At 72.6% G+C, this 56,032-nt stretch carries 54 protein-coding genes and 1 pseudogene (2 of these 55 cut by a window edge); 25 read left to right on the top strand and 30 right to left on the bottom strand.

Annotated features, from left to right (window positions below):
- Positions 1–409, top strand: partial view of a hypothetical protein gene (locus tag QQ657_RS08615; protein ID WP_284741566.1) — the 3' portion only. 269 nt of this gene lie to the left of the window's left edge; 409 of the gene's 678 nt are visible here — the last part of the coding sequence; its start codon lies off the left edge, out of view; the stop codon is at positions 407–409.
- 20 nt (positions 410–429) lie between these two features.
- Here QQ657_RS08615 and QQ657_RS08610 read toward each other — a convergent pair whose 3' ends face one another.
- Together QQ657_RS08610 and QQ657_RS08605 are read right to left on the bottom strand one after the other, a co-directional pair.
- On the bottom strand, positions 430–1,377 hold the full coding sequence (locus QQ657_RS08610) for an NAD(+)/NADH kinase (RefSeq protein WP_284741565.1): 948 nt from the start codon (positions 1,375–1,377) through the stop codon (positions 430–432).
- A 34-nt stretch (positions 1,378–1,411) separates the two neighbouring features.
- Positions 1,412–2,518, bottom strand: coding sequence for an oxidoreductase (locus tag QQ657_RS08605; RefSeq protein WP_284741564.1), 1,107 nt, complete (start codon positions 2,516–2,518; stop codon positions 1,412–1,414).
- A gap of 98 nt (positions 2,519–2,616) precedes the next feature.
- Here QQ657_RS08605 and QQ657_RS08600 point away from each other — a divergent pair, with 98 nt between their 5' ends.
- Positions 2,617–3,015, top strand: coding sequence for a MerR family transcriptional regulator (locus QQ657_RS08600; protein ID WP_284741563.1), 399 nt, complete (start codon positions 2,617–2,619; stop codon positions 3,013–3,015).
- Between the two features lie 9 nt (positions 3,016–3,024).
- Positions 3,025–3,432, top strand: a complete 408-nt coding sequence (locus QQ657_RS08595) for a hypothetical protein (protein WP_284741562.1) — start codon at positions 3,025–3,027, stop codon at positions 3,430–3,432.
- On the opposite strand, the gene QQ657_RS08590 is transcribed toward QQ657_RS08595, so the two are convergent.
- The 8 genes from QQ657_RS08590 to QQ657_RS08555 form a co-directional block, all read right to left on the bottom strand.
- A complete protein-coding gene (locus QQ657_RS08590) occupies positions 3,422–7,657 on the bottom strand; it encodes an Hsp70 family protein (protein WP_284741561.1) in 4,236 nt (1,411 codons plus the stop codon). The genes QQ657_RS08595 and QQ657_RS08590 overlap by 11 nt on opposite strands.
- The gene (locus QQ657_RS08585; RefSeq protein ID WP_284741560.1) at positions 7,654–8,445 is read right to left on the bottom strand and encodes an FHA domain-containing protein; all 792 of its coding nucleotides are present in this window, start codon (positions 8,443–8,445) and stop codon (positions 7,654–7,656) included. Before QQ657_RS08585 ends, QQ657_RS08590 begins: the two co-directional genes overlap by 4 nt.
- Complete coding sequence (locus tag QQ657_RS08580) at positions 8,442–9,623, bottom strand: right-handed parallel beta-helix repeat-containing protein (protein WP_284741559.1); 1,182 nt, start codon at positions 9,621–9,623, stop codon at positions 8,442–8,444. The genes QQ657_RS08585 and QQ657_RS08580 overlap by 4 nt, the downstream gene beginning before the upstream one ends.
- A 78-nt stretch (positions 9,624–9,701) precedes the next feature.
- On the bottom strand, positions 9,702–11,477 hold the full coding sequence (locus QQ657_RS08575; protein WP_284741558.1) for a serine/threonine-protein kinase: 1,776 nt from the start codon (positions 11,475–11,477) through the stop codon (positions 9,702–9,704).
- Positions 11,478–11,705: 228 nt separating this feature from the next.
- Positions 11,706–12,632 carry a ferredoxin family protein gene (locus tag QQ657_RS08570; protein ID WP_284741557.1) on the bottom strand — a complete coding sequence of 309 codons (927 nt, stop codon included), beginning with the start codon at positions 12,630–12,632 and terminating at the stop codon, positions 11,706–11,708.
- Positions 12,633–12,759: 127 nt separating this feature from the next.
- Positions 12,760–13,947 carry a cupin domain-containing protein gene (locus QQ657_RS08565; protein ID WP_284741556.1) on the bottom strand — a complete coding sequence of 396 codons (1,188 nt, stop codon included), beginning with the start codon at positions 13,945–13,947 and terminating at the stop codon, positions 12,760–12,762.
- A gap of 15 nt (positions 13,948–13,962) precedes the next feature.
- Positions 13,963–14,091, bottom strand: coding sequence for a hypothetical protein (locus QQ657_RS08560; RefSeq protein WP_284741555.1), 129 nt, complete (start codon positions 14,089–14,091; stop codon positions 13,963–13,965).
- Between the two features lie 71 nt (positions 14,092–14,162).
- Positions 14,163–15,662, bottom strand: a complete 1,500-nt coding sequence (locus QQ657_RS08555; protein ID WP_284741554.1) for an FAD-dependent oxidoreductase — start codon at positions 15,660–15,662, stop codon at positions 14,163–14,165.
- An 84-nt stretch (positions 15,663–15,746) separates the two neighbouring features.
- On the opposite strand from QQ657_RS08555, the gene QQ657_RS08550 reads away from it, so the two are divergent.
- The 4 genes from QQ657_RS08550 (at position 15,747) to QQ657_RS08535 (ending at position 19,360) form a co-directional block, all read left to right on the top strand.
- Positions 15,747–16,376 carry a TetR/AcrR family transcriptional regulator gene (locus QQ657_RS08550; RefSeq protein ID WP_284741553.1) on the top strand — a complete coding sequence of 210 codons (630 nt, stop codon included), beginning with the start codon at positions 15,747–15,749 and terminating at the stop codon, positions 16,374–16,376.
- A 29-nt stretch (positions 16,377–16,405) separates the two neighbouring features.
- Positions 16,406–18,025 carry an ArnT family glycosyltransferase gene (locus QQ657_RS08545; protein WP_284741552.1) on the top strand — a complete coding sequence of 540 codons (1,620 nt, stop codon included), beginning with the start codon at positions 16,406–16,408 and terminating at the stop codon, positions 18,023–18,025.
- A gap of 457 nt (positions 18,026–18,482) precedes the next feature.
- A complete protein-coding gene (locus QQ657_RS08540) occupies positions 18,483–18,851 on the top strand; it encodes a hypothetical protein (RefSeq protein ID WP_284741551.1) in 369 nt (122 codons plus the stop codon).
- A 32-nt stretch (positions 18,852–18,883) separates the two neighbouring features.
- Complete coding sequence (locus tag QQ657_RS08535; protein WP_284741550.1) at positions 18,884–19,360, top strand: roadblock/LC7 domain-containing protein; 477 nt, start codon at positions 18,884–18,886, stop codon at positions 19,358–19,360.
- Positions 19,361–19,372: 12 nt separating this feature from the next.
- On the opposite strand, the gene QQ657_RS08530 is transcribed toward QQ657_RS08535, so the two are convergent.
- The 3 genes from QQ657_RS08530 to QQ657_RS08520 are packed head-to-tail and all read right to left on the bottom strand — an operon-like array spanning position 19,373 to position 21,632.
- Positions 19,373–20,203: a fumarylacetoacetate hydrolase family protein gene (locus QQ657_RS08530; protein ID WP_284741549.1), complete on the bottom strand. Its 831-nt coding sequence runs from the start codon at positions 20,201–20,203 to the stop codon at positions 19,373–19,375.
- Positions 20,203–21,069 (bottom strand): fumarylacetoacetate hydrolase family protein, encoded by an 867-nt coding sequence (locus tag QQ657_RS08525; RefSeq protein ID WP_284741548.1) that lies wholly within the window; start codon positions 21,067–21,069, stop codon positions 20,203–20,205. Before QQ657_RS08525 ends, QQ657_RS08530 begins: the two co-directional genes overlap by 1 nt.
- Positions 21,066–21,632: a carboxymuconolactone decarboxylase family protein gene (locus QQ657_RS08520; RefSeq protein WP_284741547.1), complete on the bottom strand. Its 567-nt coding sequence runs from the start codon at positions 21,630–21,632 to the stop codon at positions 21,066–21,068. Before QQ657_RS08520 ends, QQ657_RS08525 begins: the two co-directional genes overlap by 4 nt.
- Positions 21,633–21,753: 121 nt before the next feature.
- Between QQ657_RS08520 and QQ657_RS08515 the strand changes: the two genes are divergently transcribed.
- Genes QQ657_RS08515 through QQ657_RS08500 form a run of 4 tightly spaced genes read left to right on the top strand, consistent with a single transcriptional unit; the run spans position 21,754 to position 25,252 of the window.
- Positions 21,754–22,491, top strand: coding sequence for an SDR family NAD(P)-dependent oxidoreductase (locus QQ657_RS08515; protein WP_284741546.1), 738 nt, complete (start codon positions 21,754–21,756; stop codon positions 22,489–22,491).
- Positions 22,492–22,503: 12 nt separating this feature from the next.
- The gene (locus tag QQ657_RS08510; RefSeq protein WP_284741545.1) at positions 22,504–23,268 is read left to right on the top strand and encodes an SDR family NAD(P)-dependent oxidoreductase; all 765 of its coding nucleotides are present in this window, start codon (positions 22,504–22,506) and stop codon (positions 23,266–23,268) included.
- A 20-nt stretch (positions 23,269–23,288) separates the two neighbouring features.
- A complete protein-coding gene (locus QQ657_RS08505; RefSeq protein ID WP_284741544.1) occupies positions 23,289–24,548 on the top strand; it encodes an amidohydrolase family protein in 1,260 nt (419 codons plus the stop codon).
- Positions 24,545–25,252 carry an alpha/beta hydrolase gene (locus tag QQ657_RS08500; protein WP_284741543.1) on the top strand — a complete coding sequence of 236 codons (708 nt, stop codon included), beginning with the start codon at positions 24,545–24,547 and terminating at the stop codon, positions 25,250–25,252. Before QQ657_RS08505 ends, QQ657_RS08500 begins: the two co-directional genes overlap by 4 nt.
- Here QQ657_RS08500 and QQ657_RS08495 read toward each other — a convergent pair.
- From QQ657_RS08495 to QQ657_RS08480, 4 genes and pseudogenes are all read right to left on the bottom strand, one after another.
- The gene (locus QQ657_RS08495; protein ID WP_284741542.1) at positions 25,221–25,418 is read right to left on the bottom strand and encodes an alpha/beta hydrolase; all 198 of its coding nucleotides are present in this window, start codon (positions 25,416–25,418) and stop codon (positions 25,221–25,223) included. The two genes, QQ657_RS08500 and QQ657_RS08495, sit on opposite strands and share 32 nt — an antisense overlap.
- A gap of 38 nt (positions 25,419–25,456) precedes the next feature.
- Positions 25,457–26,065 (bottom strand): annotated as a pseudogene (locus QQ657_RS08490) (alpha/beta hydrolase); the annotation flags it as partial.
- A 17-nt stretch (positions 26,066–26,082) separates the two neighbouring features.
- Positions 26,083–27,630 carry a glycoside hydrolase family 3 protein gene (locus tag QQ657_RS08485; RefSeq protein ID WP_284741541.1) on the bottom strand — a complete coding sequence of 516 codons (1,548 nt, stop codon included), beginning with the start codon at positions 27,628–27,630 and terminating at the stop codon, positions 26,083–26,085.
- Positions 27,631–27,908: 278 nt separating this feature from the next.
- Positions 27,909–28,820 (bottom strand): SAM-dependent methyltransferase, encoded by a 912-nt coding sequence (locus QQ657_RS08480; RefSeq protein WP_284741540.1) that lies wholly within the window; start codon positions 28,818–28,820, stop codon positions 27,909–27,911.
- 48 nt (positions 28,821–28,868) lie between these two features.
- Between QQ657_RS08480 and QQ657_RS08475 the strand changes: the two genes are divergently transcribed.
- Positions 28,869–29,435: a TetR/AcrR family transcriptional regulator gene (locus QQ657_RS08475; RefSeq protein ID WP_284741539.1), complete on the top strand. Its 567-nt coding sequence runs from the start codon at positions 28,869–28,871 to the stop codon at positions 29,433–29,435.
- Between the two features lie 2 nt (positions 29,436–29,437).
- On the opposite strand, the gene QQ657_RS08470 is transcribed toward QQ657_RS08475, so the two are convergent.
- Entirely contained in the window at positions 29,438–29,998 is a 561-nt protein-coding gene (locus QQ657_RS08470) for a TetR/AcrR family transcriptional regulator (protein ID WP_284741538.1), read from the bottom strand.
- Between the two features lie 37 nt (positions 29,999–30,035).
- On the opposite strand from QQ657_RS08470, the gene QQ657_RS08465 reads away from it, so the two are divergent.
- Positions 30,036–31,076 (top strand): alpha/beta fold hydrolase, encoded by a 1,041-nt coding sequence (locus QQ657_RS08465; RefSeq protein WP_284741537.1) that lies wholly within the window; start codon positions 30,036–30,038, stop codon positions 31,074–31,076.
- Here QQ657_RS08465 and QQ657_RS08460 read toward each other — a convergent pair.
- Entirely contained in the window at positions 31,064–32,014 is a 951-nt protein-coding gene (locus tag QQ657_RS08460) for a helix-turn-helix transcriptional regulator (protein ID WP_284741536.1), read from the bottom strand. The two genes, QQ657_RS08465 and QQ657_RS08460, sit on opposite strands and share 13 nt — an antisense overlap.
- 93 nt (positions 32,015–32,107) lie before the next feature.
- Here QQ657_RS08460 and QQ657_RS08455 point away from each other — a divergent pair, with 93 nt between their 5' ends.
- Both QQ657_RS08455 and QQ657_RS08450 read left to right on the top strand, forming a co-directional pair.
- Positions 32,108–32,503 carry a RidA family protein gene (locus tag QQ657_RS08455; protein ID WP_284741635.1) on the top strand — a complete coding sequence of 132 codons (396 nt, stop codon included), beginning with the start codon at positions 32,108–32,110 and terminating at the stop codon, positions 32,501–32,503.
- 103 nt (positions 32,504–32,606) lie between these two features.
- Entirely contained in the window at positions 32,607–33,425 is an 819-nt protein-coding gene (locus QQ657_RS08450) for an IclR family transcriptional regulator (RefSeq protein ID WP_284741535.1), read from the top strand.
- 105 nt (positions 33,426–33,530) lie between these two features.
- On the opposite strand, the gene QQ657_RS08445 is transcribed toward QQ657_RS08450, so the two are convergent.
- Genes QQ657_RS08445 through QQ657_RS08405 form a run of 9 tightly spaced genes read right to left on the bottom strand, consistent with a single transcriptional unit; the run spans position 33,531 to position 43,082 of the window.
- Positions 33,531–35,000, bottom strand: coding sequence for a dihydroorotase (locus tag QQ657_RS08445; RefSeq protein WP_284741534.1), 1,470 nt, complete (start codon positions 34,998–35,000; stop codon positions 33,531–33,533).
- Positions 35,001–35,008: 8 nt separating this feature from the next.
- Positions 35,009–36,388, bottom strand: a complete 1,380-nt coding sequence (locus QQ657_RS08440; protein WP_284741533.1) for an FAD-dependent oxidoreductase — start codon at positions 36,386–36,388, stop codon at positions 35,009–35,011.
- Complete coding sequence (locus tag QQ657_RS08435) at positions 36,385–37,020, bottom strand: aspartate/glutamate racemase family protein (protein WP_284741532.1); 636 nt, start codon at positions 37,018–37,020, stop codon at positions 36,385–36,387. Before QQ657_RS08435 ends, QQ657_RS08440 begins: the two co-directional genes overlap by 4 nt.
- On the bottom strand, positions 37,020–38,369 hold the full coding sequence (locus tag QQ657_RS08430; protein WP_284741531.1) for an MmgE/PrpD family protein: 1,350 nt from the start codon (positions 38,367–38,369) through the stop codon (positions 37,020–37,022). Before QQ657_RS08430 ends, QQ657_RS08435 begins: the two co-directional genes overlap by 1 nt.
- Positions 38,366–39,067 carry an ABC transporter ATP-binding protein gene (locus QQ657_RS08425; protein ID WP_284741530.1) on the bottom strand — a complete coding sequence of 234 codons (702 nt, stop codon included), beginning with the start codon at positions 39,065–39,067 and terminating at the stop codon, positions 38,366–38,368. Before QQ657_RS08425 ends, QQ657_RS08430 begins: the two co-directional genes overlap by 4 nt.
- Positions 39,054–39,788: an ABC transporter ATP-binding protein gene (locus QQ657_RS08420; protein WP_284741529.1), complete on the bottom strand. Its 735-nt coding sequence runs from the start codon at positions 39,786–39,788 to the stop codon at positions 39,054–39,056. Before QQ657_RS08420 ends, QQ657_RS08425 begins: the two co-directional genes overlap by 14 nt.
- Entirely contained in the window at positions 39,785–40,831 is a 1,047-nt protein-coding gene (locus tag QQ657_RS08415; RefSeq protein WP_284741528.1) for a branched-chain amino acid ABC transporter permease, read from the bottom strand. The genes QQ657_RS08420 and QQ657_RS08415 overlap by 4 nt, the downstream gene beginning before the upstream one ends.
- A complete protein-coding gene (locus QQ657_RS08410) occupies positions 40,828–41,841 on the bottom strand; it encodes a branched-chain amino acid ABC transporter permease (protein WP_284741527.1) in 1,014 nt (337 codons plus the stop codon). The genes QQ657_RS08415 and QQ657_RS08410 overlap by 4 nt, the downstream gene beginning before the upstream one ends.
- Complete coding sequence (locus tag QQ657_RS08405; protein ID WP_284741526.1) at positions 41,838–43,082, bottom strand: ABC transporter substrate-binding protein; 1,245 nt, start codon at positions 43,080–43,082, stop codon at positions 41,838–41,840. The genes QQ657_RS08410 and QQ657_RS08405 overlap by 4 nt, the downstream gene beginning before the upstream one ends.
- Before the next feature lie 245 nt (positions 43,083–43,327).
- Here QQ657_RS08405 and QQ657_RS08400 point away from each other — a divergent pair, with 245 nt between their 5' ends.
- The 5 genes from QQ657_RS08400 to QQ657_RS08380 all read left to right on the top strand — a co-directional run bounded on the left by QQ657_RS08400 (position 43,328) and on the right by QQ657_RS08380 (position 48,609).
- Complete coding sequence (locus QQ657_RS08400; protein ID WP_284741525.1) at positions 43,328–44,515, top strand: CaiB/BaiF CoA transferase family protein; 1,188 nt, start codon at positions 43,328–43,330, stop codon at positions 44,513–44,515.
- Positions 44,512–45,333, top strand: coding sequence for an HpcH/HpaI aldolase/citrate lyase family protein (locus tag QQ657_RS08395; RefSeq protein ID WP_284741524.1), 822 nt, complete (start codon positions 44,512–44,514; stop codon positions 45,331–45,333). Before QQ657_RS08400 ends, QQ657_RS08395 begins: the two co-directional genes overlap by 4 nt.
- On the top strand, positions 45,330–46,151 hold the full coding sequence (locus tag QQ657_RS08390; protein WP_284741523.1) for a cyclase family protein: 822 nt from the start codon (positions 45,330–45,332) through the stop codon (positions 46,149–46,151). The genes QQ657_RS08395 and QQ657_RS08390 overlap by 4 nt, the downstream gene beginning before the upstream one ends.
- The gene (locus tag QQ657_RS08385; protein ID WP_284741522.1) at positions 46,148–47,551 is read left to right on the top strand and encodes an MmgE/PrpD family protein; all 1,404 of its coding nucleotides are present in this window, start codon (positions 46,148–46,150) and stop codon (positions 47,549–47,551) included. Before QQ657_RS08390 ends, QQ657_RS08385 begins: the two co-directional genes overlap by 4 nt.
- A 122-nt stretch (positions 47,552–47,673) precedes the next feature.
- Positions 47,674–48,609: an acyl-ACP desaturase gene (locus QQ657_RS08380; RefSeq protein WP_284741521.1), complete on the top strand. Its 936-nt coding sequence runs from the start codon at positions 47,674–47,676 to the stop codon at positions 48,607–48,609.
- Positions 48,610–48,615: 6 nt separating this feature from the next.
- Here the strand turns inward: QQ657_RS08380 and QQ657_RS08375 are convergent, their stop codons facing one another.
- The gene (locus tag QQ657_RS08375; RefSeq protein WP_284741520.1) at positions 48,616–49,053 is read right to left on the bottom strand and encodes a MarR family winged helix-turn-helix transcriptional regulator; all 438 of its coding nucleotides are present in this window, start codon (positions 49,051–49,053) and stop codon (positions 48,616–48,618) included.
- Positions 49,054–49,116: 63 nt separating this feature from the next.
- Between QQ657_RS08375 and QQ657_RS08370 the strand changes: the two genes are divergently transcribed.
- From QQ657_RS08370 to QQ657_RS56660, 5 genes are all read left to right on the top strand, one after another.
- Positions 49,117–49,854, top strand: coding sequence for an SDR family NAD(P)-dependent oxidoreductase (locus tag QQ657_RS08370; protein ID WP_284741519.1), 738 nt, complete (start codon positions 49,117–49,119; stop codon positions 49,852–49,854).
- Positions 49,855–50,001: 147 nt separating this feature from the next.
- Complete coding sequence (locus tag QQ657_RS08365; RefSeq protein ID WP_284741518.1) at positions 50,002–54,687, top strand: DUF6531 domain-containing protein; 4,686 nt, start codon at positions 50,002–50,004, stop codon at positions 54,685–54,687.
- Positions 54,688–54,753: 66 nt separating this feature from the next.
- Positions 54,754–54,924 carry a hypothetical protein gene (locus tag QQ657_RS08360; protein ID WP_284741517.1) on the top strand — a complete coding sequence of 57 codons (171 nt, stop codon included), beginning with the start codon at positions 54,754–54,756 and terminating at the stop codon, positions 54,922–54,924.
- A gap of 117 nt (positions 54,925–55,041) precedes the next feature.
- Positions 55,042–55,572 (top strand): hypothetical protein, encoded by a 531-nt coding sequence (locus QQ657_RS08355; protein ID WP_284741516.1) that lies wholly within the window; start codon positions 55,042–55,044, stop codon positions 55,570–55,572.
- Positions 55,458–55,790, top strand: coding sequence for an ATP-binding protein (locus QQ657_RS56660; protein WP_350310655.1), 333 nt, complete (start codon positions 55,458–55,460; stop codon positions 55,788–55,790). Before QQ657_RS08355 ends, QQ657_RS56660 begins: the two co-directional genes overlap by 115 nt.
- A gap of 84 nt (positions 55,791–55,874) precedes the next feature.
- Here the strand turns inward: QQ657_RS56660 and QQ657_RS08345 are convergent, their stop codons facing one another.
- Positions 55,875–56,032, bottom strand: the 3' portion of a protein-coding gene (locus QQ657_RS08345) for an ATP-binding protein (protein ID WP_284741514.1). Its footprint extends 289 nt past the window's final position; the window shows 158 of its 447 coding nt (coding positions 290–447); its start codon lies beyond the right edge, outside the window; the stop codon is at positions 55,875–55,877.

The following is a 56,032-nucleotide window of genomic DNA, read 5'->3' as shown; positions in this document are numbered from 1 at the left end:
CGACCCGGTGGCGGCGCCGGCCGAGCTGACCCGGACTCGGAGTGCGGCTTTGTCGGTGTACCAACGGTTCCTTGCCGACGAGGAGGGCTTCCGGGCGGAACGTTCGGAGCCGTTCACGATCGAGGTCACCGAGGTGGCCCGGCCCCGGGTTTCGCCGCCTGCCGAGCCCACCCGCCCGGCCCGCGGCCTGCTGTGGGCGGGGGCGGGGGCGCTGGTCACGGCCGGCGCGGTGATCGCGGTGATCGGCTTCGCCTCGGCCGGCGGTGACGAAGCACCACCGCCGCCGGAGTGCGGCCGCGACGTGGTCGAGTCGACGATCACGCCGACGGTCTCGCCGGCGACGTGCCTCCGCGACGGGAGGACGGTGCAGTACTCGCTCCCGCCATCGACGACGCCCAGCCGTCGCTAGGCGGGTCATGGCAAGAACGGTCAGTTCTCCGGCAACTGCCGTCGTTCGCGCAGGCGGGCCAAGTCCTCGCGCATCTCCAGTGGCAGCAGCTCGGCCATCTGCTCCGGACGCAACGGCAGGTCGAGCAGGCTGAGCTTGACCCGGCTGCGCCGCGCATGCCGCCCGGGATCCAACCGCACCACCTGGGCCGCGTCCGGGCGCAGGGTCGCCGTCAACGGCGTTGCCGGATCCAGCGGCCGCCACGCGTTGCCGTCGACGCGGACCGTCGGTGGGGCGCTGCGGGCCGCCGCGCGCAGGGTGACCACGTCGCGGGCCGGCAACACGATCGAGCGGCTGACGCCCGACATCGACGCCACCGGCGTCACCGCCAGCACCTCCGCCGCCGGGGAGATCACCGGGCCGCCGGCCGCGTAGTTGTACGCCGTGGAACCCGTCGGGGTGCTCAGGATCAGCGCGTCGCAGCGGTAGTAGCCGAACTGCGCCCCGTCGACCAGCAGGTCCACCTCCACCGTCGCGCCCGGCTCGGCCCCGCCGACGACGACGTCGTTGAACGCGACCGCCGCCGCGTCGCCCTCCGCCAGCGCGATGCAGCTGTGCGGCTCGATTTCGAAGTCGCCCGTGTGCACCCGCTCGAGCGCCTCGGCGAGCTCGGACGGCGAGATCTCGACCAGGAACCCGACGTTGCCGTAGTTCACTCCGAGCACCGGCACCGGCCGCTCGACGGCCAGCCGCATCGCGCCGAGCATCGTCCCGTCGCCGCCGAGGCTGACGACGGCGTCCACCCCGGCCGCGAACTCGGCGTCGGACACCACCGGCACGCCCGCCCCGACCTGCGCCGCGTCGGTGCCGCGCACCACGAGCTCGACTCCGTGGCGCGAGGCGTACGAAACGAGCACCTCGACCGAGTCGTGCACCGGCTTCCGCGGGTGCGCCACCACCCCGACGCGCGTGATCTCCGAACCTGCCATGCGGTCCATTGTGGCCGCCCGGCGATCGGCCCGCTCAGCCGAGAACGCCCAAGGCCTCCGGCGTGAAGGGGACGACGTCGTCCTCGCGGCCGTCGAGGACCTTCGCCGTCCACTCCGGGTCGGCCAGCAGCGAGCGGCCCACGGCGACTACGTCGAACTCGTCGGCCTCCAGGCGGTCCAGCAGGCCGTCGATCCCGGTGCGGCCCGCGCCGGCTCCGGCCAGGCTCGCGGTGAACTCCGTGTCCAGGCCGACCGAGCCCACCGTGATCGCCGGCTTCCCGGTCAGCTTCTTGGCCCAGCCCGCGAGGTTCAGGTCGGCACCGTCGAAGGCGGGCTCCCAGTAGCGGCGGGTGGAGGCGTGGAAGGCGTCCGCGCCCGCGTCGACCAGCTCTCCGAGGATGACGCCGAACTCTTCGGGCGTGCCGGCGAGCCGGGCAGCGTAGTCGGACTGCTTCCACTGCGAGAGCCGCACGACCACCGGGAAGCCGGGCGCGACCCGGGCCCGGACGGCGGCGACGGCTTCGGCCGCGAACCGGGCCCGCGCCCGCACGCCGCCGCCGTAGCGATCGGTGCGGCGGTTGGTCTCCGACCACAGGAACTGGTCGATCAGGTAGCCGTGGGCCCCGTGCAGTTCGACGCCGTCGAACCCGGCGCGTTCCGCGTCGCGGGCCGCCTGGCCGAACGCCGAGAGCGCGGCGTCGATGTCGGCCTGCGTCATGGTGTGCCCCAGGTCGTCACCGAGAAGCGGCAGGCCTGACGGGCCGATCGCGGGCGCCTCCGGGTGCGGCGGATCCCCGGCCTTGCGGACCATCCCGACGTGCTGCAGCTGGGCGAAGATCCGCCCGCCGGCGTCGTGCACGGCCTTCGTGACGCGAGCCCAGCCGGCCAGCGCGTCGTCGCCGTACATGCGCGAGACGAGGTCGTGCTGGCCGGCGGACGGGTCGCCGACGTAGGCGCCTTCGGTGATCACGAGCCCGGTCCCGCCGGCGGCTCGCCGGGCGTAGTACGCGGCGACGTCGGCCCCGGGCACGCCGCCGGGCGAGAACCCGCGCGTCATGGGCGCCATGGCGACGCGGTTGGGCAGTGTCAGGCCGCCGATGGTGATCGGACGGGAAAGCACTTGTGCGGCACGGGTTTCCACGATTTCCAGCTCCTCCTGGTCGGGTTGACACCCAGGCTAGAATCTGACGTGGACGTGAGGTTCAAGTTCTTGTGCGGCAGATCACGCCGGGAGGCCCCATGCGCATCGGAGAGCTCGCCGAGAAGACCGGCGTCAGCGTGCGCGCGCTGCGCTACTACGAAGAAAAAGGGATGCTCGTGCCGGAGCGCAGCGCCGGCGGGCACCGCACGTACGCGGACACCGGCGTCGGGATGGTGTGGCTGATCCAGCAGTTCTACGCGGCGGGCCTGTCGAGCAAGTCGATCCAGGCGATCCTGCCGTCGGTCCGGGCGGGCCGGGCGACCCCCGAAGCACTCGAACTGCTGGTCGCCGAACGCGACCGGATCGACAAGCTGGCCCGCGAACTGGCGGACGCGCGGGAAAGACTGGACATCATCATCACCAACGCGGGCGCCGATTCCTGCGCAAAGCCGCCGAATGGCGACGAAACCCCACCGGACTCCTTCCGGCCGCACTAAAGTCGGGGGATGAGGCTGCTGCCCGCGTTCGCCGCCACCGTCCTGCTCGCCGGGTGCTCGGCCAGTACCGGCGGCACGCCGTCGCCCGCCCCGGCGACACCGGCCCCTTCCGAGTCCAGCGCTCCCCCGGCCCAGCCGCACAAGCTCGAGATCAAGATCGAGGGGACGGCCGTCCTCACCACGCTGACCTACACCATCGACGGCGAAACGATGGAAGAGAAGAACGTCAAGCTTCCCTGGAGCCACACGTTCGACTTCGCGCCCCACAGCGGCAAGCACGTCTACAACATCGTCATGCGCTCCGGCGGCGGCGAAGTGAACGCGACGGCCACAGTGGACGGACAGCCCTGGGGCCAGAGCCGCGGCAGCGGGGACGGCGAGTCGACCCAGTCGCTCAACGGCGACTTCAGCGACTGAAACCCGCTTCCGCCAGCAACGGCACGAGCGCGTCGACGCCGAGCACGAGCGCCGCGGCGGACTCCGCGGCCACCACGACGCCGACCACCTCACCGAGTTCGTCCAGCACCGGCCCGCCCACGTCGGCGGGCCGCACCCGCAGCCCGGCGTGGAACAGCCGGGCACCGGCCGCCGAGCCGAACCGGTCGACCAGACCGGTTTCTCCGCCGGGCGTCCGCAGCGGGTCGCCGATCCGCACGAGCGCGGGATGACCCAGTGGTGGCACGGCGATTCCGACCGGCTCGGCCAGCCTCAGCACGGCGACGTCGTGCTCCGGCGAGTCCGGCAGGTGGATCCGGGCCACACTCCGCGTGCCGTCGCCGGTGGTGACGACGGCGTCCGCGGTGAGCCCCGCCGCGACGGTGCCGACCAGGCGGTCCGAGATCAGGAACCCGGCGCGGGAATCCGCCCCCACCCGGACCAGGACCGGCACGCACGGCACGTCCGCGGGTCCGGCCCGGCGGAACTCCCGGTAGCCGTCGGCGTCGCCGGTTTCGGCGAGGCAGCGGGCGTACCGGCGGCGGTCGTCGACGGCGGACGGCGGCTCGTCGAGCGCGGCCAGTGCCTGCCGGTAGTCACCGGCCGCGTAGTGCGCGCGGAAGCGGCGCACCGGGTCCGGCTCGGCCAGCGCCAGCCGCACCAGGACCGCGTTCCAGCGGGCGATCTTCGTCGCCAGGTCGCGCAGCACGGCCATCCGGGCGGTCAGGTCGCCGGTCAGCCGCGTGGTTTCGGCGAAGTCGGCGTCCAGCGCGCCACCGGGCCGGTCGAGGTGGCTCAGCGCCGCGACCGCGGCCTCGCGCACCGACTCCCGCGCGCGGTTCAGGTCCGGCTCGGTCCGGCCGGCCTCGCCGAACATCTCGACCAGCACTCCGGCGTCACCCGCGCCGGGCACGGGAACGTGACTGTCCAGGCGGTGCCGGAACTCCCGCCACGCCGCGTCCGTGTCGTCGTCCATTGTGGACGCGGCCAGCTCTCGCACCCGGTCGCGGAGGGCGGCGAGGTCCTCCTGCTTCCGTTCGATCTCCCGCTGCCGTTCGTAGCTGCGGGTCAGCTCGGCGACCTCCCGCGGCGAAAGCAGGGTGGTGTCGGCGATCCGGATCGACCCGGCTCGGCCCGTGGCCCGGTCCCGCGCGGTCACCGACAGCACGCAGCTCGCGTCGATCTCGAAGGTGACGTCGATCTGGGGCACGCCCTTCTCCGCGGGCGGGATCCCGGACAGCAGGAACTGGCCGATCTTCGACTCCTGGTCGAGGCCGCCGTTGAAGATCTCGACGCGCACCACGGACTGGTTGTCGGCGTGCGTGGTGAAGACGTCCGAGCGCGTCACCGGGATGGTGGTGTTGCGCGGCACGAGCTCGGACAGGCTCTCGCGGCCGTGCTCGTCGTGCACCCGGATGCCCAGCGACAGCGGTGTGACGTCGAGCAGCACGATGTCGTCGAGCGAGCCGTCGCGCATCGCGCCGAGGAGCGCGGCGCCGCCGGCCACCGCGGTCCGGGGATCGGACACCACGGTCCGGCGCAGCCCGAAGGCCCGCTCGACGGTTTCCCGCACCAGCGGGGAGAACATCGGCCGGCCGACCAGTACGAGGTGCTCCGGGCGGGTGGTGACCGACGAGCCGAACCCGGCGCAGATCTCGTGCAGGTGCGCCAGCTGCCCGGCCAGGATCTCCGCCAGCTCGGCGCGCGTCAGCTCCAGGCGGACGTCGCCGTCGCCGAGGCCGCGCAGCTCGTACTCGGCCTGTTCCCGCGCGGACAGCTCGATCTTCAGGCTCTCCGCGGCGATCGCCAGGCGCCGCCGCGCCGACCGGCTCGCCGGCACCGCGATCCCGCGCCGCTCCAGCCGGTTCGCCAAGGCCGTGGTGACCGCGGTGTCGAAGTCCTGACCGCCGAAGCCGCTGTCCCCGCCCACTTGCCGCACGTCGTAGACGTTCTCGCCGACGTCGAGCAGGCTCAGGTCCAGTGTGCCCGCGCCGAGGTCGACGACGGCGATCGCGCCGCCGAGCCGCCGTTCGCGCGCGGCGGTGATGCACGCGGCCGTCGGCTCGTGGATCAGCCGGACGAGGTCGACCCCGGCGATCCGGCAGGCGGCGCGCGTGGCGGCTTTCTGGTTGTTGGTGAAGTAGGCCGGGATGGTCACGACCACCCGCGGCCGCTCCAGCCGCAGGTCGTGGTTCCGCTCGGCCCACGACAGCCAGTCCTCGCGCACCGCGCCCAGCTCGCCGGAAGCCAGATCGGCGACGCGCTCGCGCACCCGGTCCGCCAGGAAGGTCTCGACCAGGCCCCGGGCGTGCCGGACGAGCCGGGCGGCGACCTCCTCCGGCCGGAAGGTGCGGTCGCGGACCTTGAAGACCGTGCCCCGGCCCATCTTGCGCTTGGCGGCGTCGATGTGGCCGGTCAGCCACGGCGCGAGCGTTTCCTCGCCGTGCAGGCCGACCAGCTCGTTGCCGTCGCGGTCCAGGCTCACCGTCGAGGCGAAGTGCACCTCGCCCTTCCACGGGCAGAACACCGGATGCCGTGTCTCGGTGTCGTAGACGGCCGCGGCGCAGGTCGTGGTGCCGAGGTCGAACCCCCAGATGCCGCTGTAGCGCGCGTCGACGTCAGCGCGGGCCCGGGCGACCCACGCCTGCGCGCGTTCTTCGAACCGGGCGCGTTCCCGCGCGCCCAGCGCGTCGAGTGCTTCCCGGACCCGGGTGCCGAGGTGCGGCGGCACCAGGCTGTCGTCGACGAGCTCGCGCAGGACGTCCGCGGCCGGGGACGTGGTGCCGCGCGCCTCGACCGCCGTGAGGCAGCGGCGCACGAGTTCGTCGTGGTCACCGGTCCGGCGCAGGCATTCGGCCAGCCGGACGTCGTCGGCCGCGGCGTCGCCGAGCCACCGCACCAGGCAGTCCGCCGCGGCGGCGAACCAGCCGGCCGCCACGTACAGCGGGACGGCCCGCTCCAGCTGCCCGGCGCGGTCGAACAGCCCCGCCGCGCCGGCCGCGTCACCCCCGGCCTCGCACGCCTCCGCCCGGGCGGCCAGCGCGTCGGGCGTGTCGTCGTCGCGCAGCACCCGGACCGCCTCGCCGAACCGGCCGGCGCGCAGGAAGAGCTGGTGGGCGCGGAAGAACTCGCCACCGTCCTCGGCACGGGCGGCCGCCTGGGCGGGCTCCCCCGCGGCCTCCTCGACGCGGCTCCACGCCCGCAGGACGTCGCGCCGGTCGTCACCGCGGCGCAGGAGCTCCCCGAAGTGCCGGCGCGCCACGCCGAGGAGCGTCGCTCGCAGCTCGGCCAGCCGAGGGTGGTCACGGTGGTCGAGGACCTGCCGCAGCTGCCGCGCGGCCTCGGCGACGTCTTCTTCTTCGAGCAGCCGGTGGGCGTCGGCCACGAAGAGGTCCACCAGGCGGTCGGACCGCTCGTCCTGGACGGGCGGGCACGTCACGAGCGCCTCGGCGTACCGGCCGGCCTCGGCCAGCAGGTCCGCCAGCCGCCCGGACAGCGCCGTGCCGTCGTCACCTCGTCCACGCGCCAGGGCCAGCCCCGCCGTCACGTCGTCGATCTCCGCACTGGCCAGGCAGACGTCCAAGGCCTGCCGTTCCTGCTCCGGTGTACCGGCCAGCCGGACGGCGGCCGAACCGTGCCCCAGGAACCGCCGGACCTCGAACAGCTCCGGCACCAGCTCCGGCGGCAGGTGCTCGAAGAACAAGCGCCACATCTGCTCGTCGCACGTGAAATCCGGCGACGACCAGCCGCGCAGGACCCGCGTCACGACGTCGAGGTCGAGCACGCCCAGCGCCTGCCACCGGTCGAAGGCGCGCACGATCGGCGCGGCGCCGGTGAGCAGTCCGGCCAGCCGGTCCCGGGCGCGCAGTTGCGACGCCGGCGGCCCCAGCCGCGTCGCCACCTCGAACGCGACCGTCGCCGCGGGGACGTCCGGGCCGGTCAGCCACGGCTCGTCGGCCGCGGTCAGCGGGTAGCGCTCCGCCGGGATCCGGTGGTCGTACCGCAGGAAAAGCTCCTCGGCGTGCGCGGTGTCCACGCGCAACGCGAGCCGCAAGGCGGCGCGGTAGGCACGGATCGCCCGATCGGACGGCGGGCCGACGGGCGGGTCGGGAAAGGCCGCCGCGAGCCGTGCCGCGGCGCGGGACAGCCGCTTGGCCGGGCCGCCGCCGAGCAGGTCGCGAAGGGAGCGAACCTTCGCCGCCGTCATCCGGGGAACATCGGCCGGTCGGGGAGTTCGAGCCACTCCAGGTCCATCGGCACCAGCGTCGTCGACAGCACCAGCTCGCGCAGCAGGTTCACGGTCAGGGTCAGGCCCACCGGCTCCCCCACCTCCTCCCGCCGCAGCCCGTGCACCCCGGAGTCGGAAAGCCGTTGCCGGACCCGGGAAACGAGGTGCTCGACGCGCTTGGCCGTCCAGTTCTCGCGCGGCCGCCGCTCGGCGAGCTCGGCCGCCGCCTGCTGCCGGGACAGCGGCAACGGCTGAGGATCGTAGCCGAGGTAACGCTGCCCGAGTACCGCCAGCACGAGGTGTTCCTCCGGCGAGAGCCGCCAGCGTTTCGGCGGCGCCGTCGGCTGCGTCGGGCGGCGCGTGGCGACCTCGGCGTCGCCGTCGGAGACGAGCAGCTCCAGCACGTGCTCGCGCGTGCCGCGCAGGAACACCGCGGTGTAGCCCTCGGCCAGCGGCAGCGGTTCGCTGTCGCGGTGCAGCAGGACGCTGTCGGAGAGCCGGATCGGCGAGCGGCCGGTGTTGCTGAGCCACCAGCGGTCCCGCTCGCGCACGAGCTGCCCGTGGACTCGGCTGATCCGGACGTCTTCCTCGCCGACGCAGACGTCGACCTCCAGCCGGTTGCGCCCGAACGTCACCCGGCTCCCGGGCGACGGCGGCACCGCGACCCCGCCGGTGACGGTGAGCGCGCTCAGCGTGCCCGGCACGGTGCCGGCGACGCCGTGACGCAGGCTGCGCCGGCGGTGCGGGTCGAGGCGTCCGGCGGTCACGGCTGTTTCCGTTCGTAGGCGCCGATGTCGAACCCGGCGCCGGTGGGCCGGGCGACGCCGTCGAGGTCGAACGCGGGTGCTTGGTCGGAGCTGCCGGCGTCGATCGCGGCCGAGCCCGCGGTGAGGTGGTAGTCGCCGCGGGCCGGGTCGGCGAAACCCGGGTCACCGGCGAAGTTGTGGTCGGCGGCGAACGGCCCGGCGTCGACCGGCCCGTCGCCGAACACGTTGTTGCGCAAGGTGTTCGTCCCGGCGAACCGGTCGGCGTCGACGAGCACCGAGCCGCGGTGGTTGCCGGCGAAGGTGTTGTTGACGATCTCCAGGTTCCGCATGGTCCCGGTCGACTCGACCCAGAGGCTCAGCCCGGCCTGCGCGTTGCCGGTGGACAGGTTGTCGAAGACCCGGACGTCGGAGAGCAGCCGGCTTTCCGAGTAGTCCTCGACGGCGAGCCCGATCCCGGCCTTGGTGGCCTCGCGGGTCCCGCTCACCACGTTGGCGTAGACGTCCACAACCGACGATGAGTCGACGTAGATGTCCGGCCCCCGGTTGCCGGTCACGACGTTGTGGTGGATCTTCACCCGGGCCCCGTCGTCGTACTTGACGTCGATGCCTTCCTCGCCGTTGTCGTGCACGCGACAGCCGGACACCTCGACGTCCGACGAGCCCGAGGCGATGCTCAGCGCTTCGTGGTCGGCCGAGGTGCCGCGGGAGTTGGTGCCGCGGATGTCGCAGCCCGCGACGCGCACCCGCCGCGTGCCGACGAGCACAAGCCCGCCGTCGCGGGAGCCGTCGACGCCGAAGCGGGCGAACACGAGGTCGTGCGCGCCCTCGGCGTACACCCCGAAGCCGGTCGAGCCGGCCACCGTCACGTCGGTGAACTCCAGCCAGCCATGCCCGCCGATCGCCAGGCCGCCGGTCAGCACCGCGGTCCCGCCGGTGCCGGTGAACCGGATCGGGCGGCCCGGGGCGCCGTCGTGGCGGATGGTCAGCCCACCGGGGTAAGTGCCCGCTTCGATCGCGACCGTTTCACCCGGCAGGGCCGCGTCGGCCGCGGCTTGCACGGTGGCGTACTCCCCGTGCGGCCCGACGTGCCGGGTCCGCGGCACCGGTCCGGCGGCCCCCTCGGCCGTCGGACCGGCCGCGGCCACCACGAGCAGCGCCACCACGGCCAGCACCCGCATCGCCACTTCTCGTCCCGTCTCTCCCCGCGTTCCCGACATGCACTGTCTAGCCGAGACCGCCGGGGACCGGTCCCCGGTTCACGGCAGCCGCCGGACGAGCTCCTCCGCCAGCGAGCGCGTGGTCGCGCACAGGGCGTTCCCGTCGGCCGCCCCGGCGTCCTGGAGGGACACCACGACGACCTCCTCGCGGTGCGGGTCGGTGCCGCGCAGCACGGGCAGCACCGGGGTGTAGAAGCGGTGCACGACCTCGACGGCGCACTCCGGCTTCCCACCCGGCACCGGCGCCACGACGGCGTTGCGGTCGCCCACGCGGATCCGGTCGCCGGGCACGTCCGAGTCGGCCTCGATCGGCCATTCCCGGCTGTACTCCACGGTGATCGTGCGCGGGTCGTGCTCCCAGGTGCAGCCCCAGCCGCCGAACTCGCGGTCCGGCTGCTTGGCCTGGCCCAGCACACCCGATGTCGTCGCCGGGTCGAGCAGGCCGCAGGCGTCGACGTGGGCCAGCGACCACTCCGGGAACGGCCGCTCGCGCACGGGCAGGGGCCCGTTGGCGAGCTTGGCCAGCACGCCGGACAGCACCGCCTCCGAGAAGGCGCACAGCGGCGCGTCCTCGGCGCGGTCCACCGGGTGCGAGGTGACGACGATCCGGTTGGCGTCGGCCAGCGAGATGGCGCGCTCGCACTTGCCGTCGCGCACCTCGGGACGCTCGATTTCGCCCACCTTGCCGGCCACCGGCGGCCGGGTCGGGTACCGCTGCGGGCCGGTCAGCGCGAGGACGGTCTGCACCTGGCCGGAGTCGTCGGACAACGTGGTCGTGACCACGCAGGTGCCGAAGTCCAGCACCTCGGGGTCCACGAACGGCTGCCCGAACGGGACGAGCGAGTCGGTCGAGATCGCCGCGCACGGGTCGGTCGCGGCCGGGTCGGCGCCGAGGGTGTTCGGCCCGGCCGCGGCGGGGGTCGCCGGGGACGACCGGATCAGGACGAACCCGGCCACCAGCGCGGCCGCCACCACCACCGCGGCTCCCGCCAGCAGCCGGCGGCGCAGACGCCGTCGCGGCCGCCGCGGCACCGGCGCGTCCTCCGTCAGCAACGTGACCGCCTCGGCGGCGCTCGGCCGGTCGGCGGGGTGCCGGGCCATCAGTGCCGTCAGCACCGGCGCGAACGGCCCCGCGCGCTCGGCCGGCGCCGGACGTCCGCCGGCGGCGCGGCGCATCTGCGCGAACGGGCCGTCTTCGCCCGAGCCCCACGGCGACCGGCCTTCGACCGCCGCGTAGAGCGTGGCGCCCAGGGAGAAGACGTCCGAGGCGGGCCCGGCCTCGCCGCCGTCGGCCACCTCCGGCGCGACGTACCCGAGGGTGCCGGTGAGCTGGGCGCCGCCGGTGCGGGTGACCTCGGTCCAGCGCGCGATGCCCAGGTCGGTCAGCTTGGCGACGTCGTCCGCGGTCACCAGGACGTTGCCCGGCTTGACGTCACGGTGGACGATGCCGCGGGCGTGCATTTCCGCGAGCGCCGCGGCGAGCTGCGCGCCGATCCGCCGGACCCGGTCCGCGGGCAGCGGCCCGCCGTCGTCGACGAGCTCTTCGAGGCTCCGGGCGGCCAGGTATTCGGTGACCAGCCACTGCGCGTCCCCGTCGACGACCGTGTCGAACACGGTGACGACGTTCGAGTGCAGCAGCCCGGCCCCGATCCGCGCCTCGCGCCGGATCTGCCCCGCGTCTTCGCCCAGGGACCGCTTGAGTGTCACCTGCCGGCCGAGCTCGAGGTCGGCCGCCCGCCAGACGACGCCCATGCCACCCCGGCCGAGCTCCTCTTCCAGCCGGTAGCGGCCGGCCACGACGCGCCCGTTGCCCACGCGGGCAGTCTACGAAACGCCGTGACAGCCCGCTGACCCCGCGTCACTCCGGCGGCGGGCCGAACCGGTTCTCCCCCGGATTGCCCCGGCCACTCCAGAAGACGGTCAGGAACCACAGTCCGTCGGCGACGGCGCTGTGCTTCCGGTGGATCCGGACGACCTGCCCTGGCCGGCGGTGCCGGGGCCGCGGCGTCGTTGTATCGCGGGGCCCGGGACCGGTCCCGGAAGTCAGACCTCGCGGACCGACTCCGTCTCGAACCCGGCCAGCACGACTCGCGCCGAGCAGCGGCTGTGCCCCGAGGCGATCGACGGCAGCCGGCGGACGACGACCTCGTACCGCCGGGCTCCCCCGGTCACCAGCACCTTCCGGACGTCGCCGCCGGGTTCCTCGTCGGTCGCCAGCACCGCGTCGAGCCCGCGCAGGCCGGTGCGGGCGCGGATCTCGATCTCGGCGAACTGCGACCACGGGCTCTCCGCGGACGTCCGGCCGCGGAGGTGCTCCAGGCGGACGTTCCCGCTCAGCGCTTCCTTGGCGACGAGCTCGGCCTCGGTCACCGCGAGGCTACCGTGGAGGTAGCCGTCGGGCACCGTCAGCAGGTTGCCGGCCCAGCGGTCGCCGCCGACGTGGCTGACCTCCCAGACCTGGCCGGGGTGGTTCTGCGCCAGCCCGGCCACCACCGGGCGGCCGAAAACCGCGCAGCACATGTCCTTGCTGCCGTGCGTGCAGACGAGGAAGAGCGGCCCGGACACCGGCTCGCCGTGCCCGCGGCGGCCCGCGGCGACGGCTTCGAGATCGAGGTGGGCGAGCTCGCCGAGGTCGGCGACGTCGAGCCGTTCGAGCCAGCGGTGCCCCGGCCGGCCGCTGGCGACGTACACCGCGCGCGGGGCACCGGGGACGCGCGCGTGGCGGCCGGGCTTGCGGATGAGCAGGGGCCGGAGGCCGGCGTCACGGGCGGCGTCGAGGCTCGCGGCGGGCAGTGCTTCGGCCAGCACGTCTTCGAGCGCGTCGGGCGCCCAGGAACCGGGCTGCTCGATGAGCAGCCACGACGTCATGCGCGCGGCGGTCCCGGCGGGCTCGCCGCCGAGGTCACGGGTCAGCGCGGCGCACGCGGGCACCGCGGTCCGGCCGGGAGAGCAGATTCCCGCCTCAGCCATCACCTCTGACTTAGGCATGCCTAAGCGTACCCGAATACGCGCGCGTCAACCCCCCTGATGTGACGGGCTCGGCGACCACCACACCCGATCGTGCGGTGAGCGGTCGCCGAGCCGCCCGGAACAGGGGTCACGCTCTCGCCACGAGCCCCTGGGTGACCAGCTCGCCCAGCAGCGCCCGGACGGTGGCCCGGTCCACGCCCGGCGCGGCGTCGGCCAGCACCTTGAACGGCTGCGGAAGGCCGCCGAGCAGCGCGGCCAGCACCGGCCGCGCGGGAGCCGCGAAGACCAGGCGCTTCCCCGCGCCGACCAGGGCCACGGTGCCCTCACCGTCCACCAGCGCGGCGCGCGGGGCGAGCAGCCGGACCTCGAAGTCGTCGTCCGGGGGCAGCAGCTCCGCCGTCGCCGCCCACGGCAGGCCGACGCGGGTCTGCGCGGGAGCCTGGGCGTCGCGGTCGGCCAGAAAACGGTCGACGACGTCCCCGGCGGCCAGCTCGGCGAGCCGCCGGCGCAATGCCTCGGCCCGCTCGGCCCGCACCTCGGGCCCGGCGAACCGGGGCAGGTCCTCCCGGAACAGCTCGTCGGCCCGCAGCTGGTCGGCGAGCCACGCCACCAGGTCCACGCCGGTGGCGGCGTTGAACCCGATCGTCAGGTGCAACGACTCCTCACCGACGGCAGACACGTCGTGCCAGTGCCCGCGCGGCAGGTACAGGACGTCGCCGTCTTCCAGCAGGAAGTCTTCGTACGGCTCCCCCTCCGGGCGCTCCGGCAGCTCGACGTCCCGCTGCAGCGGCGAGCGCCGGGTGACGCCGTGCAGGCGCCAGCGCTTGCGGCCGGAGAGCTGGATGATGAACGCGTCGTGGTCGTCCCAGTGCACGTCGAAGCCGTGCGTGGTGCCCCAGCCCGCGTACAGGTTGACCTGGATCCGCTCGCGCAGGTCGTGCTCCAGCCGGCTCGCCAGCTCCCCGACCCCGTCGACCAGCTCGTTGACCGAGTCGACGACGAGCGTCGCCCCGGCGCGCAGGTGTTCGGCGAAGGGCGCCGACAGCACGCGCGGCACGAGGCCGTTGCGCCGGGTCGACACCATCTCGGTGTAGGTGTGCGCCGGCACGACGTCACCGTCGAGCGCGAGGCGCAGCCGGGGGAACTCCAGGCGGTGCTGCCGCAGCACCCGGTCCAGCTCCGGCCACGGGAGGAGACCGGCGAACCGGCCCTTCTCCCCCGGGAAGCGCCGCGGCGCCTTCCCCAGGACGTCTTCGAAGAACTGGCCGGCCTCGAGCGGAGCAACGAGGCCGGCCAGTCCGGGAATCTCCGTCACGGAGCGGGACGACGACTAGTCGTTGCCGTCGTTGTCGGCCACCGCGCCGTTGGCCTTGCCCCGGTCCACCGCGGCCGTCAGCGTCTCCACGCCGAGCAGCAGGCCGCTGGCGGGCATCTCGTTGGGGGTTGCGGCGTTTTCCATCCGGACCTCGCAAACGTCGACGACAGGGATTCCCACGCTACGTGAGAACAGCCGGATCGGGCATAGGTCATTTAGGTTGTCTCCGGGTGGCCGAGCGCGGCGAGGTGGTCGGCGACCGCCGCGAGGTCACCGGCGTCGGAGATGAGCCCGATGAACCCGTCGGGGCGGATCAGCACGAGGGTTTTGCCGGACGCGCCGTAAGCGCCGGCGAGGTGACCGCGCGTGTCGGCGATCTCGCCGGGACCAGCCGGTCGGACGACGACGCGGAACGTCCTGAGCCCGTCCGGATACGTCCTGGGCGCACCGCCGAAGTCCAGCAGCGTGAAGCGCCCGCCGCGGGTCAGGTCGAACAGCCGGCGTTCGCCGTCCACTGTGGTCAGCCCGGTCGCGTCGGGGGCGCGGTCGCCGGCACGCAGCGGTGCGGTCTCATCGCGGTCGTCGCGCGCCAGGACGGACCCGCGGTAGCCGATGCCCAGCTGCCGGGTGGCCGCGTCGCCGCGGATCGGGATGCTCTTGCGTTCCATCGCCTCCTTGAGGCGCGCGTCCGACAGCGCGAGCACGCCCGCCGCGACCGGTCGCCGCTCGGCCTCGTAGGTGTCGAGCATGGCCGGCGAGGCGCCCTTCGCGACCGCCGCGAGCTTCCAGCCGAGGTTGTGCGCGTCCTGGATGCCGGTGTTCATGCCCTGGCCGCCGGCGGGCGAGTGGATGTGCGCCGCGTCGCCGGCGAGGAAGACGCGGCCCTCGCGGTAGCGCTCGGCGAGGCGGACGTTGGCGCGCCACAGCGACGACCACTCCGGCTCGCAGAGGCGGATGTCGGTGCGGCCGCTGCGCCGGTCGAGGAGCGCCTGCAGGTTTGCGAGCCCGAGGTCGGCGTCCTGGCCCGGCGCGACGCTGGCCTGGAACTGGAAGGCGCCGGTCGAGGGCAGCGGGCAGAGGGTGACCAGGCCGTCCTCGTGGCGCCACATGTGCCAGGCGGTCCGATCGAGGCCGTCGACCTCGACGTCGGCGACGATCATCCGCACGTCATCCCGGGTCTCGCCCTCGAACGCGATCCCGGCCTGCTTGCGGACGATGCTGTGGCCGCCGTCGCAGCCGACCAGCCAGCGCGCGGTCACCGTCTCGGCCTCGCCGTCCTTGACGACGACGGCCGACACGCCCTCGGCCGACTGTTCGAAGCTCTCCAGCGCGGTGCCGAACTCGACCGCGCCGCCGAGTTCGGCCAGCCGCAGCCGCAGCGCCTCCTCGACGCGCCATTCGGGCGTGATCAGGCTGGCCGCGTAGGGGACGTCGGGGCGCGGTCCGGCCGGCGCGGCGCCACCGAGCGTCACCTGGCCGTCCGGCGCGGTCGACCGGATCGGCATCGCCATCCGGCCGTGGGCGAGCACGCGCTCGACGATGCCGAGATCGTCGAACACCTCGAGGGTGCGCGGCTGGACGCCCTTGCCGCGGGAGCCGGGCCGCGGCCCCGGGGCGGCCTCGACCAGGCGGAACGGGACGCCGGCGCGGGCGAGCTCGCAAGCCAGCGTGAGGCCGGTCGGGCCGGCGCCGGCGATCAGCACGGTGGTCGTCATCAGTCCCCCACGTAAGAAAGGAATCACTTTCTAACCACGGTAGCCGCGGTTGCCAAGAAAGTAAAACCTTTCTATCGTGAGCCGGTGACCGCTGAACCCGCCGAACCCGTCCGCCGACGGCGGAACGGCAAGCAGCTGGAGGCCGAGCTGCTCACCGCGGGCTGGGACGAGCTGGTCGAAGCCGGGTACGGCCGCCTGACGATGGAGTCGATCGCCGTGCGCGCCCGCACCAGCGAGGCCGTGCTCTACCGCCGTTGGGCCAACAAGGACGAGCTCGTGCTGGCCGCGATCGAGCACTACCGGACCGTCCACCCGGTCGCGGACGCCGACACCGGCACCCTGCGCGGCGACCTGATCGCCCGGCTGACGGCCGTGAGCCGGGCCCGCGCCCCGTTCTTCGCCATCTCCGCGGCAACCGCCTTCTCGGGACTGTCGGCCGGCACCGGCCTGACTCCCGCCCAGGTCCGCGCCAAGGTCATGGGCGACGAGGCGCGTCCGCACAGCCGGGCGCTCTACCGGCGCGCCCACGACCGCGGCGACCTCGACCTGGACCGCGTGCCCGCCGCGGTGCTCGAGCTGCCGTTCGACCTCGTGCGCCACGACCTGCTCATGGACCTCCGGCCGCCGGCACCGGCCCGCATCCGCGAAATCGTCGACGAGCTCTTCCTGCCCCTCCTGCGGAACCACCGGGCGGGCCGGACGTCCCTGGAGTGATCGCTTCGTCCGGACGGAAGGACCGCGGGATGTCCCTCTCGACGTGCCTCGAGCCGGACGAGGCGGTCTCGGAAAAGCCAGCGGACCAGCGGCGATGGCTGTTCGCTCTCGTCGTGCTCGCGCTGCTCGCCGAGATGGCGATCGCGATGCTCACGACGGCCGTCGAGCAGTCCCCGACGATCGACGAGCCGGTCTACGTGGGCACCGCGGTGGTCTACCTGGAGCAGCACAGCCTGCGGTACAACCCGGAGCACCCGCCGCTGGGCAAGCTGATCATCGCGACCGGCCTGGCCTTTTCCGGCGCGCACCTCGATCCCGCGTTCACCGGCGACCAGACGCAGCTCGGCCGCCGCGTGCTGTACGAGTCGGGCGACGACCCGGGCCGGCTGCTGCTGGCGGCGCGGCTGCCGGTGATCGTGCTGACGCTCCTGTTCGGGCTGGTCGTCTTCGCGTTCGCCCGCGACCTCACCGGCCGGGTCGGCGGGGTGACAGCCCTGGCCCTGTACACGTTCTCACCCGACCTCATCGCGCACGGATCGCTGGCGACGCTCGACGTGCCGGTGGCCGGGTTCCTGCTGACGTCGGCCTGGCTGCTGTGGCGGGCCCGCCGTCGTCCCGCCTTGTACGTTCCCCTCGCGGGGCTCGCGCTCGGTGCGGCCGTGGCCACGAAGATGAGTGCGCTGGCGGCGGTTCCGGTGCTGCTGCTCCTGGTCGTACTGTCCACTTGGCACACGCGACGACCACGACGGATCGTCCTCGGCGCGGCCGCCGTCGCCCTGATCGCGGTCGCCGTCGTGTGGGCCTCCTACCTCGCCGTGGATCCGCGGCTGCACTGGACGACGCCACCGGACCTGCCGGCCGTCCACGGCCTGCGCGCGCTCGCCGACCGGCTGCCGCTGCCCCGGCCGTACCTCGACGGGATGCGCGTCCAGTTCGCCTTCGAAGACCGGACGTGGAGCACGTTCCTGCTGGGCACGTACCACCCCGGTTCGGTGTGGTACTACCTGCCGGTCGCGCTGCTGATCAAGACACCGCTGGGTGCGCTGGCCCTCGGACTGGCCGGCGCGGTCGCGATGGTGGCGATCCCCCGGCTGCGCCCAGCGTCGCCGTACGTCCTGGTCCCGGCGGCCGTGTTGCTGGCGGCGGCCATGACCAGCACCCGCGACCTCGGCGTCCGGTACGCGATCTTCGTCCCGATGTTCCTGGCGGTCGCGGCGGCGAGCCTCGTCGCCGTCCGCGTGCGGTGGGCGCAGGTGGCGGTGGCGGTCCTGGTCGCCTTCACGGCCGTGAGTTCGCTGCGGACGTTCCCGTACTACCTGCCGTACTCCAACGAGGCGTTCGGCGGCCCGGCGGAGACCCACCTGCGCCTGCACGACTCGAACGTCGACTGGGGCCAGGACCTGGGCCGGCTGGGAGACCGCTTGGCGGGTGAGCGGGTCTGGCTGGTCTACAAGGGAAGCGGGGTGCCGTCGGCGTACGGCATCGACGCGGCCGACCCGCTCGCGGTGCCTCCGGATGAGGTGCACGGGCTGCTCGCGGTGTCGGATTCGGCGATCGCCAAGGCGGACGACCGCTTGACGGCGCTGATCGCCGGCAGTGTCCCGGTCGACGAGGTCGGCCACTCCATCACGATCTACCGCCGCCCGTGACCGGCGGAGAAGGCGCGAACCCGATGGTCCAGCGGTTCGGCCGCCGGTTCGGGGAGCCGGGCCGGCGGGCGAACGTCGTGCGGCACCCCGCGATGAGCACCGCGCCGGGTCCACCTGGACCACCGGCTGAACTCGACCTCGTCCCGGCGACGACGAACCGTGCCGAGCTCAGGCAGCCCCCTCGAACAACGTCCATTTGCGATCTGCAAATTGCAGATCCGGATTCCGCGCTCATGTGAGCACTATTCGAGAAAATGAATTCCGAAACGTATTGCACGACCCGCGAACAAGTCACGAGCTGAAATGAAAGTTGCTCCGAACGGCCGTACTTGAAACTGCCTCGGACACATAACGTCACATGCCTGCGCGATCGGCCCCGCCGGATGGACCAAGACGAGTCCCCGACCGGTCGATTGCGGACATAGCACGTGGTTCACTCACTGGAGGACGGCTTTTCATGACGATCGACCTGGCGTTGAAAGAAGCGATGAACATTCCCGGCGCCGTGGGCGCGACGCTCGTCGACTACGACAGCGGAATGTCCCTCGGTTCCCTGGGTGGTGGCGACTGGCTCGACCTGGATATCGCGGCGGCCGGAAACACCGAGGTCGTGCGGGCGAAGCTGCGCGTCATGTCCTCTCTCGGACTCGACGACAGCATCGAGGACATCCTCATCACGCTCCACCGCCAGTACCACGTGATCCGGCCGCTGTCGGCCCGGGGCAACTCCACCCTGTTCCTCTACCTCGTGCTGGACCGTGAACGCGCGAACCTCGCGCTCGCGCGGCACAGCCTCAAGCGCATCGAGACCAGCCTGTCCGTATGACGAGTGCCGACACCCACAGTCAGTCCTCACGCATGCCCCTGCCGGTCCGCACACCGGCGCCGGAGAACACCGGCGCGCCGCTGGGCCGGGCGATGAAGCGCCCGCCCCTCGACTCCGGGCGGATGCTCGAGGCGTTGCGCACGGTGCAGGACCAGGTCGACCAGGTGGCCGGGCTGCTCGTGGCCACCCACGACGGCCTGGTCCTGGCCGACGACACCGACTCCGTCGAGGCCGACAGCGTCGCCGCCATGTCGGCGGCGGCGATCGGCCTGGCCGCGCAGTTCACCGCCCAGGCCAGGATCGGCGAGTCCCGCAGCGCGATGTTCGAAGGCAGCTCCGGCTACGTCTGCGTCTTCCCCGTCGAGGGGTCGCTGCTCCTCGTCGTGTTCGGCCAGCCGGAGATCACGATGGGGCTGTTCACCCTCGCCGCCAAACAGGCGTTGACGCTGCTCAGGAACCAGCTCCCGGCGGTGGGAGGGGCGTACCGGACGCCGCCGTCACCGGAGTGAGCCGGCGCCGGGTCAGCCGGGAGGCGGCCCGGCGCGGAAGCGGGTCACCAGCTCGCCGAGTCCCTCGACCCGGCTGGTGAGCACGTCGCCGGCGGTGAGGTAGCGCGGCGGCGTCCGGCGGTTGCCGACCCCGGCCGGGGTACCGGTGAAGATCAGGTCCCCCGGCAGGAGCCGGCACACCGCCGAGAGCCGGGCGACCAGCTCCGGGACGCCGAAGATCAGGTCCGCGAGGGACGCCTTCTGCACCACTTCGTCGTTGAGCAGGCAGGTGATCGCGGCCTCGGGGTCGAGCTCGGTGACCAGGTGCGGTCCGGTCGGGCCGAACCCGGGGAACGACTTGGCCAGCGAGAACTGCGGCGGCTTCCCGAGCGACTGGACCCGCCGCTCCGACAGGTCCTGGCCGACCGTGAACCCGGCGACGTGCCCGAGGGCGTCCTTCTCGCCGATCCGGTGCCCACCCCGGCCGATCACCGCGACCAGCTCGACTTCCCAGTCGACGCGGTCACCGGGCAGCTCGACCGTCTCCTGCGGACCCGCGATGCAGGTCGGGAACTTGGTGAACACCAGCGGGTCGGCCGGGGGCTCGTAGCCGGCTTCGGCGGCGTGGGGCGGGTAGTTGAGCGCCACGGCGAACACCTGCCGGGGCCGCGGCACGGGCGGTCCCAGCAGCGCCGGGTCGTACGGGCTCCCGGCCGGAGCCACCGAAGCCGCCCACGCGGAGAACTCCGTCCAGTTCTCCAAGACGTCCATCGGGTCGGGGCCGAAGCCGCCGGCGTCGAAGACGTCCAGCGCGCGATCACCGAAGATCAGGACGGCCCGGCCGTCGAGGTTGGCCAGGCGCATCACGCGCGACCGGCCGGCGGCGGGGTCCCGTAGGCGTCTTCCCACGAGACGACCCGGTTGCGGAGCACGCCGAGCTTCTCGATCTGGGCTTCGACCACGTCCCCGGGCTTCAGGTAGTTCGCGAACGGGTCGTCGGTGCTGGCCGCGACCCCGGCGACCGTGCCCGTCGTGACGAGGTCGCCCGCGCTGTAGACCTGCGGCGAGTGGTAGGCCACGAGCTCCGGGATCGTCAGCGACATCCGGCCGGTGTTCGACTTCTGCCGCACCTGGCCGTTGACCCGCAGTTCCATGTCCAGGTCGTGGGGGTCGCCGACCTCGTCGGCGGTGACGATGTACGGGCCGATCGGGCAGAACGTGTCGATGGCCTTGGAGAACGAGAACACCCCGGACTCCATCTCACGCCGCTGGATGTCGCGGGCGGTGATGTCGTTGAACACGAGGTACCCGGCGATGTGCTCGGCCGCCTGCTCGGCGGTGAAGAACTTCCCGGGCTTGCCGATCACTACGGCCATCTCGAGCTCGTAGTCGAGCTCGTTCGTCAGGTGCGACGGGTACACGACGGGGTCGCCGGGACCGATGATGGCGTCGACGTTCTGGAAGAACACGATGCCCTTGTTGACCGGGTGCGACCAGTTCACGCGGGCGAGGTCGTCGTGGTGCTCACGGAAGTTCCCCGCCGTGTGGAAGAACTTCTTCGGCACGATCGGGGCCCGCAGGCGCACCTCCGACGCGCGGAAGCGGCGCCCGGTCTCGGGCACGCTCCCGCCGCGTTCGAAGAACTCGCGCGTCGAGGCGGTGTCGAGTTCCAGGACCAGGTCGTCGGCGAGACGGCCGACCAGGCCGTCGTCGAAGGTCACGAGCTTCACGGGCGCTCCACGGGGACGGTGACTCGGAAGACGCGCAGCTGGAGGGCCAGCGTCGCGTAGTAGCCCACCAGCGTGGTCAGCTCGACGGCCACGCGGTTGCCAATGATTGGCACGCACTCGGCGTAGGTCACGTCGTCGACGTCGCCGTCCAGCAGCGCCAGCACGAACCGCAACGCGGCCGCTTCGCCCTCGTCGAGGCCGGCCGGCGGGGTGCGCGCGGCGATCGCGGCGAGCTGGGCGCCGGTGACCCCGGCGGCGCGGGCGGCGGGCTCGTGCGCGTACCGCTCGAAGGCGCAGTCCCACCGGGCCGCCACCGCGAGGATCGCGAGCTCCCGCACCCGGTCCGGAAGCGCCGTCTCGTACCGCACGGCCGCGCCCAGCCGCTGCAGCGCCTGCCCGGCCGGCGGCGCGAACAACATGGCGTTGAACGGCCCGGTCAGCGCACCCGCGGCGTCGGTGAGCGGGAACGGGCCGCCCGCCCGGGGACCGCCGGCGATGGCTTCGCGGAGCGCGCGCTGGTCGTCGTCCAGGTCGGCCGGGGACAGCCGGGGCAGTCTCGTCATGCCCCGATCCCAGCAGCACACCCGGTGAGCGGTCGATGGCCTGCCATTGAATGGCACATCCGTTCCGCGCCGCCGGACCGCGCGCCTAGCGTCGCCGCCAGGTCGGGAGCGAGGAGCGGAAGTGGACTGGCTGGGTCTGCGGGGCAAGGGCGCGCTGGTCGCCGGCGCGGGCGGGATCGGCGGCGCGGCCGGTCTCGCACTCGCCGACGCGGGCGCCGACGTGGTCGTCGCCGATGTCGACGAACAGCGCCTCGACGACCTGGCCGTCAAGGGGATCCGCACCCTGCGCGCCGACCTCACCGACGCGGAAGGCGCCCGGGACTGCGTCGCCCGCGCCGACGCACTGCTGGGACGGCTCGACGTGTTCGTCCACGCGGTCGGCGTCAACGACCGGCGGCCGGTCCTCGACACCCCGGACGACGTCTGGCGCCGCATCACCGCGGTCAACCTGGACAGCGCGTTCTGGACCGGCAAGGCGGCGGGCGAGCTGATGGTCGCCCGCGGGTACGGCCGGATCGTCTACCTGTCCTCGGTGTCCGGCCTGCTCGCCCACCCGCACCACGCGCCGTACGCGGCCACCAAGGGCGCGGTCAACCAGCTCGCCCGGGTGATGGCCCGCGAGTGGGCGGCCTCGGGCGTCACGGTGAACGCCGTCGCGCCCGGCTACACCGAGACCGCCCTGACCCACGACCACCTCGAAAAGCCCGGCGTCCGCGACGGCCTCACCGGACTCGTCCCGGCCGGGCGGCTGGGCACCACCGAAGACCTGACCGGCCCGATCCTGTTCCTCTGTTCCGACCACGCCGCCTTCGTCACGGGACACGTCCTGTACGCCGACGGCGGCCGCACCCTCGTCTGAAGGAGTCCTTTCGTGCGTTTCACCGGCAAGACCGTCCTCGTCACCGGCGCCGGCACCGGGTTCGGTGCCGAGATCGCCGTCCGGGCCGCGACGGAGGGTGCCGACGTCGCCGTGCACTACCGCGGCTCGCGCGCCGGTGCCGAGCGCACCGCGGCGCGCGTCGAAGAGCTGGGCCGCAAGGCTTTCCTCGTCCAGGCCGACATCTCCGAGCACGCGCAGATCAAGCGGATGGCCGACGAGGTGTGGAGCCACTTCGGCCGGGTCGACGTCGCGGTCAACAACGTCGGCGACGTCGCCCGCGACCAGATGTCGTGGCGGGACCTCACCGAAGAGTCCGTCGACCACGTCCTCGCCGTCGACATCAAGGGCACGCTGCTGTGCACGCACGAGTTCGGCGACCGGATGCTCGCCCAGGGCGGCGGCGCGATCGTGAACATCGGCTCGACCGTCGTGGCGCGCGGCAGTGCCCGCGCCCCGCAGTACGCGGCGGCGAAGGCCGGGATCATCGGCCTGACCAAGTCCTACGCCCACGCCTTCGCCCCCACCGTGCGGGTGAACGTGTTCGCGCCCGGCTTCATCGAGACCGAAGCCACGCTCAGCCGCGAGGACTGGAAGACGGGCCGCGCGGAGAAGCTGCGCGACGCCACCCCGATGGGCCGCATCCCCAAGCCCGAGGAGCTGGCCGGCACGGCGCTGTTCCTCGCCACCGAGGAAGCCGCGCACATCACCGGCGGTTTCCTGGTCGCCGACGGCGGCTACACCATGCTCGGCGCATGATCTCGGCGAGGAGGCCGCAGATGGGACCCAGAGTCGTGTTCACCGGTGGACGCGTCTTCGACGGCAGCGGCTCCCCCGCGGTCCCGGGCGACGTCGTGGTCCGCGGTGACCGGATCGAGAGCGTGCGCCCCGGCGGCGGCACCGAACCCGAGCCGGACGACCACGTCGTCGACTGCCGCGGTGCCACCGTCCTGCCCGGCCTGGTGGAGTCGCACTGCCACCTGACGTTCCCGTCCGCGCACGGGCACGTCGACCCGTCGTTCAACCCGCCGATCGACGTGAGCTTCTTCCACCACATGCCGAGCCCGGACGAGCACCTGGCGATCGCCGAGCGCAACGCCCGGATCCTGCTCGACCACGGGTTCACCAGCGCCTACTCCGCCGGGTCGCTGACCCCGGTGCCCACCGAGGTGCGGCTGCGCGACCGGATCGCCGCCGGCCTGACCGCCGGGCCGCGGATGCGGGCGGCGTCGTTCGAGCGGGACAACAACCCGGTCCGGATGGGCCCGGACGGGCCGGCCCCGCAGGAGACCGGTCCGGCCGCCGTGCGCGCCTTCATCCGCGAACAGGCCGAGCTCGGCTTCGACAGCGTGAAGCTGCTGATGAGCAACGACGACGTCTTCTTCGAAGGCGGCTCGATGGTCACCCAGTACAGCGCCGAAGAGGCGAACGCGGCCGGCGAGCAGGCGCGCGAGTCCGGGGTGTGGCTCAACTGCCACGCCCAGGCCCCCGAGGCGATCAAGCGGGCGGTGCGGGCCGGGTTCCGCTCGATCTACCACTGCTCCTACGCCGACCCCGAAGCGATCGACCTGCTGGAAGCGCACAAGGAGTCGATCTTCCTCTCCCCCGCCGTCGGCATCATGTGGGCCAACGTCCACGAAGGCGCCGAGTTCGGCATCGACACGGCGATGGCGGAGAAGATGGGCTCGGTGAAGTCCCTCGAAGCGATGGAGCAGCTGTACCCGGAGCTGCGCAAGCGCGGCCTGCGCGTGCTGCCCGGCGGCGACTACGGGTTCCCGAACAACCCCATCGGGCGCAACGCCCGCGACCTCGAACTGTTCGTCCGGCTCTTCGGCTACTCCCCCGCCGAAGCGCTGCGGGCGACCACCTTCCACGGCGGCCAGGTGATGGACCTGCCCGTCGGGCTGCTCACCGAGGACTACTTCGCCGACGTCCTCGTCGTCCGCGGCGACCCGGTCGCGGATGTCACGCTGCTGCAGGACCCGGCCAACCTCGAGGTGATCATGCAGGGCGGCCGCTTCCACAAGCAGGCCGCGTGATCTACCGCGAGGTGCCGGGGTTCCGGCCCCTGGAGCTGGACCTGACCGCACCGGACGACGCGGTCGCGACGATCGTGTACCTGCACGGCGGCGGCTGGCGGCGTGGCTCCCGGCTCACGCCGCTGCCGGGCTTCGAGCACCTGGCCGAAGAGCTGGCGGCGCAGGGGTTCCGGGTCGCCATGGCCGACTACCGGCTCAGCGGCGAGGCGACCTTTCCCGCGCCGCTGGAGGACGTGCGCGCGGCCATCGAGTTCGTGCGCGACGGGAAGCCGGTGTTCCTCTGGGGCGAGTCGGCGGGTGCGCACCTGGCGCTGCTCGCGGCGCTCGGCGGGTCCGAAGTGGACGGTGTGGTCGCCTGGTTCCCGCCGACCGATCTGCTCGGGGTGCCCGCGGCGCCGGACGGCGTGTCCCGCGAAGCACTCCTGCTGGGCGCGCCGCCGGAATCGGTGCCGGAGCTCGCGCGCGAGGCGAGCCCGCTGTCGTACGCCCACGCCGGTGCGCCGCCGGTCCTGCTGATGCACGGCGAGGACGACGACCTCGTGCCCGCCACGCAGAGCGTCCGGCTCGCCGAGGCGTTGGAGGCCGTGGGCGCGCCGGTCGAGCTGCACCTGGTGCCCGGCGCCCGCCACCGCTGGACGGGCGCCGATCCCGCGGCCGTGGTGGCCACGTCCGTCAAGTTCCTGCGGGCCGCACTGCCTCGATGATCAGGTCCACCGCCCGCCCCACCTCGTCCAGGGCGGGCGGGAGGTTCAGGAACCCGTGCAGCATCGACGGCACCACGACGTGCCGGACGTCCACGCCGGCCTCGGCCAGCTGCCCGGCGAACACCTGCCCGGAGACGCGCAGGTCGTCGTACTCGGCGGTGAGCACCAGGGTCGGGCAGAGTCCTTCAGGACGGCCAGGCCCGGCATCGCGTAGCCGTCGGCACGGCTCAGCGGCCCGCCCAGGTAGTTCTCGGTCGTCGCGCGGACCTCGCCCGGCGGGAAGTGCAGGATCGCGGGCACCTCGGCCATCTCGGCGACGAGCGACGCCGGCGCGGGTGGCAGCAGGGGGTGCAGCACCGGGTAGGCCAGCGCGAGCGCCACGGGCTGCCAGCCGTCTTCGTCACGCAGGCGCAGGGCCGCGCCCGCCGCCAGGTTGCCGCCCGCACTCGCCCCGCCCGCGCAGACGCGGTCGACGCCCAGCTCGGCGCGAACCCACCGCAGCGCCGTGACGACGTCGTCGAGCGGCGCCGGGTACGCGACCCCGCCCACCGCGAGCCGGTAGCCGACGCTGACCACCACGATCCCGGCCCGGTGCGCGAGTTCGCGGGCCACCCGGTCGGCTTCGGGCATGTCCAGGTCGCCCATCCGGAACGCGCCGCCGTGCAGCCACACCAGGCAGGTGGAGCCGGTCCCGTAGATCCGCACCGGGACCGAACCGGCCTTGGTGTCCGTTGTGGACACTGCCGGCACGTCGTCGGGGACCGCCGAGCACTCGAACTCAGCGCGCTCCAGCAGCGGGAACTTCGCCGCCATCGCGGGGTGGACGGGCATCAGGCCTGCCTTTCGGGGACGCGGGCGGTGTACCCGAGCGGGAACAGGGGGTCGGCGGTGCCGCCCGGCCGGTCCTCCGGGTGGGCTTCGACGGCAGCCATCGACGACGGCAGCTCGATCGGCAGCCTGCCCTCCGCGACGGCATGGCCGAAGACGACGTCGAGGACGGCGTCGTCGGTCGCGCCGAAGTCGGCCAGCAGGGCGGCGGCGTGCCCGGCGAGTTCGGGGACGACGGCGGCCCGGTCGAGGAAGACGTCGATCACCGTCGGCACGGTGGCCATGAGCGCCAGCAGGTGTTCTCGATCATCCTCCGGCAGGTCGAGCCGTCCCTGGTGGAAGAACGCTTCGGGGAGCCGTGCTCTCGGCTCGTACGGGGTGCCGATCCGCACCACCGCCGCGTCCGCTTCGGCCGGGTCGTCCACTGTGGACGCGTAGCGAGCTGCGACCGCGGGGTCGATCCCTTCCACGTACAGCCGGATTCCCTTTTCCAGCGGCAGCCTTCCGGTGAGCAGCACCATCGACCGGCGTTGCGCGTCGGCTCCCGCGGCGGTGAAGTCGGCCCGCCCGACGATGGCGACCGCGCGCGCCTCGTCGACGTACGGGTCTTCGAACAACCCGAGCCGCATCATCAGCGTCAGGACGCGCCCGGCGGACTCGTCGACTCGCGTCTCCGCCAGCCGGCCCGCTTCGACCAGGCCGGCGACGACGTCCGGGCACCACTCGCCGCCGAACTGGTCGACGCCCGCGTCGAGCAGCCGCAGCACCCGCCCGGCGACGTCGAGGTGCTCGGCGCCCCACGCCCGCGCGGGCCACACCGACCCGCCCGGCAGCGTCGTGTCGGTGAGCAGCCCGAAGTCGGTGCACACCAGGCCGTCGAAGCCTTCGTCGCGGCGCAGCTGCCCGGCGATCACCTCGCGGTCGAAGGCGAAGCCGACCCCGGTGAGTCCCGGCACGCCGACCGGGCGGCCGTAGTACGGCATCACCGCCGCCGCGCCGGCCCGCAGCGCCGGGCGGAAGACGTTCCGGTGCTCCTCGTAGCGCCCGTCGGGGTAGACCTGGTCCTTGCCGGACGCGAAGTGCGCGTCCTCGCCGCCGGCCTGCGGGCCCGCGCCCGGCCAGTGCTTGACCATCGCCGCCACCGAATCCGGCCCCAGGTCCGTCCCTTGCAGACCTTCGACGTAGGCGGCGGCCAGCCGGGCGACCACGTCCGGGTCGGCGCCGAACGTGCCCGAGGTGCGGCACCACCGCGGTTCGGTCGCCAGGTCGGCCATCGGGTGCAGGGCCAGCCGGATCCCGACCGCCGCGTACTCGGCGCGCACCACTGCGGCGAAGGAGCGCACCGCATCGGGGTCGGCCAGCGCGCCGAACCCGAGCGGTTCGGGCCAGCGCGAACAGCCACCGGAAGGCACCGACGTCAGCGGGTTCTCGTTCGCCGAGTGCCGCGGGTCGGACGAGACGAGCACCGGGATGCCCAGCCGGCTGCCGGCCGCCATCCGCTGGACTTCGTTGTGCCAGCGGGAAAGGGGCCCGGCCGAGACCGGTGCCATCAGCGACAGGCAGCGGACGTGCCGGTCCCGCACCACTTCCGTCGTCGGCGCGGTCGGCAGCGGGCCGGCCGGCTCCTCGACGAAACCCCCCCTCGGCGGTGACCGCCACCGGGGCGTGGAAGAACAGCCCGGCCTTCTCCGGCAGGGTCATCCGGCCGAGCAGGTCACGGACGCGCTCCTCGGTGGGCCGCGCGGGATCCTGGTACGGGAGCATGCGGCCGAGCATGACCGCCGGTCCGGGCGGTGCCCATCGGCGTGCCATTCAATGACACACCCGTCTACCCCTCGAGAACGCCACTGACGTAAAGAAGGTCGCCCATGCGCAGGTCGTCGTCCGTCAGCGGCGGAAGGCCTTGGGCGGCCAGCAGGTCCCGGGTGCTGACGGCGTCCAGCGTCCAGCCGCGGCCGGTCAGGTACGGGGCCGCTTCGTTGCGCTCACCGAAGTACCGCAACCGCGCCATGTCGGTGTCGAAACCGTGTTCGCGCCAGAGTTCGGAGATGCCGTTCAGGCGCCGCCTCGTCCTGCCCTCCGCGCCCGGCTGCGGGTTCGGCCGGCTTTCGGTGGCGACCCGGCTCTCCGGCGCGCTGAGCTCGGTGACGGTGTCCAGCAGGAGATCCTGCGCCTCGGGCGGCAGGTAGCCGAGCAGGCCTTCGGCGCTCCACGCGCTCGGCCGGGCCGGGTCGAACCCGGCGGTGCGCAGTGCGGCCGGCCAGTCCTCGCGCAGGTCGACCGGGACCACCCTCCGGTCGGCCGTGGGCTCGGCGCCGAGCCCGGCCAGCGTGCGGGTCTTGAACTCGACGACCCGCGGCTGGTCGAGCTCGTACACCACGGTCCCGGCCGGCCACGGCAACCGGTACGCCCGCGAATCCAGCCCCGAAGCCAGGATCACCACCTGGGTGATGCCCGCCTTCGTCGCCTCGAGGAAGAACTCGTCGTAGAACCGGGTCCGCACCTTGGCCCCGTCGATCGCCACCTGGTCGACCAGGTCGCCGGGTGGCAGTTCCCCGGCCGCCAGCCGGGTGAGGAGGTCGATGCCGACCGCGCGGACCAGCGGTTCGGCGTAGGGGTCGTCGATGCGCGGCCGGTCCGTGCGGGTCGCGATCGCCCGGGCCATCGCGGCCATGGTCGCGGTCGCGCCGACGCTGGACGCCAGGTCCCAGTCGTCCCCGGGTCGTCGGATCGAAGTCATCAGCGGACCGTAACGGAGGCTCCCGGCGGCCTGGCTAAAGTGAGAGCCGTGACCGCTCGTTTGCCTCACCGGCGTTCCGACGCCCGGGACAGCCGCGGCCGCATCCTCGACGCGGCACGCGCGGTGTTCGTCACCGAAGGCCTGGAGGTGCCGGTCCGGGAGATCGCCCGGCGCGCCGAGGTCGGGCCCGCGACCGTCTACCGCCACTTCCCGGCCAAGGAAACGCTCGTCGCCGCGGCGTTCACCGAGCAGGTGCTCGCCTGGCGCTCCGCGATGGACGAAGGGCTCGCCGACCCCGATCCCTGGCGCGGCTTCCGCGTCACGGTCCGGAAGCTCTGCGAACTGCAGGCACGCGACCACGGCTTCACGACGGCCTTCAAGTCCGAGTTCCCGCGCGCGGTGGACTTGGCCGCGATGCGCACGACGTCGCTGACCTCCGCGGCCCGGCTGATCCGCCGGGCCAAGGAATCCGGGCACCTGCGTCCGGACGTCGGCCTGGCCGACCTCGACCTGATGCTCATGGCCGGCACCGGCATCCGCGCGAGCACGCCGGCGGCCCGCATCGCGGCCTCCCGGCGCTTCGCCGCGCTCACGGTTCAAGCGTTCCGAGCCTGAAGTCAGCCGTCGGCGAGACGCTGGATGACCGCGCCCAGCCAGGCCTGGAGTTCAGCGGGGTCACCGAGTTCCGAACGCAGCACCCGGCGGCGGGTCGAGACACCGAGCACGAAAGCGTCGATCGCGGCGGCGCGGTTGCGGGCCTCCGCGTCGTCCAGGCCGCTGTCGCGCAGGTAGCGGCGCAACGGCTCCAGGGAGTTCGTGTCGAGGAAGGCGGCGAGGGCCTCCGCGGCCTCCGGGCGTTCGCCCGACGCGCGTTGCAGCACCAGCAGCGGGTCCTCCCCCGGGTCGCCGGACCAGCGCCGGACGATACTCGCCGCGAGCCGCGCCCCCAGCTCGGACCGGTGGCCGCCGAAGGAGTCCTCGACCGGGATCTCCACCCGGGTCGCCGCCAGGAAAAGGCCTTCTTTGCCGCCGAAGTAGCGCGTGATGAGGTTGGGTGACACTCCGGCCGCGTCGGCCACGCCCTTGACCGTGATCGCCGTGTAGCCGTGCCGGGCGAACTGGCGTCGCGCCTGCTCGAGGATCCGCTGCCGGGTGGCCGCAGCGTCGCGAGAAGTCATGTGTACGAGCATACACATCATGTGTATCGTCGTACACATGATGGACGACTTGCGAGACCGGCTCCGGCGAACCCGGCGGGTCACGACCCCCTGGAACGCCGACGAGACACGCGGCATCACCGGCATCCGGCTCGACGAGCTCCTCGCGCACTGGGCCGGCGGGTACGACTGGGACGTGCACGAACGCCGTATCCACGCGCTCCCCTGGGTCGCGGTGAGCGCGGGCCTGCGCGTGATCCACCAGCGGTCGGCGGATCCCGGCGCCCCGGTCGTCGTGCTGCTGCACGGCTGGCCGGACTCGGTGCTGCGGTTCGAACGCGTGCTGCCGCTGCTCGCGGACGTGCACGTGGTGGTCCCCGCACTGCCGGGCTTCCCGTTCGCGGCCCCGCTCACCGCGCCCGGCATGTCGGCCGGCCGGATCGCCGAGGTCGTCGCGGACGGGCTCGCCGAACTCGGCTACCCGCGCTACACGGTGTCGGGTGGCGACGTGGGCGGCACCGTCGCGGAAGTCCTGGCGGGCGAGCACCCGGACCGGGTGGCGGCCCTGCACCTCACGAACGTCGCCCCGCAGCGGGCCCTCACGGCGGACCCGGCGAAGCTCGCGCCCGACGCGGCCGCCTACCTCGGCCGGGCGGCACGGTGGTTCCGGAGCGAGGGCGGCTACATCGCCGAGCAGTCCACGCGGCCGAACACCCTCGCCGTCGCCCTCGGCGACTCGCCCGCCGGCCTCGCGGCTTGGATCGCCGAGAAGCTGGAATCCTGGTCCGGCGCGTCGGCGTTCACACTCGACGACCTGCTCACCTGGGTCACCGCCTACTGGGTCACCGGCACGATCGGCACCTCGTTCGCCACCTACACCGAACCGGTCGCGCTCCCGGACCGGATCGAGACGCCGACGGTGCTGTCGATCTTCCCGGACGACATCAAGCCGGAGCCGCGAAGCTACGCCGAGGCATTCCTGAACGTCCGCGAATATCGGGAACACCCGGTGGGCGGCCACTTCGCCGCCTGGGAACAGCCCGAGGCCTACGTCCGCGACCTGCGCCGCGCGGTGGAGCTGGGCGGTCAGTCTTCGTAGCGGGCGGCGATCGCGGCGGCGCGGTCGCGCAGGGCGGCGCGCAACGACTGTGGCGCCAAGGCTTCCGCGTCCGTGCCGAGCTGCCACAGCGCCCACTCGGCGTGCCACGCGTCCTGGAACGTCGCCTCCAGCCGGAGCCAGCCGGCCGGGTCGGGTTCGGCCGCGCGGACCGCCACCGCGGTGCTCAGCACTTCCTCCCGCCGCTTCGGATCCACCCGCATCAGCACGGCGATGTGCCCGCCGGAAAGGAACTGTTCGCAGCGCTCCTGCCAGACGCGGTCCAGGTCGACCCGGTCCGGCCGCTGCGCCCGTTCGGGCAGCCTCTCGGCGGCCAGCACCCGCGACAGCCGGTAAGTGCGGTCCGCGCCGGCTCTCGTGGCCAGCAGGTAACCCCGGTCGCGGACGGTCACCAGGCCGATCGGGTCCACCGTGCGCCACCGCGGCTCCTGATCCGCCGCCGCGTAGTGGATGCGCAGCTGGTGTCCGGAAAGGACCGCGCGCCGGATCTCGATCATCGCCGGGCCGGGGACCTCCTCGGTCACCGGGCGACGGGACAGCAGGTCGGTCTCCGGCTCGACCAGGAACCGGCGGGCCGCGTCGCTCGCCGCGGCCCGGTGGCTCTCGGGCAGCGCGTCGACCACCTTGCGCCGGGCCGAAGCGAGCGCCGGGCCGAGACCGAGGCCCGGGCCGGTGGCGAGCAGGGCCAGCGCCTCGTCGTGGTTCAGCCCGATGAGCTCGGTCCGGAACCCCGGCAGCAGCGCGAACCCGCCGTGCCGGCCGCGTTCGGCGTAGACCGGGACACCGGCCGTGGACAGCGCCTCGATGTCGCGCAGCACGGTCCGGGTGGACACGTCCAGCTCGCGGGCGAGGGCGTCCGCGGTCAGCCGGCCGCGCTGACGCAGCAGCAGGACCAGCGAAACCAGCCGGTCGGCACGCATGCGCAAACCCTAGCGAATACACGACAGAGGATGTCGTGATTTGCCGGAAGGGTCCTGGACACGGAAGTCGAACCGGACGGAGCTGATGTGGCAGTGGAACGAACGGCGGTCAACCCGACGACGTGGTCGGCGGAGATGGGGTTCAACCAGGGGGAGCTCGTCTCCGGGCCCGCCCGGACCCTGTACTGCTCCGGGCAGACCGCGATGAGCGCCGAGGGCAAGCCCGAGCACGACGGCGACGTGGCCGCGCAGCTGGCGCTGAGCCTCGACAACCTGGAGGCCGTGCTCGGCGAGGCCGGCATGACGCTGGCGAACCTCGTCCGGCTGAACGTCTACACGACCGACGTCGACGGGCTCTTCCCGCACTACGGCGTGCTGGCGGCGCGGCTGGGCGCGGCCGGGGTGGCCCCGGCGACGACGATGCTCGGCGTCACCCGGCTGGCGATCCCCGGTCAGCTGGTCGAGCTGGAAGGGACGGCGGTCGCGTAACGACGTATCGCTGGCCGGAACGGCTCACCCGAGACAAGGCCCCAAAGTGCTATGCTTCGCGTCGAATCGTTCCTGTCAGCGAAACGAACCGAGGACCACGAGCTTGGCCGTCAACAGTACCGCCGGGCGCAAGCCCGCCGCCCCGCCGGACAACGCCGGCACCGAGGCCGCCGCCCGGGTGGCCGACGTGCTGCTGCTCTTCACCGGCGGCCCCCGGTACCTGGGCGTCAGCACGATCAGCCGGGAGCTCGACCTGTCGAAGGCGGTCGTCTACCGGATCCTGCAGTCGCTCGTCTCGCGCGAGATGCTGGCCACCGATCCCGGCGTCGCCGGCTACCGGCTCGGCCCGGCGGCCGTCGCGCTCGGGGCGAGCGCCCTGCGCCGGTTCGACGCTCGCGTCGCGGCCACCCCCGTCCTGCGGCGGCTGCGCGACGAAACCGGGGAGACGACCACGCTGTCCGGGCTGGTCGGCGACGAACGCGTGTACCTCGACCAGTTCGAGAGCCCGCGCGAGATCAAGATGACCGTGGAGCTCGGCAAGCGGTTCCCGCTGCACGCCGGCTCCTCCGGCAAGGTGATCCTCGCGTCCCTGCCCGAGGAGCGCCGGGAGGCGTTGCTGCACCGGGAGCTCCCCGCGCTGACCGAGCACACGATCACCGCGGCCGAGCAGCTGCGCGACGTCCTCGCCGAGGTGGCCCGCGACGGCGTCGCCGTCTCGCTCGGGGAACGGCAGCCGGGCGCGGGGTCTGTCGCCGCACCCCTGTTCGGGCCGGACGGCGAGGTGCACGGTTCGGTCAGCATCTGCGGTCCGCAGTACCGCTTCACGCCCGACGCCGTCGGCCGCTACCGCGACCTCGTGCGCGAAGCCGCGGCCGAGATCCGGCAGAGCTGGGCGTGGCTGCAGGAGTCCGGCGGCCGCTAGGGTCCGAGCCGGCCGCGCCAGAGGTCTTGAATGAGTCATTCAGGACGCTGGAAGACCTGAATGACTCATTCAAGACACCGCAGCGGCGCGGGCCCACCGGACCTTTCACCGGCCGCGCTTGAGGTACCGGCCCACCGGTTCGCCGACGATCTTGCCGTCGGCGAAGACGTGGTTGCCGCGCACGAACGTGTCGGTCACCTTCGCGGTCATGTCGAAGCCCTCGAACGGCGTGTACTCCTGCGTCGACTCCGACTCCGCCGCGCGCACGGTCCACCGGACGCCCGGGTCGACCAGCGCGAAGTCGGCGTCGAAGCCCTCGGCGATCGTGCCCTTCTTCAGCAGGCCGTAGCGGCGAGCCGGGTTCCGCGACGTCAGCTGCGCGATCCGCTGCAGCGACAGGCCGCGCTTGGTGCCCTCGCCGACCAGGCCGGGCAGCAGGTACTCGGCCCCGCCAAAGCCGGACTTCGCGAGGAAGACGTCGTCGCGGTCCTCGCCGAACTTCAGCTCGTCGCGGCAGCACGCGTGGTCGCTGACCACCCAGTCGACGTCGCCGGCGAGCACGTGCCGCCACAGCGCCTCGACGTCCTCGCGCTCGCGCAGCGGCGGGTTGACCTTGCCGCCGATGCCCGACGCGGTGTCGACGTCGGCCAGCAGGTGCCCGATCGTCACTTCGCGCCGGAAGTCGATGTGCGGGAACGCCTTCCCCATCGTCAGCGCGGCCGACAGCGCCTTCTCCGACGACAGGTGCAGCAGGTTGATGTTGGGCAGCCCGGTCTCGTGCGCCAGGTAGGACGCGATGGTGACGGCGAGCCCTTCGGAGTGCGGCGGCCGCGACGCGCTGTAGGCCCGCAGGCCCGACAGCGAGCCGTCCTGCTCGACCAGTTTCGTGTACGCGGTCATGATCTCCGCCGTCTCGCAGTGCAGCGAGAGCGACAGGTGCGGCGCGTACTCGGTCAGGACCTCGCGCGCCTGCTGGACACCGCGCATCACGAACTCGAAGTGCGCGATGTCGTAGCGCTCGTCCGGCGGGATCATCAGGAAGTCGCTCTGGCTGGTCGAGCGCCCGTGCAGGCCGTGGCTGCCGTAGAACATGAAGATCTTGAACGACGTGACGCCGAATTCTTCGACCAGATAAGGGATTTCGGAGATGTGCTGCGAGCTCATCGGCGCGAGGTGGAAGGCGTAGTCGACGTAGGCGTTGCCCTCGGACGCGCTGAGCACCTCGGGGAAGAAGTCGCGGTAGCTGCCGCCCTTGTTGAGGTAGTACTGGCCGGTGCGCATGTAGGTCAGCGACGTCGTGACGCCGCCCTGCGCGCTCGCACGGCTTTCGGTGCGGGTGTCGGTGGCCAGCTCGTTGTAGATGCCCCAGTGCTGGTGCGCGTCGACCACGCCGGGGAAGGCCAGCAGCCCACGGCCGTCGACCACGCGGGCGGCGGCGTCGGCTGGCAGGTCCGGGGCCACGCGGGTGATGGTGCCGTCGTTCACGGCGATGTCCAGCAGTTCGGGCTCGGATCCGTCGGCGTCGTCGGGGCGGACGACCCGGACGTTCTTCACGAGCAGTTCCGTCGTTGCCATTTCTCTCCTCAGCTTGCGGGGTCAGGGGTTCGGCGCCGGGCGACGTCGCCGGCGGCCAGGTAGGCCAGCCCAAAGGCGGGCAGCAGGCCGTTGCCGGGCAGGTAGCCGGCGGCGCCGTGGCCGGAGATGCTCGCCGCGGCACCACCCGCGGCGTAGAGCCCGGGGATCGGGCGGTCCTGGGTGTCGACGACGTTGGCGTGCTCATCGACCAGCAGGCCGCCCTGGGTGTGGAACAGCGCGGGCACCACGCGGACTGCGGCGTAGCGGCCGGACAGTGGACGCTCCCAGTGGGTGCGGCCGTGCTCGTCTTCGCGTTCGCCGCGGGCTATCGCGGCCGCGGTGGTGAGTTCCGCTTCCAGGGCGTCCGGTGGCAGGCCGGTCGCCTTCGCCAGTCCGGCGGCGTCGTCGGCCCAGACCAGCGCGCCCGCGGACACGACGTCCCGGAAGTCCTGGAACGGCTGGCACTGCTCGAAGATCGTCTCGTCGAGCACGATCCAGCCGGTCGAGCCGGGCTGCGCGGCCAGCTCGGCGGCGTACTCGGAATAGCCGCGGGTCTCGTTGCCGAAGCGGCGGCCTTCGACGTCGACGAGGATCGCGCCGTGGATGATCGTCGCCCAGCCGACGAGCGTGCCCGCGCTGGCCGACACGGCGCCGTGGCCCTGGTACGCGTCGAGGAACCCGGTCGCGGCGCCGAGCTTCTCGCCGATGCGCAACGCGTCGCCGAGCGACTGGTCACTGCCCTGGTAGAGCGACCCCGCGATCTCCGGCAGGTGCTTCGCGACCAGGTCGGTGTCGGCTCCGAATCCGTTGGTGGCGAGCAGGACCGCGCGGGTCGGGATCTCCTCCTCGGTCCTGTCGGGGTACCGGACGACGGCGGCGCGCACTCCGTCCACATCGGACAGGACGTCGACCAGTTTTGCCGGGGCGAGCAGCTCGATGTTCTCGTGCTCGGTGACCTTCCGGGCGAGGTGGTCGATGACGCCGGAGCCGTGGCGGCCCGGGATCGAGTGGCAGCGGGGCACGGCGTGGCCGGGGTAGTTGAAGTCGGTGACCAGCTCGAGGGGCAGCCCGGCCGAGTCCGCGAGCCACTCGACGAGCGGGGCGCTGACCTCGGCGAGGGTCCGGGCCAGCCGCGGGTCGGCCTGCCCGTGCGTCTTGGCCATGATGTCCTCGACGAACTTCTCCGGCGAGTCATCGACGCCCTCCTCGGCCTGCCAGCGGGAGCCGGCGCCGGGGAACATCGCCGTGGACATCGAGGTGTTGTTGCCGCGCCGGAAGTGCTCACTCGCCTCGACGATCAGCACGTTCAAGCCGAGTTCGGCGGCGCGCAGGGCACCGGCGAGCCCGCCACCGGCGCCGGCGACGACGAGGTCGGGTCCGTCGGTCACCGCTGCTCCTCGACGGCCAGCAGCCGCATCGCGAGTTCGGTGGGATCGACGATCCGCGCCGGGAGGTCGGCGGGCTCGACGTCGACGGCCGAGCAGCCGTTGATCACCGCCGTCGCGCCCAGTTCCGCCAGTTCGCGAACGGCCGTGCCGAGCGCCGCGTTCCACGTCTCGGTCTCGGCGATGGCGGAGAACGGCAGGTCCAGCACGCGGATCCCGGCGAGGTACTCGGTCAGCCGGTAGGCGGCGATGCGCTTCGCGAACTCCTCGGCGATGGCTTCGTTGCGCACGACCGCGCCGAACCTGACACCCTTCGCGGCGAGGTAGGTGGCCGAGAGCTTGAGCAGGCCGTGCACCGGCAGAGCCGGGTCGGCGACGGCGTCGGGTACCGCCGGATCGAGCACGCAGTCCGGGAAGGCCAGGTCCCAGCCGTCGCCGGCTGCTTCGAGCGCGGCGGCGACGGCGTTCTCCGAGACGCGCATGGACTCGTCCGTGTCCAGGGTCTTCGGCGCCGACGGGCCGACGTCGCGCAGCTCGATCTCCAGGCCCGGCGGCGCGAGCCGGTCGTAGCGCTCCTGCCTCCGCCGGATCTCCTCGGGCGGCAGGTGAATGGGCGTCACCGCGAGGGCACGCATCAGTTCGGCTCCTTCTCTTCGGTTCCGGCCAGCTCGCGCAGCGTCGCGCCGACGTGGGGCAGGCCGGGCAGGTCGCGCCCCAGCGCCGCGGCGCGATCCACGACTCGCGCGGGCAGCCAGTTTTCGAGCATGCTGACCAGGTCGGATTCGGTCAGCGGGTGGTGGTCGGCGTCGCCGATCGGGTTGGGGACCTCGTGGGTCAGAGACGTGCCGTCGTCGAATGCGATGGTCACGCGGGCCGCCCGCTCGGCCGGGAGGCGCGCGGTGAGGTCGCCGGCTTCGACGAGCCGGACCCGGCTCGCGAGCGCCTGGACGTCCGGGTCGTCGAGCGGGCTCGCCGGCCCGATCTCGCCCGTCAGCGCGGCCGTTGCCACCACGAACGGCGTTGAGAACATCGCCGAGAGCCGGTTCGACCAGTCCACATCGGACAGCCCGGCCCCCAGGACGTGGGTCTCCACCAGGATGTGTGTGATGCCCTCAGCCCGGAAAGCCGGACGCGAGCGCAGTTCGAGGACGGCGTCCGCCGCCGGGTGGGTGAACGAGCAGGACGCGTGCCGCTTGAAGTAGCCGCGCGTGATATCCCAGCGGGTGCCCAGGTCCACGGTCAGCTCCGCCGCGTCGAACTCGCCGAGGAGCGTGCCGAGGGAGAGGGCGGCCGTGCCCGTGGTGCGGGCCATTCCGGCCGCCGCCATCCGGGCCGCCGCGAGCCCGGACGTCGCCGACGCGCCCAGCCACGCGTTGCGCACCGGGTTGCCCTGGGTCGCCGAGTCGAAGTGCCCGGCGATGCCCATCCCGGCCGCGGTGTCGATGGCGGCCGCGGCGACCCCGGGCGGGAGGCCGAGCAAGCGGGCGCACCCGGCGGCCGTGCCGGGGACGCCCCAGCTGCCGTGCGGGTGCGCGCCCGCGCGCAGGGTGGTCGCGCGGCCGAACCGGGCGGCTACCTCGTACGCGGCCAGCAGCGCCGCCGCTGTGTCCGCGCCCGTGCTGTCCAGCTCGGCTGCCAGCGCCAGCACCGCGGGGAACCCGTGGGCGGCGGGGTGGCCCTTGGCGTACTTGTGGCCCTCGTCCAGCTCCAGCGAGACGAGCGCGACGGCGTTCAGCCAGGCCGCCGCGTCGGTCGTGACCAGCCGCCCGCCACCGATCAGCGGCGCCGGACCGGCCGGTGCGCGCCAGGCATCGACCAAAGAACGCTGCTCCGGCAGCGAAGCACCCAACGCGGTGACACCCACGACGTCGAGCAGGACGAGGGAAAGCCGGTCCAGCACCGCGGCCGGAACGCTCGTGACGTCCAGTTCGGACACCCACGCGCCCAGGTCCGCGGTGGCGGAAGCGGCTTGTTCGCGTTTCACAGTCCCAGGTACGCCTTCCTGACGCGGTTGTCGCCGGCGAGCTCGGCGCCGGTGCCTTCCAGCACGGTCGACCCGCTTTCCAGCACGTACGCCCGGTCGGCGATGGCCAGCGCCTGCTTCGCGTTCTGCTCGACCAGCAGCACCGCCACCCCGCTGTCCCGGATGCGCTGGACCGCCTCCAGCACCGTCCAGGTCAGTTTCGGCGAAAGCCCGGTCGACGGCTCGTCGAGCATCAGCAGCCGCGGCCCGGCCATCAGCGCCCGGCCGATCGCGAGCATCTGCTGCTGGCCGCCGCTGAACGTCTGGGCGATCTGCGTCCGGCGCTCGGCGAGCACCGGGAACAGCTCGTAGACCTCTTTCAGCGACGAAGCGGCCTGCGCGGGCATGCGGGTCCAGGCACCCATCCGCAGGTTCTCCTCGACGGTCAGCGTGCCGAACAGCGCCCGGTCCTCAGGCACGTGCACCAGCCCGTCGCGCACGAGCTGGTCCGGACGGCGACCCGCGGTCGGCGTGCCATCCAGGGTGATGGCGCCCGACAGCGGCTTGAGCTGGCCGCAGATGCTGCGCAGCGTCGTGGTCTTGCCCGCGCCGTTCGCGCCGACCAGCGCGACGATCTCCCCGGCGTCGAGACGCAGGTCGACGTCGTGCAGGATCCGCATCCGGCCGTACCCGGCGCACACCTTCTCAAGCGTCAGCATGGGTCGGCTCCTCACCGAGGTAGGCGTCGATGACCCGCGGGTCGCTGGTGACCTCGGCGGGCGAGCCGACGGCCAGCACGCGGCCTTGGTCGAGCACGAGCACCCGGTCGGCCAGCCGCATCACCGCGGCCATGATGTGCTCGATGAACACCAGCGTGACGCCCTCCTGCTCGCGCAGCGTGGCGAGCAGGTCGAGCACCGGCTCGCGCTCGGCCGGGACCAGTCCGGCCAGTACCTCGTCGAGCAGCAGCACCTTCGGCCGGGTCGCCAGCGCCCGCGCCAGTTCGAGACGCTTGAGCCCGGCGGTCGGCAGGTCGGTCGCGGCGCGGTGCGCCCACGGCCCGAGCCCGACCCGTTCGACGACGTCGAGAGCGTGCTCCCGCAAGGCTTTCGCGCTCAGCCGATGGTGCTGCGCGGCGAGGCTTACGTTCTGCGCCACCGTCATGCTCGCGAACGGCCGCATCAGCTGGAACGTGCGCACCATCCCGGCCCGCGCGATCCGGTCGGGTGCGCGCCCGGTGACGTCGTCGCCCGCCAGCCGCACCCGGCCGGTGTCCGGGGACAGCGCGCCCGAGATCACGTTGAACAGGGTGGTCTTGCCCGCCCCGTTGGGCCCGATCACGCCGAGGATCTCGCCCTCGGCGACTTCGACGTCCACATCGGACAGTGCGTGCACGCCGCGGAACGCCTTGCCGACGCCGGTGACTTCCACGATGCTCATCGACGCCACCTCGCAGCGAGAGTTCCGACGATCCCCTTGGGCAACAGCCGCACGATCAGGATCACCAGCACCGCGTACAGCACGACGTCCAGTCCGCTGCGGCCCTGCAGGAAGCCCAGGAACTCCGGGGGTGTGCGCAGCAGGGTTGCGGTGACGTCGGTGAGCGAGCCGATGATGATCGCGCCGACCACCGGGCCCCACACCGTGCCGATGCCGCCGATGACCACGGGCACGATCGCCTGGATCGAGATGGCCGAGCCGAACCCGAGATCGGGGTTCACGAACAGGTAGTACTGCGTGTAGAAGGCGCCGGCCACGGCGGTGATCGCGGCCGACAGCGCGACCGTCATCAGCTTGTGCCGCAGCACCGGGGCACCCAGGGACGCGGCGGCCAGTTCGTCGTCGCGGATCGCCGTGACGTACCGGCCGGCGCGAGAGTGCAGGAAGACGATGCTGATCGCGACCGCCGCCCCGGCCAGGACCAGGGCCACCCAGAAGTACGCGGGTGAGTCGGCCGGGAACTGGATCAGCCACAGCGACGAGTCCTGGATCAGCGGCACGCTGAACCCGACCGCCTTGTTGGCGAAGGTGCTGCTCGTGACGATCAGCCGCAGCATCTCCGCGAATGCGAACGTCGCCAGCGCGAAGTAGGCGCCCTGGAGCTTGTAGCGGAACGAGAAGTAGCCGATGACCACGGCGACCGCGGCGGCCACCGCCATCCCGGCCAGCATCCCGATCCACGGCGACACGTTGTGCTTCACCAGCAGGTACGCGCTGGTGTAGGCACCGAGGCCGAAGTAGGCGGCGTGCCCGAAGCTGAACATCCCGCCGAACCCGCTCATGATGTTCCAGCCGACGGCCATCAGCAGGAAGATCATGATCCGCACGGCGACCGCGCCCTGGGCAGCGGGCAGGATGAGCGGCAGCGGGATCGCGACCAGTACGAGAATCGCGAGGATGGCCAGCTGCCGGTTCTGCGGCCGCAACGGCGGTGCTTTGACGACGTCCGAATTGCTCGGCGCGGCGATGGTGATGGTGCTCATGCGCGCCTCCCGAACAAACCCTGCGGACGGAGGAAGAGCACCAGCACGAACACCACGAACACGCCGAGCAAGGAACTCTGGCCGCCGAGGTAGATCGTGGTGAGCTGCTCGACCAGCCCGATCAGCAGGCCGCCGACGAGCGCGCCGACGACGTTGCCCATCCCGCCCAGCACCACGACCACGAACGCCGTGATGTTGAACTGCTCCCCCAGCGTCGGGGTCACCGTGACGAGCGGCCCGGCGAGCACCGCCGCGGCACCCGCGCACGCCGTGCCGATGGCGAAGGTCAGCGTGTGCATCCGGCGGACGTTGATGCCGACCAGTGCAGCGCCCGGCGCGTTCGCGGCGACCGCGCGGATCGCCGTACCCAGCCGGGTCCGCCGCAGCAGCCAGTACAGCAGCCCGCCGAGCACGATGGCGCCGAGGAACGCGTACAGCCGTGAACCCGCGACCACCGCGCCCAGCAACGGGAACTGGAAGTCGCCGGGCAGCGCGATCGTCTTCGGCTCGGCGCCGAAGAACATCAGCAGCCCGTTCTCCAGCAGCAGCGACAGGCCGAGCGTGATCAGCAGCTGGTTCTCCAGCGACCGGCCGCCCGCCCCCGACAGCAGCCCGCGGTGCACGGCCGCGCCGAGGAGGAACAGGACCGGCACCGCGACGACGAGCGTCAGGTACGGGTGCAGGCCGGTCGCCTGGACCATGCCGAAGGAGATGAACATGGCCACCGCGAGGAACGCGCCGTGGGCGAAGTTCACGATGTCGAGCACGCCGAAGATCAGCGTCAGGCCCATCGCGATCAGGCCGTAGAGCCCGCCGGTCAGGATGCCGGTGACCACCGACTGCCAGACCACCAGGCCGCTGCCGGACTGCACCAGCGCGAGCACGATCGCCACGACGAGGACGGCGGCCACGATGCCGGCGCGGCCGAGGAAACCCTTGTCCGCTTTGGCTTTCCGGTCGGGTGGTGCGGTTTCGGGGACGACGGGCGCCCCGGTGTCGAGTTCGGTCATGGTCGCCACGCCACCCTGTAGTCGGGCCGGGATTCGGCTTTTTCGGGGGGATACACCTGCTGGACCCGCCCGTCCCGGACCTGCATCAGCACCGGGAAGGCGTTGCGGTTGTCGCCGTTGGGCGCGAACTGGATCGGCCCGCGGCCGACGGTCAGCGGTGCGACCTGGGCGGCGGCGATCGCGTCACGCACCTTCTCGGGGTCGGTGCTCGCCGCCTGCTCGACGCCGTGCGCGATCACCTGGACCGCGTCGTAGGACAGGACCGCGCCGGTGCGCATCGGGTCGCCGTACTGCTTCTGGTACTTCTCGCGCAGCGCGACGGTTTCGGGGTTGGTCGCGTCGTAGTGGTAGTTGGCGCTGAAGTACAGGTTGCCGAGCGCGCCGGCGTCGGCGACGAACTTCGGCTGGTCGTACGCGCCGTTCGAAACGCCCCAGACCGCGTTGAGGTCCGGTTTCACCGAGGCGATCGCCTTGGCCGCCAGCAGGCTGTCGCGGTAGTAGCCGGCGACCGCCAGCACGTCCGCACCGGACGCCTTGACCTGCGTGACCTGGGCGGTCAGGTCGCTGACGGTGGTGGCGTCGTAACTGATGTTCGGCCCGATCGCGATGCCCAGCTGCTTGGCCGCCGCATTGAAAGCGTCGGCCGCGCCGCTGCCGAAGTCGCTCTGCTCGTGCAGGAACGCGACCTTGCGGACGGGCTTGCCCGCCTGGTCCGAAACCGCTTTCAAGTACTGGGCGGCGGCCGTGGCGATCGCCTTGCTGCCGGGCTGGACGCGGAAGGAGTACTTGTAGCCGTGGGAAAAGATCGCGTCGGACGCGGTCACGTCCATCACGAACGGGACCCGGTTGCGTTCGGCCACGACGGCGACGTTGGTGCTCACCGCGCTCTGGTAGGTGCCGACCAGGCTGACCGCGCCGGCCGAGATCAGCCGCTGGGCCTCGCTCTGCCCGATGTCGGCCTTGCCCTGGGTGTCGCCGGTGACCAGCTCGACCTTGCGGCCGCCGAGCGACTTGATGCCGCCGGCCGCGTTGATCGCGTCGACCGCCAGCTGCGCGCCGCGGCGCATCTGCAGGCCGTCGACCGCGTTCGAGCCGCTGACCGGGTGCAGCGCCCCGATCTTGACCGGGCCCTCGTCCCGCCCCGCGGCGACGCCCCCGGCCCCCATCGGGGCCGATCCCCCGCACCCGGTCGCGAGCAGGGCCAGCGCCCCGAGTCCCGCGACGAGCATTCGTGCGGTCATGTCACCTCTTCCCACTGGAAGGGCTGTCGTTCCGCCTAGCGAAACGCCAGATTCGTTGCCGGTCATCGTGACACTCGCCCCGACTTCAGGTCAACATCTGCGCATAACTTGACGTGCCCGTGCGATCAGTGCGAACTTGGGAAACACGGAAAGACGTCGCTACGAAACTCGGACGTCACAAGCGTTCCCCCCGGCGAAACGGTGCTCCGGCCCGAGCCGCTGGACGAGAAAGGCAGGTAAGCCCCATGACGGGCGCTTTGTCCGGGATCCGGGTGCTCGACACCGCCACCCTGTTCGCCGGCCCGCTGGCCGCGACGCTGCTGGGCGACTTCGGCGCCGAGGTGATCAAGATCGAGCACCCGAACGGCGACCCCGTCCGCAGCCACGGCGCCCAGCGCGACGGCGTCGGCCTCTGGTGGAAGATGCTCGGCCGCGGCAAGAAGGCGATCACCCTCTACCTCGGCTCCCCCGAGGGCCAGGAGATCTTCAAGAAACTGGTGGCCGACGCCGACGTCGTCGTGGAGAACTTCCGCCCGGGCACGCTCGAGCGCTGGGGCCTGGGCTACGACGAGCTGCGCGAGATCAACCCCAGCCTGGTGCTCACGCGTGTCACCGGGTTCGGGCAGATCGGCCCGTACGCCAAGCGGCCCGGCTTCGGCACGCTCGCCGAGGCGATGAGCGGGTTCGCCGCGATCACCGGCGAGCCCGACGGCCCGCCGACGCTGCCGCCGTTCGGCCTCGCCGACGGGATCGCCGCGCTGACCACCGCCTACGCCGTGATGACAGCGCTGCGGGCCCGGGACCAGACCGGCCGCGGGCAGGTTGTCGACCTCGCCATCATCGAGCCGATCCTCACGCTGCTCGGGCCGCAGATCATCGCCTACGACCAGCTCGGCACGTTACAGCCGCGTACCGGAAACCGGTCCACCAACAACGCGCCGCGCAACACCTACCGCACCCGCGACGGCAGCTGGGTGGCCATCTCCACCAGCGCCCAGTCCATCGCCGAACGCGTGATGCGGCTGGTCGGGCGCCCGGAGCTGATCGACGAGCCGTGGTTCGCCAGCGGCGCCGAACGCGCGCAGCACGCCGACCTGCTCGACGACGCCGTCGGCTCGTGGATCGCCGACCGCGACCGCGACGACGTCGTCAAGGCGTTCGAGGAAGCCCAGGCCGCGGTCGCACCGATCTACACCGCCGCCGACGTCATGATCGACCCGCAGTTCGCGGCGCTGAACAGCATCACCACGGTCGACGACGACGAACTCGGGCCGGTGAAGATGCAGAACGTGCTGTTCCGGCTGTCCGAAACCCCCGGGCGGATCACCTCGGCCGGGGCGCCGGTCGGCGCGCACACCGCCGAAGTGCTCGGCCGCTACGGCCTCGGCGAGCCGGAACTGGCCGCCCTGCGCGAAAAAGGCGTGATCAGGTGAGCGAAGTCCTGCGCAGCTGGCTCTACGTGCCCGGCGACCGGCCGGACCGGATCACGAAGGCCCTGTCCGGCCCGGCCGACGCCGTGATCATCGACCTCGAGGACGCCGTCGCCGCGGCCGCGAAGGACGACGCGAGACGGAACACCCTGGCCGCACTCGGCGACGGCGCGACGGCGTTCGTCCGGATCAACGCGCCGGGCACCCCGGCCGGGGAAGCCGACATCAAGGCGCTGGCTTCGCTCGCCCCGGCAGGCGTCCGGGTGCCGAAGTGCGAGGACCCGGGCGAGCTGCGCCGCGTCGCCGACGCGCTCGGCGTGCCGGTGTACCCGGTGCTGGAATCGGCGCTGGGCGTGGAAAACGCCCTCGCGATCGCCACCGCGCACCCGCTCGTCGCCGGGATCTCCCTCGGCGAGGCCGACCTGGCCGCGGACCTGCGCGTGACCGGCGGCGACGCGCTGACCTGGCCGCGCTCCCGGGTCGTCGTCGCCGCGCGGGCGGCCGGGCTGCCGAGCCCGGTGCAGAGCGTCTGGACCGCCGTGCGCGACCTCGACGGGCTGCGCACGAGCACCGAAGCCGGGCGGGCGGCCGGGTTCTTCGGCCGGTCGGTGATCCACCCCGCCCAGATTCCCGTGGTGCACGAGGCGTGCGCCCCCGACCCGGCCGAGACCGCCTGGGCGAGCGCCCTGCTCGACCGGCTCGCGACCGACGGGGCGGCGGCCTGGATCGACCACCACGGACAGTTCGTCGACGCCGCGATCGTGGCGCGCGCCCGCTGGGTGCTCGCGCTCGCGGGAGAAAGGGAAGGCCAGCACTCATGACACGTCCCCAGGATCCGCTGCTGTCGGCGATCGCCGGCGGGGTCCGGCTGATCGAGCTCGGGCAGCCGTTCTTCACCGGCATGCCCTGCTCGCCGAACCACCCCGGGTTCCGGATGACCCTGATCCGCCGCCACGGCGACATGCGCCGCCCGGACGGCGGATCGGCCGCCAACGAGATCATCGTGACCGGCGGGCACGTCGGCACCCACATCGACGCGCTCTCGCACGTCAGCCACGACGGCAAGCTGCACGGTGACGTCGACGCGGCGGAAGCCCAGCAGGGCGGCGTGTTCCGCACCCACGGCGCGGAGAACCTGCCCGGCCTGCTGCGGCGCGCGGTCCTCCTCGACGTGGCCGCGGTCCACGACGTCCCCACGCTGGAACCGGGCTACGGCGTCACGGCAGACGACCTGGACGCGGCCGCGAAGCTGGCCGGCACCGAACCCGGCGCCGGCGACGTCGCGCTGATCCGCACCGGCTGGGCACGGAACTTCGACCATCCTGCGAAGTACATGGGCAAGGAGACCGGCGTCCCCGGCGCGACGACGTCGGCGGCGGAGTGGCTCGCCGCTCGGGGCGTGGTCGCGACCGGCGCGGACACCACCGCCTACGAGCAGATCCCCGCCGGGGCCGGGCACGCCGTGCTGCCGGTGCACCGGATCCTGCTGGTGGAGTCGGGGATCTTCATCATGGAGCACCTGAACCTGGAGGCCATCGCCGCGGAAGGCGTGCACGAGTTCGCGTTCGTGCTGGCGCCGCTGCGGATCGTCGGCGGCACCGGCTCCCCCGTGCGTCCGCTCGCGGCGGTGACGGCGTGAGCGCGACGATCGTCCAGCAGCTGGCCGCGTTCGCGACGTCGGTGCGGGCCAAGGGACTGCCGCCGGAGCTGCGGGACGACGCCGCCCGGCGCGTACTCGACGTCCTGGGCAACAGCCTGGCCGCGACGTCTGAACGTCCCGCCGCGGCCGTCGGAGCGCTGGTACGGGAGTGGGGCGGCACCGGGCGGGCGACGGCGATCGGCACGGGCGACCGGCTGCCCGAGCCGAGCGCGGCCCTGCTCAACGGCACCCTCGCGCATTCGCTCGACTTCGACGACACGCACCTGCCGTCGGTGCTGCACCCGTCGGCGTCCGTGGTGCCGGCCGCGCTGGCCGTCGCGGAGTCCCGCGGCGCGACCGGGGCCCAGCTGCTCGACGCGATCGGCGTCGGCGTCGAGATCACCGTCCGGCTCGGCATGGCCGGCTACGACGAGGAACTCGGCAACTCGGTGTTCTTCGAACGCGGCCTGCACGCGACGGCGATCTGCGGCGCACTCGGCGCCGCGGCGGCCGCGGCGATGCTGTCCGATGTGGACTCCGAAGGCATCGCCGACGCCATCGGCATCGCGGCCAGCATGGGTTCGGGCCTGCTGGAGGCCAACCGCACCGGCGGCACGGTGAAGCGGATTCATTGCGGCTGGGCGGCCCACGCGGCGGTGACCGCGGCAGGCATGGCGCGCCACGGCATCACCGGCCCGCCCACGGTCCTGGAGGGCCGATTCGGGCTGCTGCAGGCGTTCTGCGGCGACCAGTCCGATGTGGACGCGATCGTCGACGGCCTCGGCGAGCGCTGGGAGCTGCCGGGGATCTTCTTCAAGCCGTATCCCTGCAACCACTTCACGCACGCGGGCATCGACGCGGCCCGGCGACTGCGTTCTCGAGGTGTCGACCCGGCGGAGATCTCGGAGCTGGAGCTGGGTGCGCCGACGTCGGTGCTGCGCACGATCGCCGAGCCGCGCGAGGACAAGATCCACCCGAAGTCGGGCTACCACGCGGCGTTCTCCGGGCCGTACACCGTGGCGGCCGGGCTGCTGGGCGGCGGCGGGCTCGGCGTCTTCCACGACGACTTCACCGACGAAGCCGCCGCGGACCCCGCCCGCCTGGCGCTGGCGGCGAAGGTGCGCTGCGTCCCGGACGCCCGCTGCGACGAGATCTTCCCCCACCAGTTCCCGGCGGTCCTGCGCGCGCGGCTGAAGGACGGCCGGGAGCTGGAGGAACGCGTCGACGTGAACCGGGGCGGGCCGGACAACCCGCTCTCGGCGGACGAGCTGGCGACGAAGTTCCGCCTGAACGCGGCCCGGGTCCTTCCGGCCGAGGTCAGCGCGCGGATCACGGAGCTGACGTACGGCCTGGCCGAGCTGGGTGATCTCTCGGAGCTGACCGGCCTGCTGCGCGTGTGACGAGATAGGGGGCCTCGCGAGGGTGACCGCCACCACGAACGGGAACCACCGGGGCCCCACGTCCGTTTACGCTACCTACGGCACCGTAAGTTACGGTCGCGTAGGTACGAAAGGACGTCTTCATGCCGGTTCCCGAAAGCACGCGCCTGTTGTACGAGCTGGAGGGGACGGTCGAAGAGAACCTCAACCGGCACCTCGCCGCCGCCCAGGAGTGGATGCCGCACGAGTACGTCCCCTGGAGCCAGGGGCGGGACTTCGCCGAGCTCGGCGGGGAGGCGTGGGATCCCGAGCAGTCGCGGGTCACCCCGATCGCGCGGACGGCCCTCGAGGTCAACCTCCTCACCGAGGACAACCTGCCCAGCTACCACCGCGAGATCGAGCGCGCGTTCGGCCGCGACGGCGCGTGGGGCACCTGGGTGCACCGCTGGACGGCCGAAGAGGGCCGCCACGGCATCTGCATCCGCGACTACCTGCTGGTCACCCGCGCCGTCGACCCCGTCGAGCTGGAGCGCATGCGGATGGAGACGATGCAGGCGGGCTACGAAACCGGCGACAAGCCGCTGCTCCACGTCTGCGCGTACGTCTCGTTCCAGGAGCTGGCGACCCGGATCTCGCACCGCAACACCGGCCGCTACACCCAGGACCCGCTGGCCGAGCGGCTGCTGGCCCGGGTGTCCACCGACGAGAACCTGCACATGGTGTTCTACCGGAACCTGGTCAAGGCCTCGCTGGAGATCTCCCCCGACGCCATGATGCGCGCGATCACCGACGAGGTCGTGTCGTTCGCGATGCCGGGTGCGGTGATCCCGAGCTTCGCCCGGAAGGCGGCGCTGATCGCCAAGGCGGGCATCTACGACCTGCGCATCCACCACGACGACGTCGTCCTGCCGCTGCTGCGCTACTGGAAGATCTTCGACCTGACCGGGCTCGGCCCGGAGGGCGAAGCCGCGCGCGACGAGCTGGCGGCGTTCCTCAAGACCCTCGACGCCCAGGCGGCCCGCTTCGAAGAACGCCGTGACGCCACGGCCGCGCGCCGGGAAAAGCTCAAGAACGGCTGACGGCGCTCAGGCGGGCGGCTCTCCGAAAGCCTTGAGCAGCAAGCGGTGCAGGGTCTCCTGTTCGCCGGGACTCAGCTCGGAGAGCAGTTCGCCGGTGACCGCGGCCGAGACTTCCTCGACCTGCGCGACCGCGGCCCGGCCGGCCTCGGTCAGGGTGAGGACGTGGCGGCGCCGGTCCTCGGTGTCGCGTTCCCGGAGCACCCAGCCGGCGGCCTCGTGGCGGTCGAGCACCTTCACCAGGTCGCTGCGGTCCAGGCCGAGCCGGTCGGCGACGCGCTGCTGGGCCAGCGGGCCGAACTCGCCGACGCAGACCAGGACGTAGTAGTCGCGCAGGGCCAGGCCGGTCCCGGCCAGCGCCTTGTCGATCCGGCCGACCCCGCTGCGGTGCAGGTTCCCCATCACGTAGGTGGGCCAGCGCAGCAACGCGCGGGGGCGGTCGGTCATGCCGCGACCCTACTCCGGAAAAGCGGGTTGGCACAATTGTAGGAGATCCCTACAGTAGGTCTCATGAACGAAAACAAGGTTGCCCTCGTGACCGGCGCGAGCCGTCCGCAGGGCCTCGGCTTCGCCATCGCCCGGGAGCTCGCCACCCGCGGCTACCACGCCGTCCTCGCCGGCCGGGACCTCGACCGGACGCGCGAGCTGGCCGGCCGGCTCGTCGCCGAAGGACTCTCCGCGGACGCGGTGCGGCTCGACATCACGGACCCGGCGGACGTCACGGCCTGCGCCGAGTTCGTCCGGTCGGCCACCGGCCGGCTCGACGTGCTGGTCAACAACGCCGCCTCCATGCCCGACTTCGCCACGACGTCCCTGTTCGACGTCGACCTGTCCGAGGCCCGCACCTCGTACACGGTCGTCGTCCTCGGCGCCTGGGCCCTCGTCCAGGCCTGCCTGCCGCTGCTGCGAGCCGCCCCGGCGGCCCGGATCGTCAACGTCTCCAGCGCCGCCGCCACGCAGATCGCCGCGGGGGCCGGGCTCGCCCAGGGCGTCCGGTCGCCCGGCTACTCGCTGGCCAAGTACGCCCTCAACGCGCTCACCGCTTCGATGGCCGCCGAACTGCGCGACACCGGCATCCTCGTCAACGCCGTCGACCCCGGTTCGGTCGCCACCCACCCCGAGCGCGGCGACGACGCCGACGACCGCTCGCCCGCGGAGGCCGCCCTCGGCGTCGTCTGGGCGGCGACCCTGCCCGCCGACGGCCCCACCGGCGGGTTCTTCCTGGACGGCCGGCCCGTCCCGAGCTGACGGTTGGCCGCCCGGGGCAGCAATCGCCGGATTTTCGGGCATCCGGTTCACCTTCGGGACACCTGGGGTTCCGGCGCTGCTAGCTTCGATGTCAGGCTTGCTTGAATGTTTGACGAATGTTCGCCGTGACGTCAGGAAGGTCGCGTAGTGGGCAACCCGCTGGTCGCGGAGACCAAGGATTCCACCAAGGCGTATTCGGGCATTTCGCTGCTGGAGTCGGCGAACGACCTGAAGTCCGCGATCGAGAGCGGCGACTGGGCCTCGGTCGCCATGGGCGCCGTCGGTACTGCCCTGGACGCGCTGTCGATGGCGATGGATCCCTTTGGGGCGATCCTCGCCGCCGGGGTCGGCTGGCTGATCGAGCACGTCGGGCCGCTCAAGGAAGCCCTCAACGGCCTCACCGGCAACGCCGACGAAATCGCCGCCCAGTCCGAGACCTGGAAGAATGTCGCGACCGAGTTGGGCAGCATCGGCCAGGACTTGACCGGCATGGTGAAGACGGACGTCTCGTCGTGGACCGGGAACGCCGGCGACATGTACCGCCAGCGCGCGCAGGACACGGTCACGCTGCTGGAAACCGCCCAAAAGGGCTGCGAAGGTGCATCCAGTGGTGTGAAGACCGCGGGTGAGGTCGTCGCGGCGGTGCGGGCATTGGTTCGCGACATCATCGCCGAGCTGGTCGGGCACTTGATCAGCTGGGCGCTGCAGGTGGTGTTCACCTTGGGCATCGGGATGACCTGGGTGGTGCCGCAGGTGATCGGCGCGGTCGCGAAGACGGCGTCGAAGATCGCGGACCTGGTGAAGCGGCTGGTCACGGCGCTCAAGGCGCTGGTTCCGCTGCTCAAGCGGGCGGGTGACCTGTTCGGCGACGCGGCGAAGGCGTTGAAGAACATCAAGCCGGGCAAGGGCGCGCCACCGCCGAAGCACGCGGACATCAACGGCAACCCCAAGGGCCTCGACGGACCCAAGGGCAAGGGCGACCCCGACGCGCCGCCGCCCAAGACCGACCCGCCCCCGAAGGGCGGCGACGACAGCACCACCACGTCGGGAGCCAAGGGCGACCCGCCACCGAAGAGCGACCCGCCGCCCAAGTCCGATCCGCCGCCCAAGAGCGACCCGCCTGCCGACGGCCCGCCGCCGAAGGCCGACCCGCCCGGGGGCACGCCGAAGGGCGGCCCGGACGGGGGCGGCAAGCCGAAGGGCGACCCCAAGGGTGACGGCCCGCGCGACCGCGCGGTGCCGGACGACAAGAAGGTCTGTGTCTCCGACCCGGTGGACGTCGCCACCGGCGAGGTGGTGCTGACCCAGGTCGACCTGACCCTGCCGGGCGACGCGGGCGACCTGGAACTGACCCGCACGCACCTGTCGTCCTACCGCGCGGGCCGGTGGTTCGGCCGCTCGTGGGCGTCCACAGTGGACCAGCGGCTGGAGGTCGGCCGCGAGCAGGTCCGGTTCTTCGCCGAAGACGGCATGATCCTCGTCTACCCGCTGCCGGACGGCGACCGGCCGGTGCTGCCGATCGAAGGACCGCGCCACCCGCTGCGCCGGACCGCCGAGGGCTACCGGTTGTCGAAGGGCCCCCGCGACCTCGTCTTCGCGGACGGCCGGGGCCGGGTGCTGCCGCTGACGGTGATCGAGCAGGACGGCTCCCGCACCACGATCGACCACGACGGAACCGGCGCCCCGCGGCTGCTGCGCCGGGACGACGGCACCGAGATCAGCATCGAAACCGGCGCCGGCCGGATCACCGCGCTCGGCGTGCCCCGTGGCGCCCCGGTCGTGCGGTTCGGCTACAACCGGCTCGAGCAGCTGACCCAGATCGCCGGCTTCACCGGCCGTCCGGTGAACCTCGACTACGACGTCGGCGACCGGATCGTCGGCTGGCAGGATCGGGCAGGCACCTGGTACCGCTACGTCTACGACGCCGAGGGCCGCTGCGTCCGCAGCGTCGGCGCCGAGCGCTACCTCAACGGCGCGTTCGCCTACGACACCGAAGCCCGGACCACCCGGCACACCGACGCGCTGGGGCACACCTGGACGTACCGGATGAACGAGGCCGGCCAGCTCGTCGAGCGGACCGACCCGCTCGGGCACACCCGCCGGTACTCGTGGACCCGCTACGACGACCTGCTGTCGCAGTCCGACGAACTGGGGCGGATCACCTTCTACGGCTACGAAAACGACGTGCTGACGACCGTGACTCGGCCGGACGGTTCGGTGGTGCGGCTGGCGCCGACCCCGGCGGGCGAGGTGGAGCTGCGGGCCGGCGACACGCGGGCCGTGGCCCCGGCGGCCGATCCCTACGCCGCCGTCCCCGGCGTCTCCACCCGGTTGCGGATCGACGGCCGGGTGGACGCCCTCGGCGACGAGCCGGTGATCACCGCGGCGGCGCGGCCGGGCGACCGCGACCCGTTCGGCCGGCCGCGGCTGGTGCACACCGCGTCCGGCGGCCCGGCCCGGCTGGGCTGGACGGCCGAGGGGCAGCGCTCCTGGCGGATCGGTCCCGACGGTGAGCGGGAAAGCTGGCGCCACGACGGCGAAGGACGCGTCGTCGAACACCGGGACGCCGCCGGGCGGACGTCCCGGCGCACGTACGGCCCGTTCGGCTTGCCGATCGAGGAGTTCGACGCCACCGGCGCGCGCACCGCCTACCGCTACGACGCCGAGCTGCGCCTGGTCGCCGTGACCAACCCGCGCGGCCTGACGTGGAGCTACACCTACGACCCCGCGGGCCGGCTCGTCGAGGAGACCGACTTCGACGGCCGCCGGCTGACCTACGCCTACGACGAGGCCGGGCAGCTGCGCCGGATGACCAACGGGCTCGGGGAAGTCACCGAGTACCAGTACGACCCGCTCGGCAACGTCGTCGAACGCCGTACTGCCACCGGGGTCACCGGGTACGCCTACGACGCGCTGGGGCAGCTGCGGTACGCGGTCAACGCCGACTCGGTGCTGGAGATCGTGCGCGACGAGCGCGGGCGCGTGCGTGAAGAAACGCTCAACGGCGTCGGCGTGCGCTGGACCTACGACGCCGCGGGGGTCCACCGCACCACTCTGTCCGGTGTGGACAGTGAGTGGCGCTACGACGGCGAACTGCCGGCGTCGCTTCGCGTCGCGGGCCACGAAATCGCGTTCGAGTACGACGAAGCCGGCCGCGAGATCCGCCGGGCGGTGGATGGCTCGGAGGTACTGCGGCAGGCTTTCGACGCCGGTGACCGGCTCGCGGCACAGGAGATCACCGGCGTGGGCCGGCGCGCCTACACGTACACGCCGGACGGCCGGCTCACCGCGATCGACGATCCGCGGCCGGTCCGGTTCGGGTTCGACCAGGCGGGCCGCGTCGTGGAGGTGCACGCGCCCGACAACGTCGAACGCTTCGCCTACGACGCGGCGGGCCGGCTCGTGCCGCCGGCCGGGACGCGGTACGGCCACGACCCGCAGGGCCGGGTGCGCGTCACCGCCCGCGGCCCGGAGGAATGGCGCTTCGTCTGGGACGAGCTGGACCGGCTGATCGCCGTCATCGCCCCGGACGAGTCGTTCTGGACCTACCTCTACGACCCGCTCGGCCGGCGGTTCGCCAAGCGGCGCTGGGCGATCGGCGACGACGGCGCGCCGCGGCAGACCGCCGAGACGTGGTTCGTCTGGAGCGGCGCGGAGCTCGTCGAGGAGATCGAGCTGACCGACGACGGGAAGTCGCGCGTGCTCACCTGGGAGCGGCACCCCGGCGACGGCAGGCCGGTGGTCCAGATCGAGCAGCGGGGCGCCGAGGTGCGGTTCCACACGGTGATCACCTCGCCCGCCGGCACGCCGACCGAGCTCGTCGGGGCCGGCGGAACCGTCGACTGGCAGGCGCGCACGAGCTTCTGGGGCGAGCTGCTGCCGTCGACGACGGGCACCGCGCCGATGCCGCTGGCCTTCCCCGGCCAGTACCGCGACGCCGAGACCGGGCTGCACTACAACGTCTACCGCTACTACGACCCGCGGACGGGGCGGTACCTGAGCCAGGACCCGCTCGGCCTGGCCGCGGCGCCCGACCCGGTGGGGTACGTGGAGCAGCCGCACCTGCAGGGCGACCCGCTCGGCCTGGTGACCAGCCCGTGCGGCAAGACGAGCGGCCCGAAAGCCCCGGACAACCCGGCGGGCGGCGGCGACGCGGCGAAGCTCCCGCCGGGCGCCAAGAAACCGGACGGCCTGGGCGAGTTCCGCGACCCGGACGGCAAGATCCGGCCGCACAACATGACCGACGAGCAGTACGCCAAGTTCTCGAAGAAGTGGGACGAGATGATGGCGCCGGGCAAGGACAAGTCGTGGTTCTGGTCGGGCGGCCACATCAAGGACTCGGAGTTCTCGAGTACTCCGGTGTGGGGCAAGAACGCGGACTCCTCGAAGCCGAACTCGCACCTCTACGACCCCGCCACCGGCAAGAACATCACGGAGTCGCAGTACCACGGCTCGATCGAGAACCCGGCGATCGACATGGCGAAGAAGAACGGCGGCAACACCCTCGAAGGCATCCTGAAGGACAACGACGTCGAGATGCCCAAGTTCTCCGACAACCACCCGAACGGCGAGAAGGTCTGGACGGACGCGTCGAAGGCACTCGGACGCAACGCGGAAGGCGACGTCCACATCGCCCTGCCGAACACGCCGGGCAAGTCCAGCGGCTGGCCCAACATGGGTGACGAGCTGGGCTCACGCCGGCCCAACAACGTCTTCGACATGGACGAGTTCCCGATCCTGCGGCACAACCCGAAGGTGGACAAGGTCTGGGCCCACGACGTCGACTACCCGGACGCGCCGCCGGTGGTGATCTGGGACAAGAACACGCGGTGACCTCAACCGATCCGGGGGCTCGGGCGTTTCCGTGACGTCCGCACAGTCCGCCGGAGAGGAATCCCCATGGATCAGACCACGCTTCCGGACGACCCGCTCGGCCCGCCGCTGCTCGGGCGGACCACACCCCCGGGTGTGGCGCGCTCCCAGGCGCTGACCGGGCACCACGCCCCGAAGGACGGGTTTGGCACGCTCACGACCTTCACCACCATCGGCTCGCAGCCTGCGGACAGCTGACCCGCCGCCCGCTCGGCCGTTGGCGGGCACGCGGGTGGCGGGCCTACCGATTCCGGCGCCGTGGTCCTAGCGTGGAGCGTGCCGGGACGGCACTGCTGCTCGCCTTGAGGAGAGACGATGCTGGGCACGCTCGACCTCGAGGTGGTGTCACAGCCGCTCTACACGCTGGTCACCGTGACCGGCGGCCTGCACCTGGGCAGCTACCGGCGCCTGCGCGACGGCCTCCTGGAGGTCGCGGCGGACGAGCCGGAAGCCGTGATCGCCGGCATCGACGGCCTCGATCTCGACGCCGTCGCACCGGTCGGGGTGTTCGGGCTGGTCGCCCGGCGGCTCGGGACGTGGCCGGGGATCCCGTTCGCGCTGGCCGGCACCGCGAGCCGGACCCGGGCGCTGCGGGAGCAGGGGATCCACCGCCAGGTCGCGATCGGCGAAGACGTCGGCAGTGCCGAGCGCGCGCTGTGCAAACCTTCGCGGCAGCAGACCGAACTGGTCCTCCCCGCGGCCTCGAAGCGTCGGCGATGGCGCGGGCCGCGGTGCGGGAGGCGTGTGCGCGGTGGGAGGTACCGCAGTTCGTCTACGACGGCATCCTCGTCGCCGGCGAGCTCGCGGCCAACGCGGCCCAGCACACCACTTCCGCGGCGACGCTGAGGCTGGACCTGCGGCGCGGCCGGCTGACGATCGCGGTGCTGGACGACGATCCCCACCCGGCGGTACTGCACCCCCGGCCCCGTCCGGGCGCGGCCGGACTGGGCCTGCACATCGTGGCGCGCTCGGCGGACGCGTGGGGTTGCAGCTCCCGGTGGTCCGGCGGCAAGGTCGTGTGGGCGGTGCTCACCAGTGAGCGGCACGCCCGCGAGCCGGACTGAGCCGGCAGGCTGCGCCGGCCGATGGCCCAGCGGCAAGGTCGTACGGGCGGTCGGCACCAACGGGCAGCACACCGGCGAGCCGGGCTAGCACGGCTCCGGATCCATCTCGATCGGCTCAGCACGCATCGCGCAGGCAGCAAGCGTCCCGGTGCCGCAATCCACCCGCGCCCACACCGTCTTCCCGGCTTCCCCAGCACGCACACCCCACTCCCGGGCGAGGTCCCCGACCAGCACCAAACCCC

Source organism: Amycolatopsis ponsaeliensis (assembly GCF_030182635.1).
In the GTDB taxonomy this organism is placed as follows: Bacteria; Actinomycetota; Actinomycetes; order Mycobacteriales; family Pseudonocardiaceae; genus Amycolatopsis; species Amycolatopsis ponsaeliensis.
Note: the sequence above shows the minus strand (reverse complement) of the source record. Positions and strands in the feature narration are given on the sequence as shown.

What these genes read in the sequence shown, in the direction of transcription:
- QQ657_RS08480 (WP_284741540.1), bottom strand. Translation starts at nt 28,820, where the DNA reads ATGACTTCGATCCGACGACCCGGGGACGACTGGGACCTGGCGTCCAGC.
- QQ657_RS08410 (WP_284741527.1), bottom strand. Translation starts at nt 41,841, where the DNA reads ATGACCGAACTCGACACCGGGGCGCCCGTCGTCCCCGAAACCGCACCA.
- QQ657_RS08375 (WP_284741520.1), bottom strand. Translation starts at nt 49,053, where the DNA reads ATGACCGACCGCCCCCGCGCGTTGCTGCGCTGGCCCACCTACGTGATG.
- QQ657_RS08600 (WP_284741563.1), top strand. Translation starts at nt 2,617, where the DNA reads ATGCGCATCGGAGAGCTCGCCGAGAAGACCGGCGTCAGCGTGCGCGCG.
- QQ657_RS08535 (WP_284741550.1), top strand. Translation starts at nt 18,884, where the DNA reads ATGCCCCTGCCGGTCCGCACACCGGCGCCGGAGAACACCGGCGCGCCG.
- QQ657_RS08595 (WP_284741562.1), top strand. Translation starts at nt 3,025, where the DNA reads ATGAGGCTGCTGCCCGCGTTCGCCGCCACCGTCCTGCTCGCCGGGTGC.
- QQ657_RS08400 (WP_284741525.1), top strand. Translation starts at nt 43,328, where the DNA reads ATGACGGGCGCTTTGTCCGGGATCCGGGTGCTCGACACCGCCACCCTG.
- QQ657_RS08530 (WP_284741549.1), bottom strand. Translation starts at nt 20,203, where the DNA reads ATGCGCCTGGCCAACCTCGACGGCCGGGCCGTCCTGATCTTCGGTGAT.
- QQ657_RS08485 (WP_284741541.1), bottom strand. Translation starts at nt 27,630, where the DNA reads ATGGCACCGGTCTCGGCCGGGCCCCTTTCCCGCTGGCACAACGAAGTC.
- QQ657_RS08545 (WP_284741552.1), top strand. Translation starts at nt 16,406, where the DNA reads ATGTCCCTCTCGACGTGCCTCGAGCCGGACGAGGCGGTCTCGGAAAAG.
- QQ657_RS08380 (WP_284741521.1), top strand. Translation starts at nt 47,674, where the DNA reads ATGCCGGTTCCCGAAAGCACGCGCCTGTTGTACGAGCTGGAGGGGACG.
- QQ657_RS08425 (WP_284741530.1), bottom strand. Translation starts at nt 39,067, where the DNA reads ATGCTGACGCTTGAGAAGGTGTGCGCCGGGTACGGCCGGATGCGGATC.
- QQ657_RS08420 (WP_284741529.1), bottom strand. Translation starts at nt 39,788, where the DNA reads ATGAGCATCGTGGAAGTCACCGGCGTCGGCAAGGCGTTCCGCGGCGTG.
- QQ657_RS08465 (WP_284741537.1), top strand. Translation starts at nt 30,036, where the DNA reads ATGATGGACGACTTGCGAGACCGGCTCCGGCGAACCCGGCGGGTCACG.
- QQ657_RS08570 (WP_284741557.1), bottom strand. Translation starts at nt 12,632, where the DNA reads ATGGCTGAGGCGGGAATCTGCTCTCCCGGCCGGACCGCGGTGCCCGCG.
- QQ657_RS08560 (WP_284741555.1), bottom strand. Translation starts at nt 14,091, where the DNA reads ATGGAAAACGCCGCAACCCCCAACGAGATGCCCGCCAGCGGCCTGCTG.
- QQ657_RS08610 (WP_284741565.1), bottom strand. Translation starts at nt 1,377, where the DNA reads ATGGCAGGTTCGGAGATCACGCGCGTCGGGGTGGTGGCGCACCCGCGG.
- QQ657_RS08445 (WP_284741534.1), bottom strand. Translation starts at nt 35,000, where the DNA reads ATGGCAACGACGGAACTGCTCGTGAAGAACGTCCGGGTCGTCCGCCCC.
- QQ657_RS08435 (WP_284741532.1), bottom strand. Translation starts at nt 37,020, where the DNA reads ATGCGTGCCCTCGCGGTGACGCCCATTCACCTGCCGCCCGAGGAGATC.
- QQ657_RS08355 (WP_284741516.1), top strand. Translation starts at nt 55,042, where the DNA reads ATGCTGGGCACGCTCGACCTCGAGGTGGTGTCACAGCCGCTCTACACG.
- QQ657_RS08580 (WP_284741559.1), bottom strand. Translation starts at nt 9,623, where the DNA reads ATGCGGGTGCTGGCCGTGGTGGCGCTGCTCGTGGTGGCCGCGGCCGGT.
- QQ657_RS08505 (WP_284741544.1), top strand. Translation starts at nt 23,289, where the DNA reads ATGGGACCCAGAGTCGTGTTCACCGGTGGACGCGTCTTCGACGGCAGC.
- QQ657_RS08520 (WP_284741547.1), bottom strand. Translation starts at nt 21,632, where the DNA reads ATGACGAGACTGCCCCGGCTGTCCCCGGCCGACCTGGACGACGACCAG.
- QQ657_RS08360 (WP_284741517.1), top strand. Translation starts at nt 54,754, where the DNA reads ATGGATCAGACCACGCTTCCGGACGACCCGCTCGGCCCGCCGCTGCTC.
- QQ657_RS08555 (WP_284741554.1), bottom strand. Translation starts at nt 15,662, where the DNA reads ATGACGACCACCGTGCTGATCGCCGGCGCCGGCCCGACCGGCCTCACG.
- QQ657_RS08390 (WP_284741523.1), top strand. Translation starts at nt 45,330, where the DNA reads ATGACACGTCCCCAGGATCCGCTGCTGTCGGCGATCGCCGGCGGGGTC.
- QQ657_RS08540 (WP_284741551.1), top strand. Translation starts at nt 18,483, where the DNA reads ATGACGATCGACCTGGCGTTGAAAGAAGCGATGAACATTCCCGGCGCC.
- QQ657_RS08370 (WP_284741519.1), top strand. Translation starts at nt 49,117, where the DNA reads ATGAACGAAAACAAGGTTGCCCTCGTGACCGGCGCGAGCCGTCCGCAG.
- QQ657_RS08415 (WP_284741528.1), bottom strand. Translation starts at nt 40,831, where the DNA reads ATGAGCACCATCACCATCGCCGCGCCGAGCAATTCGGACGTCGTCAAA.
- QQ657_RS08460 (WP_284741536.1), bottom strand. Translation starts at nt 32,014, where the DNA reads ATGCGTGCCGACCGGCTGGTTTCGCTGGTCCTGCTGCTGCGTCAGCGC.
- QQ657_RS08470 (WP_284741538.1), bottom strand. Translation starts at nt 29,998, where the DNA reads ATGACTTCTCGCGACGCTGCGGCCACCCGGCAGCGGATCCTCGAGCAG.
- QQ657_RS08405 (WP_284741526.1), bottom strand. Translation starts at nt 43,082, where the DNA reads ATGACCGCACGAATGCTCGTCGCGGGACTCGGGGCGCTGGCCCTGCTC.
- QQ657_RS08590 (WP_284741561.1), bottom strand. Translation starts at nt 7,657, where the DNA reads ATGACGGCGGCGAAGGTTCGCTCCCTTCGCGACCTGCTCGGCGGCGGC.